Here is a 57,671-nt window from a genome sequence, read left to right on the forward strand (position 1 = left end):
TTTGCGTGGTCGCAACCAAAGAGCTGCTTGCAGCGTTCGATGGCGAGAGCTTCCATCTTGTCGATCACTTCGTTACCACCGTAGTAGCGCTTGCCAACGTAGCCTTCGCTGTACTTGTTGGTCAGCACGGAGCCCATAGCTTCCATGACGGCCTTGGAGGTGTAGTTTTCGGAGGCGATCAGTTCGATGCCATATTCCTGACGTTCGGCTTCTTCCTGGATGATGTCGAAGATAGCCTTATCGGTCTGCTGCAGAGTAGATTTAAGCATTATTAGCTCCTTGAAGTTTACAGGCGTAAAGATAGCATTTTAAGGCCGTTTTTTAAAGATTTTTGGCGAATTTAGCCCATTTTCGCCAATTCATTTTATAACTCATTGATATTCAACGAGTTACAAAAAAAACTATTCAAAAGTTCCCATTAAACTGCATCCATAATTTTTGCGAGGGTATCAAATTCCACGAAATCAACCACTTGTCCATAAGTTTCAATCATGGCCCTCACCTCGGCGTTTTTCTTTTCTTCGGGCAAATTCAGAGCCTTTCTCACCAACAGCCCCATCATGACCTTATGCTTCAGACCCAATTTCGAATAGTCAATGGCGCCCCGCAAATGAAACAAAGAGGCGGCCACAAACACGTCCTTGGACAATTGGCGTGCCATGCCCTGCTCAATATTTTGAATATTCTCAGCATCAGTGGGATCAGCAAGGCCAACCGTAGCAATAAGGAGTCGATGGCCTTCGGGGGAACCAAGTTTTGCAAAGGTTTTCTTCATACCAAGGACACCCCCTGCATAAAGGGCTCCAATATACACAATAGTCTCGTAAGCATTGATATCTTCTACATCTTTGTAATTGACCACTTCAATATTCAAACGCTTTCCAAGTTCTTCGGCATATTTCTTGGCACTGCCATGAAGAGAGCCATAGATAATCACGTTCATAGCAAACCTTACAGCTCGTAGATTTCAGAATACTTAGCTTCCAGATAATCCAGGAAATCGTCAGGAGTGAATTCACGGCCGGTAATCTGGCGGATCCAACCCTTGGGTGCTTCTCGGTCAGCACGAGCCCAGACGTTTTCCTTCATCCAGCCATTGATCTTGGCGAAGTCTCCTTTGAGCACCGCGACGGACAAGTCGAATTCGGAATTCATCTTGTTATAATACATGGCGTTGTACATGTTGCCCAGGGCATAGGTGGGGAAATAGCCGAATCCGCTGGTCCAATGGACATCCTGGAGCACGCCTTCTGCATCATTGGAAGGTTCAATACCCAGATATTCCTTGTACTTTGCGTTCCAGATTTTCGGCAGGTCCGCAATGTTCACCGGTTCGCCATTTTCTGCGCCGTTCACAATCATCTTCTCGATTTCGTAACGGATGATTACATGGAAGGTATAGGTGAATTCGTCGGCCTCTGTACGGATAAGGCTGGGCGTTACCGTATTCATGGCCTCGTAGAATTCCTGTTCCGTCACATCGCAGAACACGTTGGGGAACAGTTCCTTGCACTTGGGGAAAATCAGGTGGATGAATTCCTTGCTGCGGCCAATGCGGTTTTCATAGAAACGGCTAGTGGACTCGTGCATGCCCATGGTCTTGTTGTATTCAATGAAGTGGCTGAAGTTTTCTGCCGGCTGGTTCTGTTCAAACAAGGCGTGACCACCTTCATGAATGATGCTGAACATGCTGGAATAAAAAGCCGTAGGATAGTAATGGGTCGTTACGCGAACGTCATTCTTGCCCGGTTCCGTGGTAAAGGGATGTTCCGCCGTGGAGAAGGCTCCGCGATTAAAATCAAAGCCCATCACGTCAAGCAAATACTTGGCCATTTCCTTCTGGGCCTCATCGGCAACAGGGCGGCTGAGGAAATCGGTACGGATCTTTTTCTTGCTAGCCATAATGCGCTTAAGCAGCGGCACCAGGCGCTCCTTGCTGCGATTGAAAGCCATATCAAGATCTGCACAAGTCAAGCCACGTTCGTAACCGCCAAAGATGGTGTCGTAAGGAGTTGCTTCACGATTTTCATGCAAGGACTCAGCCTGCAACTGAGCGGCACGCACCTCCCCTAGGGACTTTTCAAACAAGCTAAAGTCCTTGGCCTTCTTAGCGTTAATCCAGTTCACAAAGGCGCGATTGTAAATCTGAGAATGTTCCAACTGCATTTCTGCAGAAATATTCTTTTCACGTGCAAAATCACGCTGAAGACTTTCCGCAAGGGCTCGGTCAAATTCCGCGGCAGTTTCATCGCCGCAAACGTCTGCAGTCAACCTATCTCGATGGTCGTAAATATACTGGCAAGCATCAATATAAGACTGATCTTTCTGCAAAGCAAAGGCCTTGTTACTCAAGAAGGCAGCCACGTCGCCTTCTTCTTCCATACCTGCAGACGGGCAAATGGTCTGCTGGTCAAATCCTAAAACGGTAGAAGCCTGATTATAAATACGGACTTCCTTGAGGACTTTCTTCACAAGGGTCAATGCAGATTTTAATTCTTTACTCATAATTTCACTCTTTTTATTTTCGTGGAACGCGCTATTTCCTGAAACGCGCCAAACCATTTATGTTAAAAAGAAAGGCATGCAAAGAGCATGCCAACATTCCTTATTTCTTTTGGGCGGCTTCTTTCTTCTTCTGTTCTTCAGCTTCGTCAGCGACTTTTCCAAGCTGGGCTGCCAGTTTTCGAGTTTCTTCCAACTCATCAAAGGCACTAACTGCAGGACCATCTTCACCATCAGTACTACGAGAATTGAAAAACATGGCCAGTAAGAAAAACACCAAAATGTAAAGGCCCATGGCAGCCACCACGCCAAGCAACTCGGATCCACTAGCTGCTGCCGCTTTTACATAGGCGACAATGGACAGGGGTACGGCCAGCATCAACAAAAAAGCAGGGAGTTTTTTCTTCATACTCCAATAATACAAAAATCCCCGACAACGTCGGGGACATTCTGTTTAAGATTCGTTTTAACGGGGGCCCGCCTGCTGTTTGATTTTCCATGCAAGGGCCGCATCAGCAGCATCCGCATTGTATTCATATTCAGGCTTGTAACCCCTAGCTTCACCAGCAGCATCCTTGCCACCGCCAGCATACCAGTTATCCACCATCTTCACAAAGCCAATGGTAGAATCAATAGGCGTATCGCCATCCCAAAGGCGATAGAGGGAAACTGCGTTATCCTCGTTGAAAACATTCTTCTCAATGTAGCAGCGGGCAGAATCGGTACATTCCACACCATAGTGTGCAACATCCATAAAGAAGTTATTATAGGCATGGAGCATACCACCTCGAGCAAATACGCCAGAAACACTCATATTGGCAAAATAGTTGTGATGCAAAGTCAATGTCTGGTCACCTTCCTTATACAATTCAGGTTCCAAGCCAAAGAGGATACCTGTATTGGCGTTTTCGAAACGAGACCAGGAAATAGTAACATCGTGGGATCCACGCTTTACATCCAGCTGAACCACAGGGTATTCATCAAAGGTGCAGTGGTCAATCCAAACTTTATTAGACACGTTATGAATGGAAAGCGCTCTGCGGGTTGTGGAATCTTTTTCGTAAATAGAAGGCGTAGAGAATGTAATGTTTTCAAAAATCAGATTGGAGGTCATCTCCGTTAAAATACCAGTTCCCGTAATTCGAATATCGCGACCACGGCCATCGAAAGTCTTGTTGGACTTGATGCGAAGGGGGCTTCCCAAATGGTACACGCCACTCTTTTCAAAGAGGATCCAAACGGCAGTATCCTTGGTGGCACATTCGCGAAGAGATCCGGAAGCAAGAACAGCCTTTGTCGTGGCATTACCCAAGGAATCCACATTGGCGGTATCTTCTACAATGATGTAGTCATCGGTAGTTGTAACCACACAGATTTCGCCGCCTTCACCGCCGGTAACGCCCTTGGCATAACCATCGGCAGCAGCAACCAAAGCGTCGTGTTCTGACCAGTCCTTCGGATAGGTTGTGTAAATGGAATTGTCAGAAGCAACTTCCTTCAAAGATTCTTCGTTGACGCCGCCCAGGAAAACATCATCCAGGAACAAGGTATCACCCTCACCCACCTTAAAGTCGATTCGGCTCAACTTGAAATTCTTTGGATCGGCCTTGCCGAAAGCCTTCATATCGGCAACAGCAATGGCGTAGGGTTTCCAGACTTTGCTCAGCTGAACTTCAGTGGACCAGCCGCTTTCAGAATCGCTATTGACGTCGCCATAGGCCAGGGAAACGCGAAGCTTGCCGGTTCCGCGAGCGGAGAACATCAAGGTATCCAACTTGGGCAATGCATAGGCAGAATCATAAAGGCCCAGCAGGAATCCCAGACGATCAGTCATGCGGGCGCAGCCACCAGAAGCGCAACCTTCGCTACCGGAATAACTGCTGGCAAGTTCCTTGTTCCAGAGAGGCATAATGTTCTTGCCATCGGCATCCAGAGCATACCACCAGCCATCACCAAGAATCTTACCGGAGGCAGAAATTCCGCTGAAGCTTTCGAAATCCTCTACAGCAAAACCACGAGGAGCACCTAGGCTCACTGCAGGCACCTTGGTACCCGCATCTGCAGATACACTGATCATGCCACGGTTAGAAAGGCTTTCGATGCGCAGGCCGAAATTACCGACAGGGAGCGAATCCACTACAAAGTGGCCTGCGCTATCGGGCACAACGAAACGATCAAGACCTGCAATACGGATAACGGAAGGTCCCTGACCGGGGGTAACGTAACCCTCGATGGTCGCAAGTTCACCCAGCTTCATAGAATCAGAAACTGTACCGGAGGAATTTACAGACACATATGAAACTGCACCAACAGCCTCGTCTTTCTGGATATGGCGAGCTTCAACAACGTAGGAGCCCAAAGTCACATCTTCAAATTCTACTCGACCCTTGTCATCAGACAAAGTCCATTCCACATCGGTGGTTCCATCAGACAAGTAATCTTCGGAAAGAAGACGCACGCGAGCCTTTGCCGCAGGAGTTCCATCAGCCAAACGAACCTGCAGCGCAATGGTAGATTCAGCCTCGGTACCGCCTGCTGCGGTTTTCGAATCCGTACAAGCAGAAAGGCCAAATGCAAGCATTAGACCAGACGAAATTGCAGACAGCTTAAACAGTTTATTAAGCATCGGCGCCTCCTTCCTGTTCTATTTCATCAGAAGCATTCACGCCATCGCCCTCAGCAATTTCCGCACCACGAATGCGACGTTTACGACCGCGGCGCTGCGGAGGCGGATACGGGTCGGACAGCGGGAACAACTGCATTCCCAGCTGGAAAACGCGATTGGGTTTCTGGCACTGCCCCACCTTAGCCAAAATTTCACGACGGAAGCGGCGGACCATTTCCACCAATTCCTTGTAAGTATCTTCGTCGCAGCCAAAGGCAAGCGTAGACAAGTTACGCTCTTCGCGACTGAATCGGTCCATGGCGTCTTGAGCCACAGTCAAATTCTGCTGGATGTAGGAATTAACTGCAGTGCTGTAGGATTCGCTGCCGCTGGAAATCAAGCCCTGGGTCTGTTCGTAAAAACCAGTTTCGGGATTCTTGCGAATCATGGAGAGGCGTTCAAGAAGCGCAATGGAAGACTTGACCTGGCTTGCGGTAATAGGCGGACGGACCATCAAACCAAGAGCCGCACCGTCACCCACATAAGGATAAAAAGTCACCAGTTCGCGAATGACAGCATGGTACCAATTGTCAAAATATTCAAACTGGTCTTTGGCCACATCTTCAACCTTGCATTCCTTGGTAGCCACAAGCTTTTCAAGGAACTGACGACTTTCGGAATGATTCTTTGCCTGGTTAAAAGCAACCATGTCGGCAAAGTATTTCTTTTCGCGCTCATCCTTACAGAAAATATCAGCAAAAACAGAAACCAGACGAGACGTCAGGTTACGCTTACCTTGCAAGATTTTATTGAACATGGATGCATCGAAGCCAGCCTTTTCAGCAATATAGCGGTGGCTAAAGCGCCAGTCACCAGCATGACGTTCTTCGTATGCGTCCTTCAAAAAATCGCGGTAGTTCAAATATTCAAATAAGTTAATCATAAAAAGAAATAAAATATTGCAGATATTTTCGGTTTAGGACTATACAATATCAATATAAAAAAAGTGTGGACAAAAGTCCACACTTTTCTTCTTTTAAAAGTCTACAATTGGCTATAGGAGTCTACTTAACAAGTACGCGCTTCGTCAAGCCCTCATTTTTTACTAAATAGAGCCCCGGAGACTGGATTTTCAGGACGAAATCCGTTGTTCCTGCGATGCCATTTTGCAAAGTACGTCCTTGCATATCAAATACAGCGTAAGCGCTCCCCACGCGAACATTCGTCACCTGAATGCCGCGAGAAATCCCGTAAACCCGGAATTGGGCAGCTGTCATTCCGAGAGCAACAAGAGGATTCTCGCTACTGCTGGATTCCGCTTCAGAACTGGAGGATTCTGTATCCACAGAAGAAGACGAAGCAACAGAGCTGCTTGAAACATTTTCAGAACTGCTGGAAACATCAATGCTGGAAGAACTCTGCACAGAACTGCTAGAACTGGAGATTGTGCTACTGGAACTTTCCGGTCCGAGATCGTCCTTGTTCAACTGCAGTCGTGGAAGTTTGCGAACGAAGGATTCCACCACTTCCCCATCAAGGACAGGATGATCCACATTGGGCAACTGCACCCAGGCTGTTCCATCCAGATTTTCATCCTTGTAGTCATGCAACTTCTTCGCTACCGTGCCATCGACGAATTCTGCCAAGGTCGCCTTGGTGTCGCCAACATCAGGCAAGGAGTTATAGGCATAGTAGCTATTGACAAATTCTACGGGCATTGATTTATAAGTACCGCCAATCAGGTCTCCCACTGCAGAATCGCCAACCACAGTAGCCATGCTGTAGGTATTCACCACTGAGAAATCACTGCCAGCAAAATACCCAAAGAGACCGCCCACAACTTTCAAGCCTGTCACCGTACCCACGTTATAGGAATTCCATAGACGAAGATCGCGAGTGGTTTCCCCAAAAAGGCCACCAATAGCAGCAGATCCATCCACACTTCCTTCGTTATAGGAATAGTAAATGCTAAGAGAACCTCCGCTACTCAACTTTCCAAGTAGACCGCCCACATCGCTTCTTCCATAGACATCGCCCTTATTATAGGAGTTTGCGATAACCACATCTGTCCCGTGGAATACACCTAATAGACCACCACCCAGATTACCCATCTTTGTAGAATCGGACTTACCGCAATTTATTACAGTTAGAGTGTCGTCATCATCAGCATAGGCAACCAGACCGCCTCCATACCGGTACTGGGCATACACATAACTTTCGCTATGCACATTTTCCAGCAGGAGATTGGAAGAACCATCCATAACAGAGACCAGGGAACTTACCCCTTCGTAACCCTTGAAATAGGAATCCTTAATATCCAAATCGCGGATAATGGTTCTTCCGAAAACTTCTTTTATAAAGCCAACATAATTTGCAGAAGAACTAAAGAACAAACCTGAAATGGAATGTCCCTGACCATCAAAGAGACCACTAAAGCGAGTAATGGGAATCCATCTCTTGAACTTGGAAGAATCAGCGACATTTAGAGTACCGTCCACAAGAACATTCCTATTGACCACAATATCTGCAGTCAGCTTTGCACAAAGGACGCGACCCTCATTTTTACTATCGTCGTAAATCTTATTCAGAGTTTCTGCAAACAGGAAAAGTTCTCCATCATCCCCGATTTCATAGCAGTTCTCTACAATATCCGGATAATGCATCCACTTGGCGTAATAAGTCTTTGCTCCTGTAGCGTCCTCAGGAATTTCTGTGACTGGATAACCGGCGTAGGTAGGATTATCGTACCAACCATCAAATACATGATTTTCTCTTGCAGTAAATGGCAAGGCCATTGCCACCCCTTCCACATACTCGCTATAGTATTCTCGAGTATCACCGTCAAAGGTCACAAACTTGACACTGGACTTTATAACATCCTTACTCAAGTTTTGAATTTTGCCCGAGAACACCGGGTGAGAATCCACACCCACGTTCTGGCCCCAGACGGAACCGTCCAAACCATCGCCATGATAGTTATGTAATGCGGTAGCTACTGAGCCATTCTTAAACTGTTCCAGCGTCACCCAAGTGGTGCTGCTATCGGAACCGAGTACAGTCGTATTAGAAGGATCCATCGCAACACCGAACACATTCTCAAAGGAGTATTTGCCAGAAATCCAGCTTGCACCAACCCAAGCCATTCCATGAGTAGGATTGGGATTAACCAAATCCACACTATAGGAATTTCTGACAGACAGGGAATCCGATACACTACGGACTAACCCAAAACCGCCGTTTACAAAACCCACATTAAAGGAGTTATCAATGGAAGCAACTCCATCTGCATAATACAAAAGACCGGCCGACGCGCTTCCGAGAAGTGCTCCACCATTGTAGCATTGAGAAATTTCAACAAAATCCGCCCTGGAACGGCCAATAAGCCCACCCACTTCAAAGCCTCGAACCGTAGCCATGTTATAACTATTGCGGATAAAGAATTTCTTACTACCCTCATCCACCTTCCCCACAAGGCCGGCTGCCGTGCGACTCCCTCTAAAGTAGGAATCCACAATTCCAAGATTCTCTATTTTGGAAGGATACAATTCATCCACGCTAAGGGCGTTACCGATAAAGGCAACCGCATTTGTATCCATGGCATCATTGTAATACAGGCCAGAAATAACATGGCCCTTTCCATCCAACGTGCCGTTAAAATTCCTGATTGGAAGCCAGGTAATAAAGTTACTGCCATCCCCATTCAGCAGGCTATCCTGGACAACCACATTCTTATTCACCACGATGTCTGCGGTCAATTCACCACAAATCGGGAGCAGATCAAAGCGAGACGCTTCTGCAAGAAGGGCAAAGCCATACAGTTCCTCTGCGGTTCCAATCTGGTAGCAGCCCTTATCCGACAGTTTCGGATTTTTCGGCACAATGGAATTTTCCTTATTGACCGTAATCTTCCCGATTAACTTAGGATATTCATCCTCTCCAACCAGCTGTCCCCATACGGAGCCATCCACCCCATCCTTGTTGTAATTACGCAACTTGGTAGCAACGGTACCGTTCTTAAATTCAGCAGAGGTAGCGCCGTATGCGATTGTATCCGAAGTTGACTTTGTTTGATAGAAGGAATTTTCAATTACAATACGATTCGAAGAGGAATAATGACTACCAAGCAACCCTCCTTCCAAAGCCTTGGTTTCGTACATTTCCCTAGCGAAGGAATTGATGATGATCAAAGAATCCGAACTTGTTCCCACCAAGCCACCAAAATTTCGCTCTCCCGAGGGACGATAGACAGAAGTACCTGCAAAGTAGGAATTTATAATTTCAATTTTTCCATCGCCTGCCCCTATAAGGCCTCCCTTGGAATTCAAACTACAGTCACAACCATAACCTACAGCCCCCTTGAAATAGGACTCCTTGACAGAAACGTTCTTGGCACATCCCACAAAACCACCGGTTTTCAAGTCTCCTTGAGAAACACCTTCTGCATAGCTGTTGATGATATCCAAGTCATAGCCTCCGCCAACAAGGGCACCAACGCAGTAACGGGCTTCCAGATATACACCTGTTAAGCCTAGATTCTTGATGACAGAACGTTCCCCATGTAAACCAGAATAGACTTTTCCAAACAAGCCCACATTTACAGTATCGCCAGCATGCTTGGCATAGCGATAAATTTTCAAACCGTTAATAGAAAATCCATTGCCATCAAATGTGCCATTATAGTTCTGAATAGGAATCCAGTAGGTCCACTTTTTTTCATCATTTGCATAAGGGGCTTTCAAATCAATATTCGCCGTCAACTTTCCGCAGAAGGACTCCTCCCCCACACTCTTACGACTAACCGCTTTCGCAAAGCCAAATAGTTCATCCACATTTCCAATTTCGTAGCAACCGTCGACTAATGCAGGAACCTTACCCCAACGGGCATAAAGGTTCAAATCCCCAGTCATATCCTTTTCAATCTCTTTTATAGGAGCAAGGGACAAGTCCTCTTCTTCATACCAGCCAATAAACACATAGCCTTCACGGGTCGGTTCAGGGAGAACCATACCACGTTCTTCCAGATACCTATCTGGATACGGTTCATGTTCCGTGTAAGCATTCCAAGTAATCTTGGAGAATTTCAAATCCCCATCATAACCACTCATTTCACTCTTGAACACAGGATAAGGATCAGAACCCACCACCTGTCCCCAGGCTGCTCCATGAGCATCGCTACGCAATAGAGAAGCGATTAGGCCATTTTCAAAATCCTCATACACAACATCTGTAAGATAAACTCCTTTTGACTTTCGATAAGAGCCTATATAATAGACATTGGTGGCAATCTCATATCTACCAGTATATCCATACAATTTTCGAATCGGTTTTGAATGTACATTCGGTTCCAAATCAAAAGCATTTGTGATAATCAACCTACGAACACCCGTAGAACCTAAATCTCCAATAAAACCCGATTTTGACTTCGATACGTTGTAAACGTTTTCCATATACAACACACCTGTATCCAATTCAGCCACGAATCCTGCAGAATTTGGGCCTTCGAAATAGGAGTCCTCCAAGCCAAAATTCTTGATAACGATTGTATCCCTTGCAGCAGTCTTTGTGGAGGCAAACAAAGCAGCCCCAACATCTTTTTCGGTGTAATCAGGATTGTTGAAATACAAACCAGAAATAGTATGGTACTGGCCGTCAAAAACGCCTCGGAAGTTTTCAATAGGAGTCCAAACAGAAAAGCTGTTACTATCCCCGCTGAGGGCTCCGCCTTTCAAAACATTCTTATTTACGACGATATTTGCAGTAAGCTTACCGCAGGCAGCGGGATCTTGCGTCATCCCGTTAGATCCGTTTACAATGGCTGCAAAGCCATACAGTTCCTGGGCCGTACCGATTTGATAGCATCCATCCACAAGTTTCGGTTTTGCAGGTATCACTGTTGCAGCACTTACAAAAGAAACCAAGGACAAAGCCAATGTGATATAAGAAAAAATCTTCATACAAACCTCCACCACTTAATTTAGTATAAAAGCAAATAGAAAAGGCTGGTAAATCCACTTTACCAGCCTTTATCAGCTATAATTTTTTTGAACAACGAAATCGTTTCGTCTACGGCAACTATTTCGTCTTGAAGTACTTACCCGGAGCAAGCTTCTTGCCAGAAACAGAACGTCCAAGCAGGTTCACCGTTCTACCACCCTGAAGCTGTTCCGGACGAGTCAAAGTCTTCGACTTAAAGCCATCCGGTTCCTTATCCTCAGAGGAACTGGAAGAAGAGGGGTCCGCAGAAGAACTAGAAGATGCAGGAGCTTCAGCAGGTTCTGCGCCAATGCGGTACACGTTTTTGATGTCAAAGCCAACCATATCCACATTGGGGCCGCCATCAGAGGTAAGTGCAGTAAACTTCAGATCGAAATCACAAGCATCCAGCCAAACGTTGTCCACGTAAACTGTATCCCAGGAATCCCAGGAAGCGCTAGGCGGGAATTCCACTTCGTAAGTCATGGCATCTACCTGAACATTCATCTTGCTTGTGGTGGTCTTACCGTTGCAGTAACGGATAAACATTCTAGCATTAGAAGCGGACTGATAAGAGGTCATCTTGTAAGTGGCATAGCGACCTACAGCATTGTCAAAGTTAAAGAATCCCTTGCCCGTAAAGCCCACATGGTTCGCTTCGGTCCAGCCCACATCTGTTTCATTGGGATAAGACAAATCGCTAATGCTAGGCCATGCGGTGGTTCCCTTAAGGATTTCAAATTTTATTTCCACACTGCTGGAGGAAACGTTAGCGGTGGCACTAGAACTGGAACTAGATGTAGGCTCCGGAGTCTGTTCATTTCCATGAGAAGTAGCAACACACTGGGCACCACCTTCAAAAATCGCCGTGTAAGTGATGTCGCGGTAAGGCATTTTCACTTTATAGTAGTTGGAATCCGCAGTGACTTTTTTGCAGTCATCATCAGCCCAGTACTGGAAACGCTTACCAAAACTACCCGGAGAAACATGAAGATTCAATGCAGCGCCACCCGGCAAATTTTGATTGTGAGTAATAAGGCCACTTCCAGCAACATTGGCCTTTACCGTCAGTTTATACGTGGGAGCAATAGCGCCAACCAATGTGGTCAAGGCAGCCTTTTCAGAAGAATTCACGCTGGAATTATTCAGATTTTCACGAAGTCCCTCCGTAATCATCTGGGCATGAACCACAGAACCAGATTCCTGGAAATGGGTTGTACCGTCGTTTGTTACACCACCTGCATAGTTGGGATATTCACCCGGCAAGAACATCTTGAAGATATAGCGGGAAATATAGGCAGAGCTGACCTGCTTATACAAGTTATAGGTCTTGGTGGTCAAATCAATAAACGGAACACCATTCTTTTTTGCCACATCGGCAATCACATCCTTCACAGGATATTCCTTGCCCTTGTGGGAGGCATCCGTAAGGTTATTATCAAACACATTACGCGGGTAAGTATTCATCATCAAGGGGCTCATGAGCACGATGTGGGCGCCCTTTCTCTTGGCACCATCTACGTACTGTTGAAACCAGTAGGCACTCGAATCAATAGGAACATAGCGATCAGCCTTGGAATAGTCTCGGTCATTGGTTCCCAACTGAACAAAGATGTAATCCCCAGGCTGGGTAGCATTCAGAACTGCATCCAAACGACCATCATTCACAAAGGATTTGGAGCTACGGCCACCAATGGCGTAGTTAATCACCTTCACTCGAGACTGATCAAAGAAAGGTGCAATCACCTGGCCCCAACCAGTTTGAGGGTAAGCACTTTCCTTGTAATCGCAAACGGTGGAGTCGCCAATCACATGAATGGTAAAAGAAGTAGTATCGCTAACAGCAATGCTGGTGAACAAAGCTGCGGCAGCAGCAAACTTAAAGAATCTTGCGAACTTCATAACAACCTACTTCAGTTTTGCCATGGACTGATGCATCACCTGAGAACCCTTGCGAACCACTACATGGTAAAGGCCGGAAGTTTTCACCATTTCGTCAAATTCCTTAGAGGTAATGCGATTACCCACCATCATCTGGCGTTTGGCAACAAGCTTACCCTGCATATCGAAAACAGTCACAACAGCATTTCCCATTACGGAAAGTTCCAGATTTTTCACGATTGCTTCGGTTTCGCTAGTATCATTAGCAGTGGTATCTCCAGAAACGACCTTGTTCGTATCCGGACGAGTTGCACCCTTATACACAACACCCTTCATCTCAAAACCGAACATATCAATATTGGGTGCACCATCAGACGTCATAGAAATAATCTGAAGAGTTCCTTCACCCTTTGGAGTCATAATCTCAGTATAAACGGTATCCCAAGTATCCCAGCCATTAGGAGGACAGGACACATAATAATCATGGTCCAAATACACGTTGATCAATCGATCTGTCTTACCACCATTAGCATAGACAATAGCAAGAGTTGTTGTTGCCGCTTCGGGGAAATCTAGATCGTAGCTTGCAAAGGACTGGTTGTTATTAGCAAGATTAACAAAGCCTGTTCCCGTAAAGCCCAAATGATTTGCCTCAATAAAGCCTTCATTCATCGTTACGGAATCTTCTGCCTGGAACAAGCTATTAAACTCAATGGGGCCAAGCACCTTTTCATCTTCGGCAGGCTGACTTGTATAGCCTTCGGGCTGGAAAGGCAAGCCATTCAATTTCCTAGGAACATCAACGCTGAACTGTGTTACAGCGCCACCATTTCCCGTATATTTTTGAGCGCTGCCACCTGCATAGACAGCAGTATACTGAGTAGACTTATTCCCCATCTTGAAGGTATAAATGTAAGGAGACTTTACTTCGGTTCTTGCATTTCCAGAAACCTTGTTGCCATTACCATCATACCAGCCCACAAAAGTGTAGCCAGCCTTGGGAGTAGTCTTCAAGGTAACCATCATGCCTTCCGGATAGTAACCGCTAGCAGTTGCTGCAGTTGCCGCACCTTCCGGGCTAACCTTCACATCCACCTGATACATGGGCTTCAAAGCTTTGGACAGTTCCTTTACCTTGGCATCGCTATGGAATCGAAGCTGTTCAGTCACAATTCGTCCAAAGGCGTTGGCGCCCATCTGTTGCAAATGCTGATTATCCGTCTGCACTCCACTCGTTGAATACTCGCCTTCGTCAATGAACATATTCAAGTAGTGGTTTGAATAGTACTGGCCAAGACTCAGCAAGTAATTTCTAGACAGAGTATCCAAATCAATGAACGGGACTTTCAGAGAACCGGCCAATTCACGCATGTAAATCGGATAGGCATGATAACCTTCGTAAACAGAGTCTACGCTGGTAAAATTAGAACGACGGATGGGAGAAATCAAAATGGGATAAGCGCCCTTCTGCTGAGTTTCCTTGACCATGGCAGTCACCTTGGTCTTGAAATTTTCCTCACCAGTCTTATAACCATTATCGTTAGCACCGATCATGATCATCACATAGTCGCCAGTCTGCACCATGTCTCTGATAGCCTTATCAAAGACATACTTTCCATTACGGTCCGTACCGCGAACAGACCAGAAGCCGTCATAGTAACTTACCGATGTAGTACCACCGCGACCTGCATTAAAAACTTTAGCTAGACCAGAATCAAAGAAGTAGCCAAAATCTTGACCCATCCCCTGCTTTGGATAATAACCAGAAGCCCAGTCCTGCATGGTGGAATCGCCCACCAGGTAAATTGTCACAACAGCATTTGCTGCGGTAGCCAAAAACATGGAAGCGATTACAACGCCCTGCCAAATTTTGCTAAACAATTTGTTCATACCCAAAGACTCCAACCCTTTTTTATTTTACTGCAAAGACACTTTTCGCAACAGCCAAACCGTTGACCTTAACAACCACAATGTACTGACCCTTAGTAAGCATTTCGCGATCAATACGAACGTCGTTCAAGCCTGCAGCCACACTCTTGTAAATACTACCCACAATATGGCCACGTACGTCATAAACAAGAACTTCAGCGTCGCCACTCATATTCGTGCGAAGAACACCAGTCACCGGATTGTAAGAGTTCGCTCCAAGCACAACCGGGGTAAGGATTGCCTGGGTAGGAACCTTCTGGTCGGCATAGATTTCAACACCGTCCATGGCGAAAGTAAACTGGTCCACATTGGGGCCGCCATCGGAAGTCATGGAAGTGAGCTTGATTGTATTCTTGCCAGCCTTCAAGGCCACATCCACAGTAACTTCCTTATAAGTGGTCCAGCCAGTTGCAGCAAATTCAACAACACCCGCAGACTTTCCGTTCACAGAGAGAGCCATATTACGGTTTGCCGTACCGCCGTTAGCAAAGCGGATGGTCAAAGTCGTCTTTGCATCGCTGGGAGAGAAGATTTCCCACACACCGTAACTGGAAATAGAATTTGCAAAATTGAAGAAGCCATCCTGTTCGAAGCCCGCATTGTCAGTCTGGCATACAAAGCCATCAAATTCTACAGGCTTGCAAATTTCCAAGGAAGACTTGCCATCCTTAACGACAGGGTAATCTTCTGTTTCATCAGGAACAGACACGATAGGTTCGCCCACCACCTGAATTTCAGGCTGCTTCAAGTTCTTGACCATATCCGGCAGGTAGTAACCGAGGTGCGGCGGCTGGTTGTAAGCAGTGTTCTGCCAAGCGATTGCAGTGCGGTAAACCGGATCATGCATCAGAGTGTAAACGCGATGAGGAGAGGTCACCGGAGTAGACACGATGAACAAGGTGGTAGGATCGCCATCCTTACGGAGCACCATTTCTTCGCGCCAGTCGCCGAAGAGGTCAGCCACCAAGGACGGGGTATTCTTGGTGCCGTTGCAGCCGGCAGCCTTCAAAGCGACAGGACCATCGAAATAGACATTCGACTGCTTTGCTGCGGGATCGTACTTGGACACATAACCGCCATCCAGCAGTTCATCGTATGCGTCACCATCAAAGTAGATACGGAAATTCATGGCCAGAGCGGGAGTACCAAGGACATCACCCTTGATGGTGTGAAGTCCACCGCCCTTAGCAGACCAGAATTCATAGCCGCGGTGAGTGGAGTCGATATCGGCGGCAATACCACGGCCGTTATCCTTACCACCCTGTGGGCTACAGTAAAGAATCTTTCCGTCCTTATCGCGAAGGTCGTCGGTACATTCTGCGTTAGTATGTTCCTGAACGCCGAAGAATTCAAGGCCCGGACGATCCGGATCCAGGTCGCCCAAGTGGCCAGCGTCACCATGGCCAAGGCCAGTGCGGTAGCGCAAGGTACCATCGTGATTCAGGGATGCTGCACCAAAGACAATTTCATCGTAGCCGTCGCCATCGATATCGCCGGTAGTAATATTGTGGTTGCCTTCTTCGTAAAGGCCCTGGCCCGGATTTTCAGACTTATGGAACCAACGCTGCTTTAGAGTGGTTCCGTCAAAGTCGTAGGCCACAACGTACGAGGAAGAGTAATAACCGCGGATAAAGATTGCACTGGGATGCACACCATCAAGATAAGCGGTTGCAGCAATGTAACGTTCAGAACGGTTACCGTAGTTATCGCCCCAGTAGCCAGCTCCATTCTTGCCCTTTTCGGACTTCAGGATATTACGGGGAGGAACAAAGTCGATTGTCGTAATGGCAGAACCGTCTACACCGCGGAAAACAGTCAGGAATTCGTTTCCGGTAAGAACTAAGCCGTTGCCATCGCGATAAACCTTGGACTTGTCGCCAATGGCCTTGCCCTTGCCGTCGATGGTACCATCGGAAGTCTTCACGATCATTTCGGCCTTGCCGTCACCATCATAGTCGTAAACCTGAAACTGGGTGTAATGTGCGCCCGCACGAATGTTCGGTCCAAGGTCAATGCGCCACAGACGGGTGCCATCCAGTTTGTAGGCATCGATAAACACAGTGCCCGTATAACCGGTCTGGGAGTTATCGTGGGCGTTGGAAGGATCCCACTTCAGGATAATTTCGTATTCGCCGTCACCATCCAGGTCGGCAGCGCTTGCGTCGTTAGGAGTGTAAGTGCAAACTTCGCCATCGGGCATGGTCTGATTTGCAGGAGGCTGAAGCTTGATGGTCTTGAAGGGAACAGAACGACCGCTGTTGGAAACAGTCTGGTCTAAAACCACGGAAACACCTGATTTTGAGCCTTCCTTACCGTCTACAACAGCGGCAATTTCATACTTGGAGGACACCTTGCCAGACTTGTCCAAGAAATTTGTACCTTCAGAACCCTTGATAGATGCAACTTTGGAACCGTCGCGATAAAGATTGAATTCGGTAGCGGGGTCATCTGTACCCAGCAGACGCCAGCTTACCAAAACACCAGAACCCACGTTGGACGCCACCAGACCGCGAGTCAAGTTTTCCATCTGTTTCGGAGCAGCATTCGCTGCGGAGCTCACACCCAAAATTGTTGCACCAGCCAAAAGAATCTTAAGATACTGTTTCATAAGAACACTCCTACATCAACTGTAGACAAATATATCCAAATAATGTCCACATTTCTCGTAAAAAAAAGGAGACCTTATGGATAAAAAATCCATGAAGAATCCACCCCCGTTTATTATCCCAAAAAAGCCTTTCCCGCTAAAAAGTTCTGTTCTTAGGGGAAAGGCATCAAGTTTTATCGGTTGGACACCTTTGCTTTGGAAATCATGCGCCCGTTGAACTTAACTTTCACGAAATAAACGCCCTTGGGAAGCATTTCGCCATCAGCCTTCAGCAAGGTTTCACCCGCAGGAACTTCTGCACTCATGCCATATTTCATGGTGCCGCTCATGTCGTAGTAGTAAACTTCCGCGAAGCCACTTTCCGAGGTTCGAATCACGCCAGAGACCGGGTTATAGCCAACGATTCCGCGGACATTCACCACATTCTGCACAGCAGCAGGATTTTCAGGATTTTCGTCCTCGAACTTCACCTTGCCTGATTCATAATCGCGATAGAGGCAGATGTCCGCCTGGTCGAAATAGAACAAGTCGACATTCGGGCCACCCAAGGCAGAAACCGCAGTAAGCTTCAAGGTATTCTTGCCTTCTGCAAGTTTCACCTTCACCTCAGTTTCCATCCAGTTGGTCCAGCCATCGGTAGAAGCAAATTCCACTTCACGGACATCGACCCCATTAATGGACAGCATCATGTTACGAGGATCTGCGCCACCGTTTGCAAAGCGGACGGTCACAGTCACTTCGCCAGCCTTCTTGGAATAAAGTTCCCAGACGCCATAGCTGCCAACTGCATTATCGGAATTGAAGTAACCGCTATCCAGCCAGCCGGCATTGTATTCTTCATAAACGCCCTGCATTTCATCTGGAACGGCGGCGTTCACTTCAGAAGGATAGTTGGTAGAAATCGTGGGCTTACCGCCTTCGCTGCTAGAAGATTCTTCCGGCACAAAGCTGCTAGAGGATTGGGGAATCGAGGGGTCGGTCACCACGATTTGGCCAGAAAGGGAGGCTGCGTCACCAGTGCCGCCAACAGTCGTTGCGGTAAAGGCAAAAGTACCGATTTCAGTAGGAGTACCGGAGATGTAAATCTTCTTGTCGGAGGTATTCAAAGTTGCAGTCACACCCTTGGGAAGGCCTTCTACCTTCACGCCGGTGCAGTTGGCATATGCGTATGCGAAGTCCAAAATGGCGGTACCCAAAGCAACGGTCTGACGGCTGGAACCGGCACCATTCTTGGTAATAGTTGCAGCAGGCATCACCACTTCGCCAGAACTTGCAACAGTATAAATTTCCGGCTGCTTCAAGTTTTTCACCATATCCGGCAAGTAGTAGCTCACGTGAGGCGGCTGGTTGTAAGCCACATTCTGCCAAGCCACGCTAACACGGTACTGAGAATCGTGAAGCAAAGTATACAGGCGGAAGTTGGTCTTTACGGGAGTGGAGAAAATGGTCAGCAGAGAAGGGTCTGTGCTGGAGCGAACAATGAATTCTTCACGCCAGTCGCCGAAAAGGTCTGCAGAAATACAGGGGTTAGCCTTGGTGGAATTGTTCAAGGTAGAACTATTCACGTTGTAGAAGCTGAAATAGCGATCGATGGTCTTGGCGGAAGAGTTCCACTTTTCGATCTTACCACCGCTGCCACCAGAACCTGTTGCATCCAGCAATTCGTCCTGCAGGTCGCCGTCAAAGTAAATGCGGAAGTTCACGGAAGGCTTCTTGTCGGAAAGCAGAGCACCCTTTACAGTGCGGATTCCACCGCTGGTTCCAGACCACATTTCAAAACCGCGGTTGGTGGAATCGATATCCGCTGCAAGGCCACGGCCATTATCTACACCGTCGCCCACCTGTTCAGTTCCCCAGATGACCTTACCATCGGGGCCGCGGAATTCTTCAGAATACTTGTTCTTCTTTTCTTCGTGAACATCGTAAACTTCAAGACCAGCACGGTCCGGATCCATGTCGGAAAGATGCATGGCGTCGCCGTGACCAAAACCGGTACGGTACAGCAAAGTGCCGTCGGACTTGAGGGCTGCAGAACCAAAGACAATTTCATCCTTGCCATCACCGTTAATATCGCCTACAGACAGGTTATGGTTACCTTCGCCATAGAGGCCCTGGCCAGAGGTGGTTGCAGAATACTGCCAACGGTTCACCAATTTTCCATCCTTAAAGTCGTAGGCGGCCACAAAAGCCTGGGTGTAATAACCGCGGCACATAATCAAACTGGGGTGTTCGCCATCCAGGTAAGCAATGGCTGCCAACATACGGTTATCGCGGTTACCGTAATTGTCGCCGGTAATCTTACCGCGGGCAGGCCAATAGTTGATGGTGTTAATTTCTGCACCGGTAGTGCCATTGAAAACAGTCAGGTATTCGTTACCGCTCATGATGGTACCGGTAGAAGTGCGATAGTCCTTGGAAGCGTCGCCGATGACCTTACCCTTGCCATCTACGGTGCCGTCGCTAGTCTTTACTGCGATTTCTGCAATGCCGTCGCCATCCAGGTCATAAACCATGAACTGGGTATAGTGAGCACCTGCACGGATATTGCGGCCAAGATCGATTCGCCACATTTTGGTGCCATTGAACTTATAGGCATCCAGGTAAACGTTGCCGGTGTAACCGGACTGAGAGTTATCCTTGGAATTGTTAGGATCCCACTTCAGTACAAATTCCAGTTCGCCGTCACCATCCAGATCACCCACGCTCATGTCGTTAGGGGTGTAACTGCAAGTAGTGCCGTCGGGTGTTTTCACGCCCTTAGGAACATCTACAGAAATGGTTGCATAGGGGAAGCTGAGACTGCCGGACTTGTAAGTCTTGTCATAAACAAAAGAAAGACCCTGGGCCTCGCCTTCTGCACCAGCCACAACAGGAGCCACAGTGTACTTAGAAGTTGTCTTACCGGTGGCGTCCAGATAGTTGGTTGCCTGCGTTCCGCTGATGGTGGCGATTTTTGCACCATCGCGGTAAAGATTGAATTCCGTATTAGGCTTTTCTGTACCCAGAAGGCGCCAGCTGACAAGCATTCCACCGCCAACGTTTGCGGCGACAAGGCCACGGCTCAAGTTTTCCATTTGACGAGCCGCATTTGCCTGAACAGTCAAACCAAGGCCCAAACCAAAAGCCACAACGGCTTTCACTAATCCATATCCCATAACACACTCCATTCGGGCATAGCCCTTATGTTTTACACCAAGAAGAAAACTAATCTAAAAAGGTTCCTACATCCACACCCTTCCCGATTTTACCGTAGTCCAGGGACTACGGACACCCATTTTCTTCTAATTTGGAATATACATACTTTTTATATAAAAGTCAACACTTTTAAGTTATTTTACAAAATTTTAGAATTTTAACAACAATTCACAAAACAAAAAGTCTACATTTCAAATAAAAATCCTCATTTTTACATTTTTTAAGATACCAGGTTCACTCACCCGTCGTAGAACCGCGCTTTTTTACTACATTTTGGCCCGTTATGGCAAAATGGTGGAGTAAGTTTTCTTGGGAGTGGCTGTTCGATGGAATCGCAGCCCGCTCTCCGACTTTTGTAAAAGTCATTATCGTCACCGGCAAGTCATTCTTTTACTACCACGGCATGACCCGTGCCGCATCCCTGACCTACACCACCCTGGTGGCAGTGGTTCCCCTCCTGATTTTGCTTACATCCATATCCCTTGCCGTGGGCCTCGGCCATTTCATGTCTGATTATTTGCCCATTTTGCTGGACATGCTCAACCTGGACTGGCCCACCGAAGGCCTTATCGAGATCGTCAAGAACGCAGAACACGTTCCCATCGGCAAACTGGGATTCGTCGGCGCACTCGGCCTTTTTGTCACCTTCATTCTGGCATTCGGCAGTCTGGAAACAAACTTTAACGTGGTTTGGGAAAACAAGACCTCCAGAACCTTGCTCCGTCAGACCCAGATCTACACGCCGTTTTTGTTGATTGTGGCCGGCATCATCGGCATGTTTGCAGGATTTGTAAACCACATTCAGCAGGTTTTGAACATGATTGTGGTTGAAGGCTTGCACTTCTCACCAGAAACATTGACCATGATCATCAACGCCTTCTGGTACACGGCATTCCACTTCGCTGCGATCCTTTTGATTTTCTTGATGCTCCGCGCTCTCCCGGCAAGGCCCCGCAAAAAAGCCAAACTTTACACAAAGCACAAACTAACCGCAGTGTCCTTGATGTCAGCCCTCATCTCCTGGGTCGCCATCAACATCTACGTGAAGATCCTTATGTTCATCCAGACCGCCATGGTCACTCGTATGTCCATCTTCTACGGATCCCTAGCATTCATTCCCTTACTTTTGTTCTTGGTTTTTGGAATCTGGACAATTATATTATGTGGAAACAGCCTTGTGTGGACCATCTGTTGTTGGCCCGAAGCCAAGGAAAAGAAATGGAACTGGGCAGCAACCCTGGAGGACGTCCATGAAGATGATGAAACTGGCAAATAAAATTTTCGTTGCAACAGCGCTGGCACTCGTCTGCGCAACCAGCAGCTTTGCAGAACTCCGTTCTGTTCAGTTCACCCCGGAAGAAAAATCCAACGAAGGTCTGAAGGCCTACATCGGTTTTGGTGGAGGCAACTCCATGATTATCGACGACGGAACCATTTTCATGAACCTCCGTATCGGTATCGAATTCAATTCCTTCATTGCCGCCGGCGCCTGGTTTTCCACCATCCTAAGCGATGTTCGCAACTACTCCGCCCCGGTTCCCGAAATGGTGGACTATAACGCATTTGGCCTTCAGGCAGAAGTAACCCCCTTCCGCCACAACTTCTTCTCTATCTCCATTCCGGTGAATATCGGTGGCGGCGCGGTAAACCTTCTTAGAAAGGGCGACGAGGCCTTCTCCTCCGAAGACTACTTCTTCGTTGTCGACGCTTCCGCGCAGTTTAACTTCAAAGTGACCAAGAGGCTAGAGCTGTCTGTAGGCGGCGGATACCGTCTGTTCGCTGGCGTTGAAGCAAGCAACCTGAAAAGCGGCGATTTCAACACTCCCTTTGGCGAAGTTCGATTCACCTTTAAGGAGTAATAGGTTCGAGGTTCGAGGCTCGAGGATCGAGGCTCGAAATTCAAGGTTTCAGGATTCAGGTTATGGCAGATTTCATTTCTCTTCGCGGATGTAGGCTCCACAACCTGAAAAATGTGGACGCCCAGTTCCCGTTGGGAAAGATTACCGTCGTATGCGGCCCTTCTGGCTGCGGAAAATCAACCCTGGTTTTGGATACTTTGCACGGGGAGTCGAAGCGACGTTACCTTGAAACGTTGTCGCCTTTTGCATGCGAATTGCTGGGCGGTCGCAGAAACATTCCTCTGGATAGTGCCGAAGGTTTATCCGCCAGCTTAGCCATTGGACCTAGCCACGGTGAAGCGCCCGCCAAGGCTTATGCTTTAAGCATTTCCGAATGCGACAGCGCTTTGAGGACTTTGTTCGCGGCCTTTGCGAAGCCCGCCTGTCCTGTTTGCGGCAAGCCCATGGAAAGCATCAGCCGCGAAGAAATCATTAGGCAGATCGCCAGCAGACCAGAAGGAACCAAACTGCAATTTTTTGCACGTATGGACACGGGCAGCAAGGTTACTGCAAGCGGGAAACACGTCGAAGGACAGTCCCTGGATAAGTTGTCCGCAGTCTTCCTGGCACAAGGTTATACCCGCGCCATGGCCGACGGCGTGATTTATTCCTTAGCCGACCTGAGGGACAACGAACGGGAAATTTGTCCCGAAGAATTTTTCATTGTGGTGGACCGCGTTATCGTTCGCGAAAACACCCGTACCCGAATTGCAGAAGCGGTGGATGGCGTTTTGCGCCTCACCCATTCTGAATTGACTTTGGACGAAAACGGCACACGAACCGTTTTCAGTACCGTGCCCTGCTGTAAGGAACACGGCGTCGCAGCAACTGCAGAAGGCGCCGCAGCAATCAAGGCACTGGAAGCCGCAGACTTTTCACCCTATTCCAGAGCAGCAGCCTGTACATGTTGTGGCGGAAGGGGAATCGCCAGCGAGGACATCGGCGATGACGGAGATTGCGCCGAATGTCCGGAATGCGGCGGTCTGCGTTTAAAGAAGGAATTCCTGAACGCCACCATTGACGGAATTACCTGGGCAGAAGTTCTGAGCACTCCCTTCTCCCTGCTGGAGAAAAAAGTCCGCGGTCTCTTCGAGGGACGCATCAAACAAAACCTGCTCCCTACCCTAAATAGTCTGCTGGACCGCATCGAGGCCATAAACGAACTAGACATCGGCTACCTGACGGCAGGCCGCTCCGGCACGACCCTGTCCGGCGGCGAAATGCAGCGTCTGCGATTGGCCAGCCTTTCTACCGGCCACCTGAACGGACTTTTGATTGCACTGGATGAACCTGCCAGCGGCCTCCACCATACGGACGTGGACGCCCTTTGGAAGGTTCTGAAAAAAGTTCAGTCCCGCGGAAACACGCTAGTTCTCATCGAACACAATCCCGGCATTATTGAGAAGGCCGACTGGATTATTGAAATGGGTCCGGGCGCTGGCGAAAAAGGCGGCGAAGTCCTGTTCATGGGCCCCGCTAAAGACGTTTTGAACAATCCCGCCTCCCCCACAGGAAACTGGATCAAGTATTTAAGAGGCACGAGGCACGAGGTTCCAGGTTCCAGGTGCGAGGCACGAGGCACGAAAAACGTCGTCAAAGCCATCCCCGTTCGCGATTTCGCCCTCTTCGACATGAAGTCCGTTTCCGCTGATTTTCCTCTGAAGAAATTCAGTGTCATCACCGGCCAAAGCGGCAGCGGAAAATCCACCCTCATGTTCAAGAATCTGGCTGTCCGCGCAAAGGCAGGTGAATTCGCCTCCCTCGGCATCGACGCCCTGTCCATCCTTTCCACAGGGGATTTCCACGGGAACCGCCGCAGCACCGTCCTCAGCGCCATCAACATGGGGAACCTGCTGCGAGACCTGTTCGCAAAGCTTCCCGAAAGTAAAGTCCGTGGTTACGCCGTCGGCAAATTCGCAACCCACGCCGCCGGCGGCCGCTGCGAAAACTGCAAGGGCGAAGGCATCATCCTGGACCCCTCCGGCTACGAAGAAACGGAATGCCCCGTCTGCCTGGGCAAGCGCTTCCGCGACGAAGTTCTTGAAATTCGATTCAAGAGTCTTTCCATCGCCGACATCCTGGATATGGAAATCGGCAACGCCTATAAGCTTTTCGCCAACATGAAGCCCTTCGCCGATAAGCTGAAACCTCTGGTGGATACAGGCTTGGACTACCTGCGTTTAGGACAATCCACCGCCCACATGTCCGGCGGTGAACGAGCCCGCCTGCGCCTTTCCATCGCTCTCGCCCGAGCAAAGGCACCCAACACACTTTTCTTATTTGATGAACCCGCCCGTGGCCTCCATCAAGTGGATATCAAGCACCTGCTGGAACTGATCAACTGCCTCACAGTCGCCGGCCACACCGTCGTCGCCATCGAACACGCACAAGATTTCGTGAACGCAGCGGACTACGTGGTGGAATTGAGCAGATAGAAGTTAGTCCTTGAGGCAACGCAAACTTCGACCGTAGGTCTTGTAGTCGTCGTTCTGGAGTGCGTAGTCGTAATCGTAGCGGAAGTTCTGGTACCACGCGCCGTAGCTACTGTACTCAGAAGCAGACCACAAGTTGGCGAGGTAGCCCTCATTGAGGAAATGGCCACGTTCGCGCCTGTAACCGACGGGGAGCACCGAGAAGCCATACTTGTCGGTACCGTTACCGCTCTTGCCGTAATAATCATTCCAGCCGCTGGTGGATTTCAACAACGAACCGGCAGTGCTGGATCCACCTATGTAGGCGTACAGGGTGCTGTACTCCACGTTCGTGGGCACATGCCAGCCCTCGGGGCAAATGCCGCGGTGGGGGCTATTAGGGGTACAGGTCTTACCGTAGCCGCATTTGGTTCCTGCGTTTACGCTGAACTGGGCAGCACTATCCATCACGGCGCTCCAGGTGTACAGGCGACCATACTTGTCGCAGTTGGAAGCCTTGTTTTCGTAGCACCAGCTGGTGGAATCGGAGGTGTAACTGCTGTAATTGTACTTCACGCCAGTGTATGCGTAGTTCAGGTTTTCCGCCATCCAAGTCTGGGAGCCGATGGTTACTGTCTTGTAGACTTGGTTGTCACGGAGGTCGGTCAAGGTATTTGCCGACGCATCGTATTTACTTCCATCCTTGATGCTAGTTCCTTCGCTCGATGAGCTCAGAATGACGGATGAAGATGAAGAACTTGATGATGCAACGGAGCTGCTAGATCCCGGGTCGGTGTCCGAAATGACACTGGATATGCAACGGATGTACCGAGAATCAACTTCATCTTCATTCACACTAACTTCGACACCCTGATGTTCGTCAAAACTCACATAATAAAATTCGTCCCATTCCTCATCCCAAAAGTCGTTTTCAACATCACACGTTTCACTAATACTCCAGAAACTTGCATATTTTCCAAAAACATTAAACCCATCCGTATGGAGAGCATTATCAATATAACTATGACCAGCAGGTAAAACAGAAAATCCAAAGCGGTCTCTATTTTCTTCACCGTTTTTCCAATAACAAGAGGATTTTAGATATTGACCTGCAGAATCCGCGCCTCCAACAAAATCAAACAGAGTATTCCATTCCTCATTATTCGGCACATGCCAGCCCTGTGGGCATAGTTGAATACGATTTGCCTTGTCCCCAGATAAACCATCGCCAGTTTTAGAATACAAGCGACCATATTTCTTACAGTTATTTATATCGTATTCAAAACATCCCGCATATCCGGATCCGTTGTCGTAATTTAAGTTCTGCGCCATCCAAGTTTGTTCGCCAATGGTAACGATGCTATAAACCTGGCCGTCACGAGAATCAACTATCGTATCTTTCACAATATTCGAATCCGACGGAACACATAAGTCGTCTTCAATCTCTTCTGAATATTCATCACTGACGCAACGAACAGAAAAACCTTTGGTAAAGGGGACATATCCGTCACCATAAATACCGTAATCAAAATAACCTCGTCTAAGACTCAGCCAAACTTCTCTACCGAAATTGGTAGTCCAAAAAACAGCTAACGAATCTTTACCACTAAATTCTATAGATTCACGGGATAAGCCATCCGATTTAACTTGGCCTGCAGGTAGTGCGGTAAACCCAAGATTGTCAGTACCTTGCTTGTAATGCGAAGGCCAGCCTTTTTTTGCCTCCAGTACACGTCCAGCAAAATGATCTTTGTCATAGTATTGAGCGACACTATACATAAGATACGCATATTCTTCGACACTAGGCAAATGCCACCCGTCGGGGCAAACTCCTTGAACGACACCGTTTACATCACAAGACGACCCATATTTATTATCGTCAACAGCTTTAACACCACAACCCAGACCTGTTTTGGAGAATAACCCTGCAGAATCCATAGCCGCAGGCCATAGGTACAGGCGCCCATACTTATCACAATTCTTTGATTTATTGTCGTAGCAAAAACTTTTAGCAGAGCCTACATTATAATCATAGTTCAAATTCTCCGCCATCCAGGTCTGGACACCAATCTTAACTGTCTTGTAGACCTGACCGTCGCGGGCGTCGGTCATGGTGCCATAGCTAACGTCTGTCGAAGACATTCCATTTTCACCACAGGCGGCAAGGCCCAAAGCCAGGGCAAAGGCGCCAACCGCAATCGTACTAAATCCAAAATTTGACTTCATATTATTCACGAGGAGCCTCATCCCTGCCAAGTAAAAATTTATTCTACAAGTAAATCTATAAAGCAAAGCTGCTTTTTTGATAGTAAGCAAGCAAATTCGGCAACGCCACAGACAGCTAGTCCTTTAAGCATCGCACAGACAACCCGTAGCTTTTGTCGTTGACGTAATCGTACACACCGTCGCCTTCGTTGTAGAAGTACCAAAAAACCGGGTAAAGATTATCGGGATCACTTGAACTCCAATAATTCGCGTAGCTGCCTTCATCATTGAAATTGAGATCGTAGTCAAAGTATCCGGCCGGCAAAACAGCAAATCCAAAGGAATCAGAGCCATTACCACCTTCATTCCAACCATCGGTCGACTTCAACTTCGCACCGGCGACACTGTCTCCACCAACAGCAGTCCACAAGGTAATCCATTCATCATCGCTGGGCAAATGCCAGCCGGAGGGGCAAACTCTCATCGCATCAAGCCACGGATACAGTCTCCCGTTTTTTTCGCACCATGCATTGTCTAGTTCATAGCAATAGCTATTCCCGTCATCGTAATTCAGATTCTCCGCCATCCAGGTCTGGGAGCCAATGGTGACAGTCTTGTATACCTGGTCGTCGCGAGCGTCGATTAAAGTTCCCATTACAACGGTTGTCGGATCAACAACAGACACACTACTGCTAGATTCTTCGCTCGATGAGCTCAGAATGACACTGCTGGAGCTCGGGGCAACGCTAGAAGAGGAACCATCCTTTTCGCTGGAGGAGGATGGAGATTCCGAGTCGGAGCCCGGGATGACACTGGAAGAAGAGCTCAGGATGACTCTAGAAGACGAAGAATCATCATCATTTGACGGTCCGTTTGTAGAGCCGCCATCACCACAGGCGGCAAGGCCCAAAGCCAGGGCAAAGGCACCAACGGCAATCGCACTAAATCCAAAATTAAACTTCATATTTTTCATAGGGTCCACAAACCTCCCGTTTTTCAAGATTTGCTCTACGAACAGATTAAAAAATCACTTTCTCAAATATCCTGCATATTGGAACAAACTAAGGCCAAATTCCGGAAGCACAGCAATCAGGTGGTCAAAGATATCCGCCTGGATTCCTTCGTAGGTAATCCATTCTGTCTTGTTGGTAAAGGCGTAAATTTCCAGAGGCAAGCCCTCGGGGGACGGCGGCAACTGGCGGGTCATCAAGGTCATGTTCTGAGCCACATCTTCTAAGGAACGCAGGTAGGCCGTACAGTAGGCACGGAAGGTTCCGATGTTTGTGAGATGACGGCTGTTCACCATATCCAATTCACTGGGCACGGCACCTTCCCCATACTTGGCGGTAAATTCCGATGCAAGCTCAACACGTTTTTCATCCATATACGGCTTCAGGATTTCAATCTTGGAAAGGCGTTCGATTTCATCGGGAGTCAAGAAGCGAATGCTTTGCTGGTCAATGAGCAGAGAGCGCTTGATGCGGCGACCGCCGGATTCTTCCATGCCGCGCCAGTTCTTGAAACTGTTGGTAATGAGATCGTAGGCTGGAATTACAGAAATGGTCTTGTCCCAGTTGCGGACCTTCACAGAAGTCAAAGTGATGTCGATAACCGTACCGTCGGCATTGTGGCGTTCAATTTCAATCCAGTCGCCCTTGCGAAGCAAATCAGAAATATTGATCTGGATACCGGAAACCACGCCCAAAATAGAGTCGCGGAAAATCAACATCAGCACGGTAGCGGCGGCACCCAATGCAGACAAAATAAACACAGGGCTCTTGCCAGAAACCTGGGAAACGATAACAATGGCGCAAACACAGAAAATAGCCAGTTTGATGGCCTGGAAGATTCCATGCAAAGGCTTATTCCTGGTCTTTTGGTTGTTATCGTTCAACGCCTCGATCACATCGAAAATAGAGCAGCCTACCGCAAAACCAACCAGTGCAAACCACACGTTGGAGACTCGGGTACACAAGTCCAGAAGGGTGGATCCCGCAGGCAAAATTTCGGCAATTCCGGTACTGAATACGGCAGCCGGCATGAATTGCAACCCCCTGGAGAAAAAGTTCTTTTCTACCAGGAGGTCGTCAAACTTATTGGGAGTCTTTTCGGCAATTTTCTTGGCAATGGGATTTACCACGAAAAAACACAGTGCCATAGCCAGCACAACGATAATAAGCAATATTGCAAACTTGTAATCCATAGCCTAAAAATAAAAAAATTGCTAGATTATCGACCATGAAAAAATCAGTACCTATTACAGTGCTCACCGGTTACTTAGGAGCCGGTAAAACTACTCTCCTCAACTACGTTCTTAACAATCAGGAAGGCTATCACGTAGCTGTTATCGTCAACGACATTGGCGAAGTCAACATTGACCAGACCCTTATCGAAAAGGGTGGAAACATCACCAAGGAAGATTCCGGCAAGTTGGTTCCCCTTTCCAACGGTTGCATTTGCTGCTCCCTGAAGCAGGACATGCTGGAACAGATTGCCGAAATTCTTGAAACCGGCAAGTTCGACTACATCCTTATTGAAGCCAGCGGCATTTGCGAACCCGTGCCTATCGCACAGACCATTTGCATGGCTGGTTCCCAGCTCCAGGGTAAGAATGGCGAACCTCTCCCCTGCCATTTGGACAGCGTAACCGCAGTGGTAGACGTTCTGCGTCTGGCCGACGAATTCGCTGGTGGCGAAAAGCTTCTCCAAAAGGACCTGGAAGAAACCGACATTGCAAACCTGCTGATCCAGCAGATCGAATTCTGCAACACCATCATCCTGAACAAGGTGGACAGCCTTTCTAAGAAAGACCTGGAACATGTGAAGGCTGTTGTGAAGGCCCTCCAGCCCACCGCCAAGATGATCGAGACCAACTTCGGCAAGGTGGAAATGAAGGAAATCCTGGACACCAAGCAGTTTGACTTCGACAAGGTTGCTGAAGGCGCTGCCTGGGCCATCGAACTGAACAAGATCGACGACGACCACGATGATGATGACGATGAAGACGAACATGAACATCATCACCATCACCACGATGATGACGATGACCACGATCATGAACATCACCATCATGACCACGACGATGAAGACCACAGCCACTGCGATCACGAACACGGCGTTTGCCACTGCGGTCATCATCACGACAAGGATCATCCCCATGGTGACGAATACGGCATTTCTACCTTCGTGTATGAACGCCGCCGTCCCTTCGATCGCAAGAAGTTCGAAGCATTCCTGGACGATTATCCTAACGCAATCATCCGCACCAAGGGTCTCCTGTGGTTCGCTGACGAACGTACCGAAAGCTACCTGTTCGAACAGGCAGGCAAGCAGGCAACCGCACAGAATTTCGGTCGCTGGTTTGCTGCAGAAGACAAGGCTACCCAGGATTACATTCTCGCCCAGAATCCTGACCTGAAGAATGTTTGGGACGATGAATACGGCGACCGTATCATCCGCCTCGTCTTCATCGGCCAGCACATGGAAAAGAAGAAGATCATCGCAGTTCTGGACAGTTGCCTGGACAAGTAATTAACAGACTTAGTTCAACAAAAAGCCCTGCGAGCCAAATCGCAGGACTTTTTCTATTTTTTTTGCATACAGAAATTAGGAGGTTTATTTGACTATGATCAAGTCAAAGTTTATTTGGGTTAGCGCATTCGCCATCGCATTAATCAACGCCTGTTCCAGCGGCACCGATGCCGATGAAACCAGCGGCGTTTTCCCCGAGCGCTGGGCAAACAATCCTGCAGGTTACGGAAGTGAAATTTATTCAGTTGCCAAAGGCGATTCCATCAATGGATTCCAATGTTCCGTTTATGAAAAAGGAAATGAAGTCATTGAATCCTCCATTGAATTTCAATCAGGATTTGAAATCAAGGCCATATACCGCAACCTCATCAAAAACGACAGCATCACAGTAACTGTTTTCGTCGGCATGGAACCTTATACAAAAATGACCATGGAAGACATGTGTAACCAAATGACCCAAAGCGCTGATACAGCCAATGGTGCGTACGTGGTTTGCGAAGATGATTACATCAAAGAAGTCGCATTCGGTTCATATACAGTGTCCGATTCTATCGCAATCGCGAGGACAAAGGAACAGGCTATCAAGAAATGTAAGCAAAAAGACCTTGACTACGAAGTACCCGCCGGCAACGACGCTTTCGAGGAGCCATCTTGCGTCCCCGACACCCTTTTCAAAGCAGACGGTTCCTACACCCTGGATATCCCGGATAACTGCAACTAGCTTTCACTTCAATTCTTGGCACAATTTTTGCAATATAATCGGTTGGAGTAATCCAGCCGATTTTTGATTTTTCTAAATTTTGGCCGTTAAAATTTAACGAGGTAACTATGCTTTTCAATTTCGACATGATCCAGAAGGTCTATGCCAAGATGCCGGCCCGCGTTGACGGTGCACGCAAGCTCCTTGGCCGTCCCCTCACCCTTGCAGAAAAGATTCTCTACACCCACTTGATCGATGGTGCAGAATCCAAGCAGTATGTTCGTGGTACTGATTTTGCCGAATTCCATCCGGACCGCGTGGCAATGCAGGACGCTACCGCCCAGATGGCTCTCCTCCAGTTTACAACTGCTGGAAAATCCAAGGTCGCTGTTCCAAGTTCTGTACATTGCGACCACTTGATTATCGCCAAGGAAGGTGTGGAAATTGACCTCCCGAAGGCAAAGTCCGACAGTAAGGAAGTGTACGACTTCCTCCAGTCCGTTTCCGCCAAGTACGGCATTGACTGCTGGCTTCCGGGCGCAGGCATCATCCACCAGGTGGTTCTCGAAAACTACGCCTTCCCCGGTGGCATGATGATCGGTACCGACTCCCACACTGTGAACGCAGGCGGTCTCGGCATGCTGGCTATCGGTGTTGGCGGTGCTGACGCTGTGGATGCCATGGTTGGCCTCCCCTGGGAATTGAAGTACCCGAAGATGATCGGTGTGAAGCTCACCGGTAAGCTCCAGGGCTTTGCAACCGCTAAGGACATCATCCTGAAGCTGGCTGGCATCCTCACCGTTAAGGGCGGCACCAACGCTATTATTGAATACTTCGGCGAAGGCGCACGTAGCCTCTCCGCTACCGGCAAGGCAACCATCGCCAACATGGGTGCAGAAGTGGGCGCAACCTGCTCCACCTTCAGCTACGATGATTCCATGAGCCGTTACCTCAAGGTTACCGGCCGTGCAGAAGTTGCCGAAGCCGCCGACAAGATCGCTTCTTACCTCCAGGCAGACCCGGAAGTTGAAGCCGAACCGGAAAAGTACTTCGACCGCGTTGTGGAAATCGATCTTTCCACTCTCGTTCCCCACTACAATGGCCCCTTCAGCCCGGACCGCGCTTTCGCAATCACCGACATGGCAGAATCCATCAAGGCAACAGACGCAAAGCCGGAATCCAAGGACGAAGTTAGCGCAGCCCTCATCGGTTCCTGCACCAACTCCAGCTACGAAGACCTCTACATGGCAGCAAGCATGATCAAGCAGGCTCTCGCCAAGGGTCTCGGCCCGAAGTGCCCGCTGATCATCAACCCGGGTTCCGAACAGGTTCGCTACACCGCTGAACGCGACGGCCTCATCGACATCTTCAAGCAGTTCGGCGCAGTGATCATGACCAACGCTTGCGGTCCTTGCATTGGCCGTTGGGACCGTGCTGGTGCCGACAAGAAGGAATTGAACACCATCGTTCACTCCTTCAACCGTAACTTTGCAAAGCGCGCTGACGGCAACCCCAACACTCACGCTTTCGTTGCTTCCCCGTTGATGGCTGTAATCGCAGCTCTCTCCGGCAAGCTCACTTTCAATCCGGCTACCGACACCCTCGTCAATGGCGAAGGCAAGGCTGTGAAGTTGGATCCTCCTGAAAAGTGCGAACTTCCGGTCAACGGCTTCGAAGTGAAGGACGCTGGTTTCCAGGCTCCGGCAGAAGACGGTTCCTCCATCACCGTGACCATCAATCCGGAAAGTAAGCGTCTCCAGGCTCTGGCACCGTTTGCTGCATGGGACGGCAAGGACATCATGGGCGCTCCGATCCTCATTAAGGCCAAGGGCAAGTGCACCACCGACCATATTTCTATGGCAGGTCCGTGGCTCAACTACCGCGGTCACTTGGAAAACATTTCCAACAACATGCTCATCGGTGCTGTGAACGCATTCAATGGCGAAACCAACAAGGTTCTCTGCCAGTGCGGTTCCTATAAGGAAGTTCCGGAACTTGCTAAGGTTTACAAGAACAAGGGCATCGGCTCCATCGTTATCGGTGACGAAAACTATGGTGAAGGCTCCAGCCGCGAACACGCTGCTATGGAACCCCGCTTCCTGGGCGTTAAGGCTGTGATCGTGAAGAGCTTCGCTCGTATTCACGAAACCAACCTGAAGAAGCAGGGCATGCTGGCACTCACCTTCGCTAACCCGGCAGACTACGACAAGATCCAGGAACAGGACGTGTTCGACATTCTCGGCCTCACCGAGTTTGCTCCGGGCAAGCCGTTCACCTTGGTGGCACACCACAAAGACGGTTCCGCCGACAACATCACCCTGAACCACACCTACAACGAACAGCAGTGGGCATGGTTCAAGGCCGGTTCCGCTCTGAACTTGATCAAGCTCAATAACAAGTAATTAGGAATTCGCGCGGAATCCTCCGCGCAGTTCTTGAAGAAAAAAAGTCCTGGGCCAAAACCCAGGATTTTTTTGCATTTGAGTTACGATTTTATTTCTTGCAGCCTTTTCCGAAAGCGTCCAAGACCTTGTTCACAGAAAGTTTTGAAATGGCCTTCACGTGAGCAGCCTCGGCATCACTTCCCACGCCTTGGGGCTGTTCCACAAGTTCTATAGAGCCAGCTTTCATCGCAATGGTTCCGCGGGAAGTATAAAGGGATCTTCCTGAATTCGGCTTGTCGGTAAAGTTCAAGGTTGCAGAAAGCGTCGGCAAACTGGAATCATCAGAAATCGCGACACCAGCATCCATCAAGAACATCTGCAATGCGCCGCATTCCGCCACTTCGCCAGAGCAAGCCAACTGGTAGGCACAACCCGTCTTTTTAGCCTGGTAGGCAACGGTCTTGGTAAGCAAGGAAGACTGACGCACAAACTTGAAGTTCATATCCGCATGGACAATCACTTCACCGCTGGGTTTCTTTTTCATCACATCTTTCAGCGAGAAAACAGCCTTACCCTTATTGTTGGTTTTTGCCGCAGCCAGGTTCTTGTGATCCTGGGTGATGGCAATGGGGAAATCCGCAATGGGACCAACGAAATCAACAACAGTCACCACCAAGGTTTCCTTGGTCAAATTTGTTTCCATTTTCACAGAAGACAAATTGGCGGTCATGAATTCCGTAAGTTCCGCCAAGGTGGATTCCAGGCGTAGATTCTTGGGAACTGCCTGAACAAAGGACAAGTCTTCCAAAAGGTCGTTATAATCCCCAGCCATCTTTTCCAAAAGGACCATGTCCTTTGCCACCTTGCGGTAATCTCGATCCAACATATCCAAGCGGATTACGGAATCCTTGGAATTCATCTGGATACGCATTTGTTCAATATCCACAAGAATCTTGGAAGCCAGCTGGTCCAAATCCACGGTAATCGTAGACTGATACACGCCGTCCTTCACAGGAGCGGCAACGATCTTTGCGCCTTTCAACAGGACATTGCTAAAAACGGACTTCCTACTTTCAAAAGTAGACTGGACATTGCCTGCCGCGTCTTCGGTGGTATGAGTTTCCATAGAAGATTTCACCGCAGAACTGACCTGCATGGCAACACCTTCCATCGCCTTCTTGTCAGCGTCTTTCTGAGATATCTTGGACGTTGCGGTATAAGTCACCATGTTTGCTGCCACGGCCAAGGCGGGAACAAAAGCTGCCAAAGCAGAAATAAATCGGGTCATCTTTTTCATTACTGAATTTCCAGGATAATCAGTTTCTTGGTAATGTTCTGCTTTCTAACCTTGGCAAGGCCATTCAGGGTTTCAAAGAATTCACCATAAACCATCTGGGCGTCTTCATACTTATCCGGATCAGCATAAATCATCAAGTCGTAAGTATTGCGGCTCATGGAAAGGACCTGCATTTTATTGAACTTTTTACGGATCTGCACAGAAACCATGTTGGAAATTTCTTCAGCCTGATCGTCCGTAAATTCACCGGTCAAATGAGCAACCACTTTATACTGCACGCCCAGTTCCAATTGTGCGGCAAGTTTAGTGCGAATCTTATTTTCCAAGCCAACGATTGCCTTCTGCATAGCCTTCTGAACAAAGGCACGCTGAGATTCTCCCGCAGTCATTGTCATTTGAACAGATTCACTTCCCAAAAGTTGTGCCGTAGAAGCTTCGCTAGCATTCAAGTCAATCACGATTTCGTTTTCATGAATCGTTCCTGCGTAAGTAATATTGATGTCGGCACCCACTGTGAGGCCTGCCGCATAAGCCAAGTCTTCATCGTTGCCCGCAATGGCAGACTGCAATTCCACAACTTCATCAAGCTGAGCCTGACTTTCCAAGCTGACCACGTTATAATCTCTACTGGTCAGGTAAGCGTTAATCACTTCCATGGCAGTCTTTGCCAAGGGATTGGAACGGACCACTTCGATGTTCGCGTTCATTTTTCCAGTCAAAGCAGGAGCCACCAAAACAGTAGGCGCTATCTTGAAGGGAATACGAACCAGTTCCACGGGAGCTTCTTCTTCAGATTCTGCAGGAACAGTCTTCACCGTTTCTTGTGCAGGCTGATTTCCAGCACAGCCCACAAAGCACAAAACACCAAGTGCAACCAAGAAATTCAAAAGTTTCATCATCTTATCCATTTTCAAAATTATAACAAATCCCGCTATTCCCTAGACAAACCATTGGACTGAACCAAACGCTGGTATTCCTGACGTTCAGAAACAATTCTGTTACGAGCCTTTCCACCGGGGTGATTGGTAATCAAGCAGAATGCCTCATAAGTTTTTCTAGCAGAGTAATTCTTTCCATTCTTGGCAGCCACCACCACTTCGAAATCCACAATCTTATTGCGATTGAGTTCAATGGGAAGTTCATATTCCAAGGAAGTCAAATCTCGTTCACGAATCGTCTTCACAATTCTTTTGCCACGACGGACGACAATAGAATCAATTTCCTTCAGGTTGGACTTTGCAATTCCAGCAAGATTAATCTTCATGTTGGTATTGTACTTTGTTGCCGGCGGATCAACATGGATGCGTTCATCACGTTCACCCAAATCAACGACTAGGTCATCAATGGTAGGCGGCTCTTCATAGCCTTCGGGAGGCACGTACTGGGCCACCCATCTATAACATTCCACTTCAACATTGCCATCGCTACAAGTTGCAATGAAACGCTTCTTTCCGTAGGCCTTTATACCCCAGGAGAATTCCTTGCGGTAGAAGCCATCGGCGCCAACCTTCACACGTTCGCCCCATACGGTAACAATTGTTCCCGGAGTCACACGAGCTTGCAACGTAACTGAGGGAACATAAAGTGTATCCAAGGGACTGGACTTAAATTCAAGAGATTTCCTATAAGCCTTTTGACGTTCAGCATAGCTATCATCAAAAGTCTTCAAGTTCTTTTCAAGAGACTGGGAGGTAAGTTCTGCGATTACCGCAGTCAAGGAATCAATCACCTTCACCAAGTATTCTGTACCAGAGGAGGCAAGGTCCAACATTCTTGCGTCACCGTTTTCATCAACAAGAACGGTCTGGTTCTCCAACAGCATTTTCTTTTGGCCTGTTTTGCTGGAAACATCCACCTGACCTTCCTTCAAGGAAACCACAGTCTTGTTCTTCGCAATTCCAACAAAGCCTGCGGTACCACGGATAGCAGCGTTTGCGTTACCCGTCTTCATTTTATAGTAGGCATTTCTCTGCTTTTGGACATCGAAATAAACCTTACCATTTCCAATAGCAACCAAGACAATTTTAGACCCGATGGAATCCTGTTCAGATTTCAAGGTCACATCGGAATTTTCCGAAATGACGAAAACAGAACCTTCATTTGCAACAAGCTTTGCTTCAGATTCAATTCTCGTTTGAACGCGGTCGTCTTCAACGACTTTTTGGCCAATACGAATTTGTTTCCAAATATCGCCCTGACCACCCGGCTGTTTCAATACGTCGCCAATAATGCTGCTGGCAGTTGTCACAAATTTGGAGTTATCTACAGAATCCTCTGCGGCTGCATTATTTACTTCATTAGAACCAGGGCCACTTTTACCCTGATCCTTATTTCCGTTACAGCCCGCAAGGACTAATAACAAAGTAAAAACAACTGTAAAAAATCTCTTCATAGGTTCTCTTTTAACTCCACCCCTAAAATTTAATTAAATTTTAAACAGACAAATGAATTTTAGGGTTTCCCTACAAGGAGAACAAGAATGAAAAAGTTGATGGCAGCTCTTGCCGTGGTCGCCATGATGGCCGGTTGCGCAAGTACCCCACAGGAAAAGGCCGCAGACGCTCTCAGCGAACTGATTACCACTAAGAACAAGTTAATCCGTGATGGTCAGCTGGCAGGAATTGGTGTAGGCATTTCTTCCGATGAAACCGTAGCTTACGACAAGGCCGACGTGAATGCCCGTGCAGACTTGGCCAAGCTTATTGATGCAGAAGTTCAGTCACTTACCAAGGGTTTCAAGGAACAGATCACCGTCGATGGTATGGAATCTGTGGCAGAACATTTCCAGAGCACCGTCAAGACCACCGTTGATGTGCAGCTGAATGGCGCAACCATGACCAACGTCAAGGTTGAAACCGTAGAAGGCAAATTCAAGGTTTACGGCATCGTCACCCTCAACACTTCCCTCATCGAAGAATACATCAAGTCCGTTGAAGACACCGAACAGAAGCTGACTGAAGAACAGAAGCAGGCTGTTCGCGAATTGGCCCAGAAGGCCTACAGCGAACTGGATATCGAATATTCCGAAGAAACTAGCGATGTTCGTTAGTGGTCGGTTCTAATCCGCGGAAGAAGGACAAGCCTTCGTAATCGGATTTAAGAGCCTGGACACTCTCGCCAATCATGTAAAGACTTCCCGTAATCAAAACGGGGAGTTTTTTATTTTCGGAGTTTTCGGCGTCAGCATCGGCAGCGGCGCAAACACTGTCCAGAAATTCACGGCAAAGCAAACCTTCACTGGAAACAGGCAAGCCTAAGTCGCTTAAGATCCCTCGCAAATCATCCAGTTCACGGAAACGGGGATAAGGCGTTTTGGTAATATGCCAATGGCTTACGTGAGGAGCCATCAGTTTCAGCATTTCATCTACGTCCTTGTCCTTGAGGGCTCCAAAGACGCAGTGGAACTTTTTGCCAGGATAATACTTGTCCAAGGATTCCACAAGGCGACGAACCGCATGGGAATTGTGGGCTCCATCCAGAATAAAATCCACCTGGCCTTGGGCATTTTCCAGCTTTTGCATACGGCCCGCCCAGGAACGTTTTTCCAAGGTTTTCAAAGCCAGAGTATCGTCGTAGCCCACGCCATTAGCACAGCTACCGACAACAACATTCAAGAACATCTTTGCCGCCGCCAGGGACAAGCTTGCATTTTCAACGTAATGCTGGCCCAAGTTAGGCAATTGAATATCGAAACGAATTTCAGGGACAACGACTTTTGCCCCAAGGGACTTCGCATATTCTTGAGCTTCAGCCAACATTTCCGAAGACAATCCGCCAAGAACAAAAGTCTTTCCAGAAACCTTATCCGAAGACGTTCCCAGCACACCCATTTTTTCTCTTAGAATTGCAACTTCGGTAGCGCCCAGAACTTCTGTATGTTCCAAGCCGATACTTGTCACCACAGCTACATCGCCATCGGCCACAGCGGTACTATCCAGACGGCCACCCATTCCTGCTTCAAGAACGGCAACCTGAACGCCAGAATTTGCGTAATGCAAGAACGCGACCAAAGTCAAAACTTCAAAAAAGGTGGGCTCAATTTTTGCAGCTTCCGCGCGATCCTTATTCACCAGGTCCGCAGCATCCTTGACCTGAAGCAGATAGCGGTTCAAATCAAATTCACTGATGGGTTCGTCATTCACTCGAATACGTTCGCGGAGGTTCACCAGATGGGGGCTGGTATACAAAGCAGTCTTCAAGCCGTGAGCCTGCAGAACACCTGATAAATAGTAGCTGGTTGAACCCTTGCCGTTTGTACCGACAACGTGAATCGTCTTGAACTTTTTCTGAGGATTTCCAAGGGCTTCGCAAAGGCAGCGAGTAGATTCCAAACCAGGCATCATCCCGAACATCAAGCGGGAATTCAGATATTCTATACCATCATAGAGCATGCCTTATAATATAGAACATTCCATTTCTCCGAAAATGAAGTATCTTTATTTTAGATACGATTTAATTTACAAGAATAACCGGTTTCATTTTCTATATCATTTTTTAGATAGGTTCTTATATGCGTCGCAAGATCACAAAGGCAAAGCCCCTTTCTCTTTTTGTCTTTCTGGTAATCGTCCTTGTTGCGTTGATTGCAGAAGTCCAGGCAAAGGTAGACCCCGAAGCAAAGGCGCAGCACTACGACTACCGCGGCGCCGGCCAGCAAATGCGTCGCATCTATTATGGGGACCTGCAGGAAACTTTGTACTGCGGCTGCAAATACATGGACAAGAAACACGTGGATTTTTCCACCTGCGATTTTGAGCCTCGCTACAATCCCAAACGAAAAAGCACGAAACGCGCCGAATCCATCGAATGGGAACACATCGTCACCGCCCACAACATGGGTCACTTTCTCCCCTGCTGGAAAGAAGGAGGCCGCAAGAACTGCAGCGCCAACGACGACACGTTCAAAATCATGGAAGGGGACCTGCACAACCTCTACCCCGCCATCGGCGAAGTCAACGGCGACCGCAACAACTTTATGTACAGCCAGTGGACCAACGATCCCGAGCCCATGTACGGCAAATGCAAAACCATCGTGGACTTCAAGCTGAAAAAAGCACAGCCCCGAGAAGAAGCCCGCGGCATCATCGCCAGAGTCAGTTTCTACATGGAAAAGACCTACGGCGTAAAGCTTTCCAGCCAAGACCGAAAGCTATTTGAAGCCTGGGACCGCCAATTCCCCGTCACCCCCAGGGAATGCGAACGAGACAGGCGAATTTTCAAGGTTCAAGGAGACCATAATCCCTTTGTATACGAGAAATGCAAAGAAACGGGCTTTTAGGCCACTACAAAAACAGACCTTCTTAAACGTATAGATTTTTTTACTAACTTCTTAAAGTATTTGGTCAGAGGATTATTATGCGTCGTTTAACAGTATTATTAGCACTTTTTGCTTGTAGCGCTTTCGCTCAGGTGGAATTCCCCATCGGTTCTAAAGTCGTAAACGTCACTAAGGACCCTTACTTTGCAAAAGCCGATGGCAAGCATGATGACACCCAAGCCATCCAACAGGCTTTGAACGACCATCCGGATGGTGACTACATCATCTACCTTCCCCATGGTATCTACAAGATTACAGAACAGCTGACTTGGCCACAGACTGAAAAGGACGAAACCGCCACCCGTCGCACCATTTTGCAGGGTCAGAGCATCGGTGGAACCATCATCCAGCTGGCCGACAGCACCTACGGCTTCGATAACGAAGACTTCCCCAAGGCTGTACTTTACACTGGTACCGGTCCGGAACCCCGTATCCGTAATGCCATTCGTGACTTAACCCTCAGAACCGGCAAGGGCAACCCCGGTGCCATCGGTGTGCAGTTCAACGCCGCCAACCAGGGAACCATCAGCAACGTCAAGATTTATTCCAACGACACCACCGGTGTCTACGGTATCGACATCAGCTTTACCGACAAGATTGGCCCCCTTCTGTTGAAGAATGTGGAAGTCCGCGGATTCAAAACTGGCATTTACACCAAGGGTGAAACCGGCTCCGTCACCATGGAACACGTGACCTTGGGTGGCCAGACCAAATACGGTCTTGAAAACGAAGATATGAACCTGGCAGTCCGCGCCCTTCGTTTCAAGGGTTCCGTCCCTGCAGTCTACAACCACGGCGAATATTCCATCATGAGCCTTGTGGATGGTACTTTGGAATACGATCCGGGTAAAAAGAAGCCCTCCAAGGTTACAGCCATTGTCAACGAAGGCCATTTGTTCGCCCGTTCCATGAAGGTCAGCAAGTTCCACACCATGTTGAGGTCCAACAAGAAAGGTGTCATGGAGGAACTGACCAACAGTGAAATTATTGAATACACCACCGAAGCTAGCAAACAGCTTTGCCATAGCCCCAAGCAGTCCATGCGCGTACCTGTGGCAGAAACCCCGAACTTCGCCGAACAGAAAGCTGGTGACTGGATTACCATCGCTGGCGACTACGGTGGAAAGGCAAACACCGGTTCCGACGATTCCAAGGCAATTCAGGAAGCCATCGACGACGGTGCAGAAACCCTTTACTTCCCGCCGGGAGGCCGCTGGACCATCAACCGCGACATTTATGTCCGCAACCGCGTCCGCCGCATTCTCGGTACCGAAGCCCGCATCGACGGTAAGGGCAAGTTCATCATTGAAAAGGGTGCGTTCAACGAACTCACCATCGAACGTTTCTCTGAATTCGGCAACGGCATCATCCAGAAATCCACCCGTACCATCTTGATGAAGAACATGATGGTGAAGTCTCTTGAAACCGACGAATTCGGCAAGGGCGACATCTTTATGGAAGACGTTTCCATCGGAACAATCCAGATTAACAGCCAGAGGCTCTGGGGCCGTCAGGTGACCATGATCGGCGACACCAAGGGTCCGAAGATTACCAACAACGGTGGCACCATCTGGATTCTCGGCCTTACAGCAAAGAAGGGTAACACTGTCCTCCAGAACTTCAACAAGGGTTCTGCCGAACTTATCGGCGTAGAAGTCGAAGCCAGCGAAAAGGCCAAGGAACGCCCCATGTTCATCAACGACAATTCCGGCCTCAGCATTATGGGTCTCCGCGAAACCTTGACCCGCGGCAACCCCTTCCTTAAGGTTGTTGAAGATTCCCGTCAGGCTTCCGCCATCAAGGCTCTCTTCGGAAAGCAGCTCCTCCACACGGAAAACGGAGGCGCCATGCTGCCCTTGTTCGTAGGCTACGCCCCGAAGCAAGGTGCCAACGAAAAGCCCAACGTTTCCATTCCCAAGGAAATGATCCTGGTGCAACCGAACCGTCTCCGCATTTCCGGCATTGTTGAAGACGATGGCCGCGGTGACGGTCTTTGCGAAGTTCCCGTCCGTTGGAAGAAGGCTCTGGGTCCGGGTAAAGCAATCTTCTCCGACACCACGGCATACGAAACAGATGTTTCCTTTACAGCAAGTGGCCGTTACAACGTGATCCTCACTGGCGACGACGGTTACCAGACTGGTGCAGACACCGGTAAGGTCTACGTATTCGACAAGCGCTACACCACCATGGACAACAGCGGCAACAACATTCCCAGTGGCCGTGGTGCAGCAACCTGGATTTCAGAATTCGACAACTACAGTCCCCACAGCAGCGATCCGGAATTGCGCGTAGCAAACGTTCCGGAACAGGCAGGCAAGCTTTATCTGAAGTTCGACCTTTCCGCTTTGCCGGGTCCGCTGTTTGACGTTGCATTGCAGTTGGTCATGCCGGATTCCATCAAGAAGCCGGTCCAGCTCAACATCTTCGGTCTGAAGGAAACCTCCAAGGACATGTTCTTCGGCGATCAGAAGCTTGGCATTGACTGGTCCGAAAACGAACTTACCTGGGAAAATGCTCCGGCAAACCTTCCCCAGGCTGGCGGCCAGTTCAACATCCGCAAGAACTCCGGTGGTGGCGTTGATACCAAGTACGCAGAATACCTGGGCATCATCACCCTCAACCCCAAGTCTCCTCTGGGAGCCTTCCTCCGTTCACCGACCCTTACGGAATTCTTCAAGCGTAAGCATGCTTCCAACCTTTACACTTTGATCCTTACCGCAGTGGATCAGGGCGAAACCATCATGCCTTCTCCCAGTACAGGCAAGCAGTTCGCACCGTCTCTGTACGTGGGCTATTTCGACAACACCCGTTCCGTGGGCGGCGACGCCATGGACGGCGGTTATACTTTGACAAAGGTCAATGTGGACAAGTTCTCTCTCGACTGCAACTTTGACTTGACCGTCGGCTATCCGCAGTTTGTACAAATCGAAATCGTCAACGAATTCGGCAAGCGCATGCTCACCGTTGCAGCACGTGACCTGGATGGCGAAAAGAAGACCAACTTCAAGTTTAAGGCAAAGGCCTTCCCCACAGGCAAGTACACGCTGAAGGTCATCGGCGAAGCATTCACCGCAGAACAGAAATTCTACATCTTGAACTAGGAATACAAAGATGAGCATCAAGAAACTTATTGCATTAGGTTTGTTTTCGCTTACCTTCGCAGGACTTACCGCCTGCGACAAAGGTTCCACGTCCCCTGAAGACGACAGCAGTTCTTCTGTCGCCTCATTCAAGTCTAGCAGTTCATTTAGCAACGACCGTGCAGACGTAGACTACAAGGGCGAAATTGTTCTTGGCGACACCATGCGTCTCTACATCGACGTAGGTGAAGAAGGCGAAGACTCCACGGAAATCTACATCGACAGCAGCGCCACCTCCATTCCGCTGTACCTGGGCGAATTTGTCAAGGGAAGCCGAATCAAGGTTTTCGTAGGCGCATCCGAACTGGAAGACGCAAAGATTCGAATCAAGAATGAACAGGGCGAATACCTCCGCGCCGTCACTGCCGTTCCGAAGAGCGCAAACAGCAAGGATTCCGTCTTCGCAAACTACATCGTCCCCGGTTTCGGTTCCGACACCACAAAGATGTTCAATGACTCCAACGAATTCATCGTCTTCAACAAGAGCCACTACTACGTGGAAGTTTCCGGCGAATTCACAAATGAATCCGCATTGAAGCTTAAGGCTGTGGTTGATACCGCCTATTATAACTACGTAGGCGATACCAAGACCATTTCCATGAAGATGACCGACACAATCCGCGGCGTCGTTCCCATGAGCGATTCCCTGGAAGAAATCGACATCGAATTCGATGCCGCGGAAGGATACAGCATCAACCTCAAGTCCTTCGGCAAGAACATTTCCAAGATCCAACTCAAGGATGGCGACGACGTTGTCGGCACCCATACCAAGGATCTCGACACTCTGCTCGTTCCCAACGGCTCCGTAGAATGGACTCTGAATATTGCTACCGAAGACGCAGCCTTCATCGCCCTTACCGGCCCCTTCGCCTTTATTGATGTAGAAGCAAAGGCCCGTGCCTTGGAACAAGGTGAATATTTTGCAAATCCGGACTCCATCCAAAAGCCGGGTGCAACGTTCACCCGCACTCGACCGAAGGACGATCCGGAAAAAGCCATCTACAAGTACAACCTCCGCCAGGAACAGTACATCTGGATCGGCGATTTCAAGAAGGGTGATTCCATTCTTGTTGAGCACAAGATTTCCAACTACTCCGACGAAAACAGAGTTAGCCCCGTAACCATTGAAATCCTTGACAAGAACCAGAAAAAGCAGGCCACCGTAAACTCTGTCTATGGTGGTGGATTCTCCGTCACCAAGGATATGCCGGAAGGTCCTTACTACCTCCACTACCTCCGCTTAAATTCGGAACCTCTCGACCAGGTTTCTGAATCCATGCGTTACGTTCTTCAGCTTCACACCCTCGTCCAGCAGCTCGGTTCTGTAGAATCCATGGAGTTCTACAATACCGAAAAGGACAACACCTACAAGGTCATCAGCCCCGTTCCGGGCGACACCATCCGATTCAACAAGTTCGTCTTCTTGATGGAACCGAACAAGGATAAGGGTTGGAAGGAAGTCGGTGACAACGTTCGTTGGTATGTTCCTTGCGAAGACCTCCAGTACATCAATAACAAGTACAAGATTTCTTCCTGCCAGAGCAACGGAACCGGAGAACAGCAAATTTCTGCAAGCTACTTGATCGTACAGAATGATAGCGACGGAGAAACCGCCAAACTGATTGCAGAAAGTATTGCAGACCCCACAATGAGAGACACCCTGGATGTCATGATCATTGCAAAGTCTGAAGAAGACTAATTATTAAACTTCCCAAATCTGATTGGGAAGTTTTCCTATATCGCGGAAGTCCAGCTTACCGGCAGACGGTGCAGAAACACTGACCAGGCGAGCAAGAGGCTTGCCGGCACGTTCAATAACGATTTCTTCGTCCTTGATGGCAACCTGGTTCAGAAGGTTGCCAAAATTTTGACGGACTTCCATTGCGGATACAACTTTTGCCATAGTATCCATAAAATAGTTATATTCTCACTGTGGAAACAGAAGTAAGATCCTATACAGTCACCCAATACATGACTTCCCTCAAGAGAAAGGTGGAAGAAACCCCTGCTGTATGGGTTCGTGGTGTCATTACCCAGATTACGCAAAAGCCAAATATCGTCTATTTGACCATTGCGGACTTTGAAGAGGGTAACGTCAAGCCTATTTCTGTAGTAAGCCTTTCCTGTTTTGCAGGACGCTTTGCTGCCATCCAGTCAAAGATCATGGCCTGCGGCAAGCCTTTTGAGCTGAAGGAACAACTTAAGGTCAGTTTTTTAATCAAGGCCGAAATCTACGTGCCCTATGGAAAGTTGCAGGCACAGATTTTGGACATTGACCCGGTATACACCATCGGAGAACTGGCTGTCACACGAGGCGAAATTCTGAAGCGTTTAGCTTTGGAGGGCCTTCTCGAGAAGAATAAATCGCTGGAGCTTGCTCCGGCCCCCATGCGCATCGGTTTGATTACCGGCGAAGGCACCGCCGCCTACAAGGACTTCACCACGAAGCTGGCAGACTCCCCCTTCGCATTCAAGGTCATGACCATCTATGCGAAAATGCAAGGTGCAGAGACCGAGGCCACGGTGCTTACGGCACTGGAAAAACTTGCAAAAGTAGACGCCATTGACGTGGTTTGTATTGTTCGAGGAGGCGGGTCCAAGACGGACTTGAACTTCTTCGATAGCGAAGCCTTGTGTCGAGCTGTTGCAAACTTTCCCGTTCCCGTATTCACAGGCATCGGTCACGAAATCGACAAGAGCCTGCTGGACGAAGTGGCTTACCAGAGCTGCATCACTCCGACCGACACCGCAAAGCAGCTGGTTGATCGCGTTGCCGAAAGCTGGAACAGGATGCAAGTCACCGCCCAGGAAATTGCAGCGGGAGCCAAGGACACACTGGTTCACGCAAACCAAGCCCTCGCCAATTTCGGGACAACTCTCCAGCAGAAAGTTACAAGCCGCATCCAAGGCGAAAAAACGAAACTTGTGGTATGCGGAAGCAATCTCAAACGAGACTTGAGCTATATCATCCGTAGTGAAAATGCACGCCTTGACCGCAACATAGAAGGTCTTCACCAAGGTACACGAAAAATTCTTGACCTGGCAAAGTCAAAATTTACTTTGTTGGAAACCAAGGTAAAGGCTGCCGACCCGGCTACCGTTCTGGCAAAGGGTTACTCCCTGACCTTAGACTCTACCGGCAAGTTTGTTCGTAATGCAAGTCAGCTTAAAACAGGCGACAAGCTCACCACTCGTTTCAAGGACGGCGAAGTTTCTTCCGTAGTTCAGTAAAGTGGCTAAGGGGAGTCTAAGCCTACGTTATTGAAACTGCGGCAGTGCGTCAATTTTTTGAAATCGTTTTGTTTCCGGATCCAAAGCGAAATAGCGCACGGCATCGCCAAGGGAAAGCATCACATAGTTTGGGGTAAGAAACTGCAGGTACTTGTTCAGCTGTTGCTGCAATACCGGCCAGTTGTATTCCCCAGGAGCCTTGCATTCCACCAAAAGCCAAGGTTTGTCAATGGTCGCCCCTGCACGAAAATTGTGGACCATAATGTCGACGCGGTCCTCTGTTTTCGGGTCGATCATACCCAGCGGAAACTCCACCGCGATCAAATGTTCCGGAACCTTCACCTGGTCCAGCAAGTAGCGTACCGTAGCCTGACGCACGTGTTCCTCGGGAGTTGCGGGAACATCCTTCTTGCGGATGGGATCGTATAGGTAATCAGGCACGAGGCTCGAGGCTCCAGGTTAAAAGTGGCGAGTAGATAACTATGGACCGAAAAATAGAAAACAGGCTTTTTTTCATTTTTCAGCAACTCCCAATTTCCCACAAAAAATGTTTATCAAAGCCTTGACGTGCGTAAAATCCAGAAGTATATTCTTTGGCATGAACAAGATCTTTGAACAGAACATCATCGCAGCAGCGATTGCGGCAGGCGCGGCGGAAGCTCGAGCCTGTGTTAAGTCGTGGGCGGCTGTTCAAGAATTGTAAAAGTCTAACCGAAACAAGTTACAAGGATTAGGCAAAAGGAATTCAAAGGGCAGTCCCGCAAGGACGGCCTTTTTTATTTTAGCCGATTTTAAACCAAAAACAACAAACAAGGGAAATTCAAAATCATTTTTTATCTATTATTAAGCGGTAAATTATTTGAATTTTCAATACGATACAGGAGTATAAAATGAGAAAGCGTTTGCTTACCGAAGGTGCCAAGGAACTGTCTTACGAAATCCGTGAGATCGTAAAGAAGGCGAACCTCCTGAAAACGCTGGGCATGCCGAAGATTCACTGGGAAAACATCGGCGACCCCATTGAAAAGAAGTGCCAGGTTCCCGAATGGATCAAGGACATCGTTGTGGACCTTTCCAAGGAAAACCGTTCCTATGGTTACTGCCCGTCCAAGGGTATGCTGGAAACCCGCGAATTCATCGTGAAGGAAACCAACAAGCTGGGCGGCGCCCAGATTACCGTTGACGACATCCTGTTCTTCAACGGCCTCGGTGATGCAATCGCCACATTGTACAGCCTCCTGTCCATGACCACCCGTATCATTGGACCGTCTCCTGCATACAGCACCCACAGCTCTGCAGAAGCAGCACATGCACACTCTGCTCCTATCACTTACAGCATGAAGCCGGAAAACCACTGGTATCCGGACCTGGAAGAACTTGAAAACAAGGTGAAGTACAATCCCTCCATCGCCGGTATCCTGATTCTGAATCCGGATAATCCCACTGGCATGGTGTACCCCCTGGAAATTTTGCAGAAGATCGTTGATATCGCCAAGCGCTACAACCTGTTCATCATCTGCGACGAAATCTACAACAAGATCACCTACAATGGAGCTCACGCCTACGCTCTGGCCGAATACATCGGCGACGTTCCGGCTATTGCCCTGAAGGGTATTTCCAAGGAATATCCGTGGCCGGGTGCTCGTTGCGGCTGGGCAGAATACTACAACCGCGACAAGGACGAACAGTTCGACGCCTTCTGCCGCGCTTTGGACAACGCCAAGATGGTCGAAGTCTGCTCCACCACCCTGCCGCAGATGACCATTCCTCGCGTGCTGGGCGATCCTCGCTTCATGGAACACCGCCAGGCTTTGAACGAAAAGATCGGCCGTCGCTCCGCCATCATTAACGAAATTCTTTCCGACATTCCGGAACTGTATTTCAACCCCACCTACGGTGCATTCTACAACACCATCATCTTCCGTGAAGGTGTTTTGAACAACCACCAGAGTCTGAAGATCGACAACCCGCAGATTAAGGCCAAGGTGGAAGAATGGTGCTCCAAGACCGAAAACCTGGACTACCGTTTCGTGTACTATCTGTTGGGCGCAAAGGGTATTTGCGTGGTGCCCAGCACCAGTTTCTGCACCGACCTCAAGGGCTTCCGCGTGACGCTGCTTGAAGAAGACGAAGCAGAACTGCGTAGCGTGTTCACCACCATCCACGACGCCATCATCGAGTACCTGCACAGCTAGACGAGAGAACGCTTCGCTACAGACGAAAGACGAGAGAAACGCTCCGCTTTATTTTGGCGGCGAAGCCGCATCTTTTAAGCCGCAGGCTCATTCTAAATCTTTCGTCTCTCGTCTATCAGAGGCGAAGCCTCGGTCTATAATCTAAATATGAAATCTTTCGATCTTCAGGTTAAGAACGTTTCCAAGAGTTTCGGCCCCAAGGCCGTGCTCAAGGGAATCGACGTATTCATCAAGGACGGCCAGTTCGTCACCTTGCTAGGCCCTTCCGGCTGCGGCAAGACGACACTGCTCCGCATTATCGCAGGCTTCGAAAAGGCTGATGCCGGAGAAGTCATTCTCGGCGGTGAAATCATTTCCAACAAGTCTCCGGCACACCGCCCCATCAACACGGTGTTCCAGAGCTACGCCTTGTTCCCCCATCTGAACGTCTACAACAACATCGCTTTCGGCCTCAAGAGCCACAAGGTTCCCAAGGATGAAATAGATCGTCGTGTTAAGGCTATGATGGAAACCGTAAACATTACGGACTTGGCAAACGAAATGCCTGCTACCTTGAGCGGTGGTCAAAAGCAGCGTGTAGCCCTCGCCCGCGCCCTCGTCAATGAACCGGACATTCTGCTCCTGGATGAGCCCCTCAGCGCCCTTGACGCAAACCTCCGCAAGAAATTGCAGGTGGAACTCCGCGAAGTGCAGAAGAAGACCGACACCACCTTCATCATGGTGACTCACGACCAGGACGAAGCTATCGCCGTGTCCGACCGAGTTCTCGTGATGCACAAGGGTGAAATTGTTCAGGACGGCAGTCCCGAAGATGTTTACGAACATCCGGTCAATCGTTTTGTGGCAACCTTCATCGGCGAAGCCAACATCCTTGAATGCGAAAAGGTTGCAGACGACAAAGTCGCTTGCGCTTTCGGCGAACTGGTTGTTGAGAAGAAACCTGAATGGAACGCAAACGAATCCGGCAAGTGCTGCGGCGGTGTAGCTATCCGCATGGAAGACATCCACGTTTGCACTCCCAGCGAAAGCTTTACAAACAACGTATTCGACGCACGTATTCTGGAACGTATCTTCCGCGGTGACTACTGGGAACTGATTGCAGAACTTCCCGGCGTAAGCGCCAACAAGAGTTTGCAGCTCCGCGTCATGACTGACCCCGACGAAATCTACAACGCCGGCGATCAAGTCAAACTTTATATTGAACCGCAATACCTGCAGGTTCTGGCTGACTAATAATGTAAGCAGCCTCTAAAGGCTACTATTTTTTTCTAAAACACAGGAGGAGAAACCTAATGCCTAAGGTTTACGAAATGTCCAATAGTGCTCTTTCCAAGCACAAGGTAACCTTTGCGCTCATTGCAATCGCAGTCATCGCCATTGCAGTTTTGTGGAGTTCCATCTTCGGTTACAACAACGCCACCCAGATTCTTGTAAAGCAGAGCCCGTTTGGCGAAATGTCCTGCGTGGATCACGCCGGTTTCTACTTCAAGGGTTTCGGTACCATTTACGAATACGACCGTACCAAGGACTTCTACTTCAACTCTTCTAACGAAAAGGTCCGCGGTCAGTCCTGGGAAGGTGACGACACCGATGAAGACGATATTTCCGTTACCCTTTCCCGTAACGCAAACGCAGACATCTCTGGCTACATCAAGTACCAGCTCCCCATCAACTGCGACGAACTCATCAAGATCCACATGGACCAGCGTGGCGATAAGCAGCTGAAGCATGGTCTCGTCCGTAACGCAGTTCTTTCCGCAGTCCGCAAAACCGCACCGCTCTTCACCGCAGAAGAAGCCAAGGTGACCAAGATTGCAGAATTCCGCCGTATTGCAGAAGACCAGTTGATCTACGGCGAATACCTGACCACCACCGAAATTCGTGAAGAAAAGGTTGGTGACGATGAAGTGGATTCTACCGGCCGCGTTATCAAGAAGGCAGAAAGCCAGCAGTACACCGTGACCAAGCTCGCTCTCGATTCCAACGGACAGCGCGTTCTGATCAAGGAATCCGCATTGAAGCAGTACAACATCCGTATTCTTCAGTTCGAAATTCAGAACGTGAAGCTTGATGCAAAGGCTCAGCAGCAGTTGGACATCGTGAAGGAACGTGAAATGAAGCGCGTTGCCGAACGTACCGCATCTGAAACTGCAAAGCAGCAGGCAATCACCGCCGAAGCCGAAGGTAAGGCTAAGGTCGCTAAGGAAAAGGCTGAACAGGAAGTTGTCAAGATTCGCGAAGTGACCCAGGCAGAAAAGGAACGCGACGTGGCAATCCTTAACGCTCAGAAGGAAAAGGAAGTTGCACGCCTCGCCGCAGAAAAGGCCGTGGAAGACGCAAAGCGCATCCGTGCCGAAGGTGAAGCAGAAGCTGCAGCAAACCGCGCCAAGGTTCAGGCAGGTCTTACTCCACAGGAAGCTGCAGAATGGGCTTACAAGACTAAGGTTGGTGTTGCACAGTCCCTGGCCAAGTCCAGTCACCCGCTGGTTCCAACCATCATGATGGGCGGCGACGGCAAGAACGGCAATACCGCTATGGACGCCGTCGGCCTCAAATACCTGATGGACATTACCGAAAAGTTGTCCAAATAAACCTCTTTTTGCAGAAAATGAAAAAATATTTTCTAAAAAAGGTTTAAAATTCTCCCAAATTATACTACCTTTGGGCTCACCTAAGCAAGCCCAGGTAGCTCAGTGGTAGAGCACTTCCTTGGTAAGGAAGAGGTCTCGGGTCCGACTCCCGATCTGGGCTCTAGAATTTTAGGGTTATTTAAAGACTCGTCAGCATTGACGGGTCTTTTATTTTTGACCCAACTTTCTATCTTTTGACCATGCAGACAGAAGTCTTCGAAGGTAAACTCACTACCCGCGCCCACATGCGCAAGTTCGGCGTTTTGCTGACTGGCCCCGGCATGTTGTGGCTTATCGTATTTCTGCTTTTGCCCACCATTTTCCTGATGGTTTTGGCTTTTGCCCAGCGCGGCTCCTACGGAAGCATCAACTGGGATTTTTCCATTGAAAATCTAAGACGCCTTATCGGTTTCAGTTCCTTTGGCTGGTCTCCCGACAACTTGCTGATCCTTTGGCGCAGTTTGAAGATTGCCGTCATTACCACAGTGCTTTGCATCGCCTTCGGCCTCCCCATGGCATTCTGGATTGCAAACCACGGCAAGACCATGCGCGCATTCCTTTTTGCATTGATCATGGTGCCCAGCTGCACCAACCTGGTGATCCGTACAGCCGCCTGGATGGTCCTTCTCGGACCGGACATGTTCCCTGCAGAAATTGCAAGATTCTTCGGTCTCATAGCCGAAGGGGAATCCCTGTACCCGGGTAGTTTCGCGGTCTATATCGGCATGGTCAGTTCCATGTTGCCTTTTGCGGTTCTCCCCCTCTACACCAGCGTTGAACGTTTGGACTGGGGCATTGTGGAAGCCAGCCGCGACTTGTACGCCGGCCCCTTCCGCACTTTCTACCACGGCATCCTCTCCCAGATGATGCCGGGCATTGTGGCAAGCGTTATCCTGACTTTGGTCCCCAGCCTCGGTATGTACGTTATCAGTGACTTGCTGGGCGGAGGCAAGTACATGCTTATCGGCAACCTGATCCAGCAGCAGTTCGGTTCCGCCATGGACTGGCCCTTCGGCGCCATGCTGGGTTCCGTGTTGATTATCTGCAGCGTCATCAGTCTGGTGATTTTCCAGAAGGTGGGAGGAAAGAACTTTGTCTAAGAGAAAGCTTCCCATCATCGCCGTCATTCTTTCTGTTATCGGCTTCGCCCTTCTGTACCTCCCCATGTTCCTAGTGGTGGAACAAAGCTTTAACGCCAGCAAGCACGGCCAAAGCTGGGGCGGTTTTACCCTGGATTGGTACACCGGCCTCGCCAGCAACTCCATGGTCCAGACCACCACGGTGAACACCTTGATTCTTGCCGTGGTCAGTACCATCATCGCCACCGTTCTTGGAACCCTCCTGGCCATCGGTATTCATCGTACGCCCTGGGGCAAGAAGATGCAGTATTTCTACGACATGAGCATCAACGTTCCTGTGGTGACCCCGGACATTTTGATGGCCATCGCCCTGGTTTCCGTATTCGCCCTTTTCCGCAGCTGGACCTCGTTGTTCGACCCGGGCATGCTTACCATGGTCATTGCCCACGTTACCCTTGAAACAAGCTTTGTTGTTCTGGTGGTGCAGAGCCGTTTGGTCAGCATCGGCAAGGACCAGATCGAAGCAGCCCGCGACCTTTACGCAAGCACCGCAGGTGCCTGGTTCCGCGTCATCATCCCCCAGCTTTCCACAGCCATTGTTTCCGGCGCCCTTCTGGCATTTACGCTGTCCCTGGATGACTTCATCCTCAGCTTCTTTACCAGCGGTCCGGAATCCCAGACGTTGCCTTTGTACATCTACGGCTCCCTGAAGCGCGGTGTTTCTCCCCAGATTCACGCCTTGTCTTCTATCATCTTTGGCCTCACCCTCTTTGTGATGGTCCTGATGGTTCTCAAGGGTATCCGTAATGAACGTAAGCTTGCAAAGAAGAAATTAACCAACCAATAACCACCAACCTAAGGGCCTAAAAATGAAAAAGATTTTTCTTGCTCTTACTCTCCTGATCGCAGCATCCCTCTTCGTGGGCTGCAACGATGATAAGAAATCATCCTCTCAGCCGGACAAGGTCACTGTGATGATCTACAGTGAATACATTGATCCCGAAATGCTGACCGATTTCCAGATGAAGACTGGTTTCAAGCTTCAGCTTGAACTTTATGAAGCTCAGGAAGAAATGATTGGCAAGCTTCAGGCATCCGGCACCAGCCAGTACGATGTCATCATCGCAAGCGACGTGGTTATCCAGCAGATGATCCACCTGGGTCTTATCCAGCCCATCGACACAAACAAGGTTCCGAACCGTGTGAACATCGCAGACCAGTTCAAGAACCCCAGCTACGACCCCACCAACAGCTACTCCATTCCTTACCTCTGGGGTACCACCGGTATTCTTTACCGCGACGCAGCGGTTGACCCTATGAAGGTCAGTTACAATATGCTCTTTGACGCAGCCCAGACCAAGGGTAACTTCAGCCTTCTGGAAGAAAGCCGTTCCATGCTTTCCATGGCATTGCAGGCCAAGGGCTACGACGCAAACTCTACTGACCAAAAGCAGATTAACGAAGCCGTTGAACACATTCTCAAGGCAAAGAAGGACCCCCACTTCCTTGGCTTTGACGGTTCCGTGGGCGGCAAGGACAAGGTTCTCTCCAAGATGGACTGGGCAGCAATCGTCTTCAACGGCGAAGCTATGGCCGCTATCGAAGAAGATTCCACCCTCCAGTTCGCCATTCCTACCGAAGGCTCCTTCATGTGGGTTGACGCTATGCTCTTAAGCTCCAAGGCTCCCAACAAGGAAGGCGCCTACGCATTCATGAACTACATTCTCGATGCAAAGATCGGTGCACAGTTGGCTAAGTTCATCAACTACGCCACCCCCAACAAGGCTTCCCTGGAAGTCATCGACGAAGAATTCAAGAACAACCGCGTCATCAACCCGTCCAAGGAAGAAATCGACCGCATGGTGTTCCTGAAGGACCCGGGCGACGCAGCACGCCTCTTCGACGAAGCCTGGACCATCGTGAAGACCCGCTAATCAAGGTTTAAAAAGACTTCAAAAAAGCTCCGTATTTTGCGGGGCTTTTTTGTTTGCAGGCGTATTTCTTTGTATTTTGTTTTTGTGCGTTACTTTGCTTTGACAATTCTACTTCTATTGATGTCTGCGTGCTACACTGCGCAGACTATGACTACAGATCAGCCAAGGCCGGCCCATCACCTTCCCGACGGTCATTTTCAGAACACCGACAACAGTTGCGAGCCTATCCGCGACACCCTGGAACCCGACGAAAATGTTCCTACGCATCGCACCCGCCTGCGCCGCCTCCCCATCATCCGCGGGAACGAAAACCTTTGGGCAGACACCAGCGTCAGTACCGCCACATGGATCGGCCACGCCACCTACTATTTGAAGTTAAAGAACGTAGGCATCCTCGCCGACCCCATCTTCAGTTTGCGTTCCTCGCCGGTGCAGTTCGCAGGCCCCAAGCGCGGCACCCCGCCGGGACGAGACCTGGATTCCCTCCCCCGCGTGGACTTGGTTCTCATTACCCACGACCATTACGACCATCTGGACAAGAACAGCATCATCAAGATTCACAAGCTCTGGAAGGATTGCGTTTTCGCAGTACCGCTGAAAGTCGCCGACATCCTCAAGGACTGGGGCATTCCAGAAAAGCAGATTATCGAACGTGACTGGTGGGAAACCGCAAGTGTAGGCGACATCAAGCTGACCTTCGTTCCCTGCCACCACCTGAGCAGAAGAGGAGCTTTCTCCTCCAGCAAGAATTCCACCCTGTGGGGCAGCTGGATTATCGAGAAGGATTCCAAGAAAATCTGGTTTGCAGGAGACCTGGCCATGGGCGACGGCACCTACTATAAGACCATCGCCGAAAAGTTCGCCCCGGTAGACCTGTCGCTACTTCCCATTGGAAGCTACAAGCCCTCCCGCTACACCCGCGTACACGTAAGCCCCCGCCAGGCAGCGCAGCTCCATCAGATGATGCAGTCCAAGCAGAGCCTGGCCATGCATTGGGGAACCTTCAGCATGGTCTATGACCGCATGGACGACCCACCAAAGGACCTTGCAAAAGCCCGCAAGGAACTGAACATTCCCGACAGCACCTTCTACGTGCCCATGCCGGGTGAAATCTTTAAATTGTATTAAACGCCTTCGCTCTTCTTGATGGGGAGCGGTGCAAAAGGCGGTTCCAGTTCAATACTGATGGGGCAATGGTCAGAACCCATCACACCGGTATGGATATTGGAATTCACAATGTTGGGAACAAGGCCAGCATCCACGAAAGCATAGTCCAGACGCCAACCCACGTTACGGGAACGGGCGCCAAAGCGGTTGCTCCACCAGGAATACATATCGCGTGCATTAGGATTCAGGTGGCGGAAGCTATCTACGTAGCCGTTTTCCACATACTTGTCCATCCAGGCGCGTTCAATGGGCAAAAAGCCGCTGATGTTTTCGTTTTCCTTGGGGCGGGCGATATCAATTTCCTTATGGCAGGTATTGTAGTCACCCACAGTCACCACATGCTTGCCATTGGCCAGCCAGCGGTTGCTGTTTTCCAGGAATGCATCATAGAAACGGAGCTTGTAATCCAGGCGGTCGTCGCCGGAGCCACCATTGGGGAAATAGATGCAGTTCAGCACCCAGTCCGGGAAAACCAGCTGGATAACACGGCCTTCGTCGTCAAATTCTTCGATATCGAAGCCATAATTGACGCGGTCCGGTTCAATCTGGGTATAAATACCTACCCCGCTGTAGCCCTTTTTGCGCTTACAGGGGTTCCAGTAGACAAAATAGCCTTCGGGATTTGCGATGGAATCCGGAATCTGGTCTTCTTCGGCACGAACTTCCTGCAAGCACAGGATATCGGGTCTGGTGGTGTTGAACCACTCTTCGAAACCCTTTTTCATGACGGATCGGAGCCCGTTGACGTTCCAGCTGTAGATATTCATGTTGTTCCCAATCTAATTTCAAGGCGAAAGATAGCTTTTTCACCAATCATCCAAGGGAAATGTTAAAACTTTTTCACTTTATTTTAAGAAAAAAGAGCAAAATGAAATAATAATGGTATATTTATAACCATGAAAAACCATATTTTGTTCGCATCAAGTATTGCATTTTTGTCTTTTTTAGCAGGTTGTGCCGGTTCCGGAAAATCTGGTGGAAGTGCCGAAAATTTGGAAATTCCCACAAATATGCCTCCTATCTGTCGCGACATCGACTTTGTCGCCCAGCCTGACATGCGAGAAATGTGCGGTGTTCGTGTAAGCCACTCCAAGGCCTATAAGAACATTCCCCAACAACGTTACTTGATCAAACCCGCCGAAACCTCCATCGTAAAGACAAACGGCAAGCTTGAACTCCGTCTTCAGAACTCTTTGCCGTTGATCCTGGAAGGTCCTATTGTGGACGAGCTCCAGTTCAACCAGGACAAGCGTCTTGAAAAGATCCGCAACTCCTACGACTACCACGAAATCTACACCAAGAATTCCGGCCGTATCCGAATCTTCAAGATGGGCATCCCCACCGACGAAGGCAACATCTATAACTTCTGCTACAACATTCCCGAAAAGAAGGGTAACGCAAGAACCCGTAGCGTGGCCATGGGTAGCAAGATCGAGGAAATGTCCTGCGCAGATTTCGACCGTCTCGTAGCAGAAAACACCAAGAAGAAATAACACCTCGACCGCTTAGGAAATAAGCGCCTCGAGCCATTGATTTTCAAGCATCCTCGTTTTTTACGAGGGTGTTTTTTTCTACATGGCAAGCAAGCTTGCTGTAGAGGCAGTTCGGCTATGTCCATAAGCAAGCTTTTGGACGCAGCACTCACTTTTTTCTACATTTTCTCCGTCATGGCAAACGAAGGCAAATTCATCCACAACGCACTGAAACAGGTCCACATCGACACCTCCTGTTCCACGGTTTCCGGCTTTTCCATTTCTGGACTAGCCACCTACCTGCAATTGCCCGAACTGGATTTTTGCATCGACATGGGGGAATGCCCCCTTTCCGCCACCTCCATCAACCATGTGTTCCTGACCCAT

General features: G+C 49.0%; 41 protein-coding genes and 1 tRNA gene (1 of these 42 running past the window's edge). 21 read left to right on the forward strand and 21 right to left on the reverse strand.

Features of this window, described 5'->3' with window-relative positions:
- The 11 genes from MJZ25_10660 to MJZ25_10710 all read right to left on the reverse strand — a co-directional run.
- The coding region (locus MJZ25_10660) for a serine hydroxymethyltransferase (protein MCQ2124634.1) at positions 1-269 on the reverse strand (269 nt) is incomplete at its 3' end.
- Between the two features lie 149 nt (positions 270-418).
- Positions 419-943 carry a flavodoxin domain-containing protein gene (locus tag MJZ25_10665; GenBank protein MCQ2124635.1) on the reverse strand — a complete coding sequence of 175 codons (525 nt, stop codon included), beginning with the start codon at positions 941-943 and terminating at the stop codon, positions 419-421.
- A gap of 8 nt (positions 944-951) precedes the next feature.
- Positions 952-2,505: a carboxypeptidase M32 gene (locus MJZ25_10670; protein MCQ2124636.1), complete on the reverse strand. Its 1,554-nt coding sequence runs from the start codon at positions 2,503-2,505 to the stop codon at positions 952-954.
- Between the two features lie 100 nt (positions 2,506-2,605).
- Positions 2,606-2,911, reverse strand: a complete 306-nt coding sequence (locus MJZ25_10675; GenBank protein MCQ2124637.1) for a hypothetical protein — start codon at positions 2,909-2,911, stop codon at positions 2,606-2,608.
- Positions 2,912-2,968: 57 nt separating this feature from the next.
- A complete protein-coding gene (locus MJZ25_10680) occupies positions 2,969-5,128 on the reverse strand; it encodes a right-handed parallel beta-helix repeat-containing protein (protein MCQ2124638.1) in 2,160 nt (719 codons plus the stop codon).
- A complete protein-coding gene (locus MJZ25_10685) occupies positions 5,121-6,050 on the reverse strand; it encodes a TIGR02147 family protein (protein ID MCQ2124639.1) in 930 nt (309 codons plus the stop codon). Before MJZ25_10685 ends, MJZ25_10680 begins: the two co-directional genes overlap by 8 nt.
- Before the next feature lie 121 nt (positions 6,051-6,171).
- Positions 6,172-11,061, reverse strand: coding sequence for an InlB B-repeat-containing protein (locus MJZ25_10690; protein MCQ2124640.1), 4,890 nt, complete (start codon positions 11,059-11,061; stop codon positions 6,172-6,174).
- Positions 11,062-11,179: 118 nt separating this feature from the next.
- Positions 11,180-12,982, reverse strand: coding sequence for a GDSL-type esterase/lipase family protein (locus tag MJZ25_10695; GenBank protein MCQ2124641.1), 1,803 nt, complete (start codon positions 12,980-12,982; stop codon positions 11,180-11,182).
- Positions 12,983-12,988: 6 nt separating this feature from the next.
- Complete coding sequence (locus MJZ25_10700) at positions 12,989-14,851, reverse strand: GDSL-type esterase/lipase family protein (protein ID MCQ2124642.1); 1,863 nt, start codon at positions 14,849-14,851, stop codon at positions 12,989-12,991.
- Positions 14,852-14,873: 22 nt separating this feature from the next.
- Positions 14,874-17,498 (reverse strand): hypothetical protein, encoded by a 2,625-nt coding sequence (locus MJZ25_10705; protein ID MCQ2124643.1) that lies wholly within the window; start codon positions 17,496-17,498, stop codon positions 14,874-14,876.
- Positions 17,499-17,671: 173 nt separating this feature from the next.
- The gene (locus MJZ25_10710) at positions 17,672-20,653 is read right to left on the reverse strand and encodes a carbohydrate-binding protein (GenBank protein ID MCQ2124644.1); all 2,982 of its coding nucleotides are present in this window, start codon (positions 20,651-20,653) and stop codon (positions 17,672-17,674) included.
- 323 nt (positions 20,654-20,976) lie between these two features.
- Between MJZ25_10710 and MJZ25_10715 the strand changes: the two genes are divergently transcribed.
- The 3 genes from MJZ25_10715 to MJZ25_10725 all read left to right on the forward strand — a co-directional run bounded on the left by MJZ25_10715 (position 20,977) and on the right by MJZ25_10725 (position 25,026).
- Complete coding sequence (locus MJZ25_10715; protein MCQ2124645.1) at positions 20,977-21,969, forward strand: YihY/virulence factor BrkB family protein; 993 nt, start codon at positions 20,977-20,979, stop codon at positions 21,967-21,969.
- Positions 21,944-22,552, forward strand: a complete 609-nt coding sequence (locus MJZ25_10720; protein ID MCQ2124646.1) for a hypothetical protein — start codon at positions 21,944-21,946, stop codon at positions 22,550-22,552. Before MJZ25_10715 ends, MJZ25_10720 begins: the two co-directional genes overlap by 26 nt.
- A gap of 62 nt (positions 22,553-22,614) precedes the next feature.
- A complete protein-coding gene (locus MJZ25_10725; GenBank protein ID MCQ2124647.1) occupies positions 22,615-25,026 on the forward strand; it encodes an ABC transporter in 2,412 nt (803 codons plus the stop codon).
- Between the two features lie 3 nt (positions 25,027-25,029).
- Here the strand turns inward: MJZ25_10725 and MJZ25_10730 are convergent, their stop codons facing one another.
- The 3 genes from MJZ25_10730 to MJZ25_10740 form a co-directional block, all read right to left on the reverse strand.
- Positions 25,030-27,228: a hypothetical protein gene (locus MJZ25_10730; protein MCQ2124648.1), complete on the reverse strand. Its 2,199-nt coding sequence runs from the start codon at positions 27,226-27,228 to the stop codon at positions 25,030-25,032.
- 115 nt (positions 27,229-27,343) lie between these two features.
- On the reverse strand, positions 27,344-28,180 hold the full coding sequence (locus MJZ25_10735) for a fibrobacter succinogenes major paralogous domain-containing protein (GenBank protein MCQ2124649.1): 837 nt from the start codon (positions 28,178-28,180) through the stop codon (positions 27,344-27,346).
- Positions 28,181-28,234: 54 nt separating this feature from the next.
- Entirely contained in the window at positions 28,235-29,410 is a 1,176-nt protein-coding gene (locus MJZ25_10740) for a mechanosensitive ion channel family protein (GenBank protein MCQ2124650.1), read from the reverse strand.
- Between the two features lie 35 nt (positions 29,411-29,445).
- Between MJZ25_10740 and MJZ25_10745 the strand changes: the two genes are divergently transcribed.
- The 3 genes from MJZ25_10745 to MJZ25_10755 all read left to right on the forward strand — a co-directional run bounded on the left by MJZ25_10745 (position 29,446) and on the right by MJZ25_10755 (position 33,840).
- The gene (locus MJZ25_10745; protein ID MCQ2124651.1) at positions 29,446-30,738 is read left to right on the forward strand and encodes a GTP-binding protein; all 1,293 of its coding nucleotides are present in this window, start codon (positions 29,446-29,448) and stop codon (positions 30,736-30,738) included.
- A gap of 94 nt (positions 30,739-30,832) precedes the next feature.
- On the forward strand, positions 30,833-31,459 hold the full coding sequence (locus tag MJZ25_10750; GenBank protein ID MCQ2124652.1) for a hypothetical protein: 627 nt from the start codon (positions 30,833-30,835) through the stop codon (positions 31,457-31,459).
- Between the two features lie 107 nt (positions 31,460-31,566).
- Positions 31,567-33,840: an aconitate hydratase gene (locus tag MJZ25_10755; protein ID MCQ2124653.1), complete on the forward strand. Its 2,274-nt coding sequence runs from the start codon at positions 31,567-31,569 to the stop codon at positions 33,838-33,840.
- A 91-nt stretch (positions 33,841-33,931) separates the two neighbouring features.
- Here the strand turns inward: MJZ25_10755 and MJZ25_10760 are convergent, their stop codons facing one another.
- The 3 genes from MJZ25_10760 to MJZ25_10770 are packed head-to-tail and all read right to left on the reverse strand — an operon-like array spanning position 33,932 to position 37,511.
- Positions 33,932-35,119 (reverse strand): hypothetical protein, encoded by a 1,188-nt coding sequence (locus MJZ25_10760; GenBank protein ID MCQ2124654.1) that lies wholly within the window; start codon positions 35,117-35,119, stop codon positions 33,932-33,934.
- Positions 35,119-36,027 carry a DUF6175 family protein gene (locus MJZ25_10765; GenBank protein ID MCQ2124655.1) on the reverse strand — a complete coding sequence of 303 codons (909 nt, stop codon included), beginning with the start codon at positions 36,025-36,027 and terminating at the stop codon, positions 35,119-35,121. The genes MJZ25_10760 and MJZ25_10765 overlap by 1 nt, the downstream gene beginning before the upstream one ends.
- A gap of 23 nt (positions 36,028-36,050) precedes the next feature.
- Entirely contained in the window at positions 36,051-37,511 is a 1,461-nt protein-coding gene (locus MJZ25_10770; GenBank protein MCQ2124656.1) for a FecR family protein, read from the reverse strand.
- Between the two features lie 87 nt (positions 37,512-37,598).
- Here MJZ25_10770 and MJZ25_10775 point away from each other — a divergent pair, with 87 nt between their 5' ends.
- Positions 37,599-38,168 (forward strand): hypothetical protein, encoded by a 570-nt coding sequence (locus MJZ25_10775; GenBank protein ID MCQ2124657.1) that lies wholly within the window; start codon positions 37,599-37,601, stop codon positions 38,166-38,168.
- Here the strand turns inward: MJZ25_10775 and MJZ25_10780 are convergent.
- Positions 38,152-39,510 carry a bifunctional folylpolyglutamate synthase/dihydrofolate synthase gene (locus MJZ25_10780; protein ID MCQ2124658.1) on the reverse strand — a complete coding sequence of 453 codons (1,359 nt, stop codon included), beginning with the start codon at positions 39,508-39,510 and terminating at the stop codon, positions 38,152-38,154. The two genes, MJZ25_10775 and MJZ25_10780, sit on opposite strands and share 17 nt — an antisense overlap.
- Positions 39,511-39,629: 119 nt before the next feature.
- Here MJZ25_10780 and MJZ25_10785 point away from each other — a divergent pair, with 119 nt between their 5' ends.
- From MJZ25_10785 to MJZ25_10795, 3 genes are all read left to right on the forward strand, one after another.
- Positions 39,630-40,397 (forward strand): endonuclease, encoded by a 768-nt coding sequence (locus tag MJZ25_10785; protein ID MCQ2124659.1) that lies wholly within the window; start codon positions 39,630-39,632, stop codon positions 40,395-40,397.
- Positions 40,398-40,474: 77 nt separating this feature from the next.
- A complete protein-coding gene (locus tag MJZ25_10790) occupies positions 40,475-43,537 on the forward strand; it encodes a hypothetical protein (protein ID MCQ2124660.1) in 3,063 nt (1,020 codons plus the stop codon).
- Positions 43,538-43,547: 10 nt separating this feature from the next.
- Positions 43,548-45,275, forward strand: a complete 1,728-nt coding sequence (locus MJZ25_10795) for a hypothetical protein (GenBank protein MCQ2124661.1) — start codon at positions 43,548-43,550, stop codon at positions 45,273-45,275.
- A 3-nt stretch (positions 45,276-45,278) separates the two neighbouring features.
- Here the strand turns inward: MJZ25_10795 and MJZ25_10800 are convergent, their stop codons facing one another.
- Positions 45,279-45,479, reverse strand: a complete 201-nt coding sequence (locus MJZ25_10800; protein MCQ2124662.1) for a type II toxin-antitoxin system Phd/YefM family antitoxin — start codon at positions 45,477-45,479, stop codon at positions 45,279-45,281.
- Between the two features lie 29 nt (positions 45,480-45,508).
- Between MJZ25_10800 and xseA the strand changes: the two genes are divergently transcribed.
- Positions 45,509-46,807 (forward strand): exodeoxyribonuclease VII large subunit, encoded by a 1,299-nt coding sequence (gene xseA, locus MJZ25_10805; GenBank protein MCQ2124663.1) that lies wholly within the window; start codon positions 45,509-45,511, stop codon positions 46,805-46,807.
- Between the two features lie 27 nt (positions 46,808-46,834).
- On the opposite strand, the gene MJZ25_10810 is transcribed toward xseA, so the two are convergent.
- Positions 46,835-47,248, reverse strand: coding sequence for a type I restriction enzyme HsdR N-terminal domain-containing protein (locus tag MJZ25_10810; protein ID MCQ2124664.1), 414 nt, complete (start codon positions 47,246-47,248; stop codon positions 46,835-46,837).
- A 449-nt stretch (positions 47,249-47,697) separates the two neighbouring features.
- Between MJZ25_10810 and MJZ25_10815 the strand changes: the two genes are divergently transcribed.
- From MJZ25_10815 to MJZ25_10850, 8 genes are all read left to right on the forward strand, one after another.
- Positions 47,698-49,002 carry a pyridoxal phosphate-dependent aminotransferase gene (locus tag MJZ25_10815; protein MCQ2124665.1) on the forward strand — a complete coding sequence of 435 codons (1,305 nt, stop codon included), beginning with the start codon at positions 47,698-47,700 and terminating at the stop codon, positions 49,000-49,002.
- Positions 49,003-49,149: 147 nt separating this feature from the next.
- A complete protein-coding gene (locus tag MJZ25_10820) occupies positions 49,150-50,235 on the forward strand; it encodes an ABC transporter ATP-binding protein (GenBank protein ID MCQ2124666.1) in 1,086 nt (361 codons plus the stop codon).
- A 59-nt stretch (positions 50,236-50,294) separates the two neighbouring features.
- Positions 50,295-51,593, forward strand: a complete 1,299-nt coding sequence (locus MJZ25_10825; protein ID MCQ2124667.1) for a hypothetical protein — start codon at positions 50,295-50,297, stop codon at positions 51,591-51,593.
- Positions 51,594-51,681: 88 nt separating this feature from the next.
- Positions 51,682-51,753, forward strand: a tRNA-Thr gene (locus MJZ25_10830).
- 79 nt (positions 51,754-51,832) lie between these two features.
- Complete coding sequence (locus MJZ25_10835; GenBank protein ID MCQ2124668.1) at positions 51,833-52,732, forward strand: ABC transporter permease; 900 nt, start codon at positions 51,833-51,835, stop codon at positions 52,730-52,732.
- Entirely contained in the window at positions 52,725-53,558 is an 834-nt protein-coding gene (locus tag MJZ25_10840; protein ID MCQ2124669.1) for an ABC transporter permease, read from the forward strand. Before MJZ25_10835 ends, MJZ25_10840 begins: the two co-directional genes overlap by 8 nt.
- Before the next feature lie 22 nt (positions 53,559-53,580).
- Positions 53,581-54,645, forward strand: coding sequence for a spermidine/putrescine ABC transporter substrate-binding protein (locus tag MJZ25_10845; protein ID MCQ2124670.1), 1,065 nt, complete (start codon positions 53,581-53,583; stop codon positions 54,643-54,645).
- Between the two features lie 147 nt (positions 54,646-54,792).
- The gene (locus tag MJZ25_10850; protein MCQ2124671.1) at positions 54,793-55,773 is read left to right on the forward strand and encodes an MBL fold metallo-hydrolase; all 981 of its coding nucleotides are present in this window, start codon (positions 54,793-54,795) and stop codon (positions 55,771-55,773) included.
- On the opposite strand, the gene MJZ25_10855 is transcribed toward MJZ25_10850, so the two are convergent.
- A complete protein-coding gene (locus MJZ25_10855) occupies positions 55,770-56,579 on the reverse strand; it encodes an exodeoxyribonuclease III (GenBank protein MCQ2124672.1) in 810 nt (269 codons plus the stop codon). The two genes, MJZ25_10850 and MJZ25_10855, sit on opposite strands and share 4 nt — an antisense overlap.
- Before the next feature lie 129 nt (positions 56,580-56,708).
- On the opposite strand from MJZ25_10855, the gene MJZ25_10860 reads away from it, so the two are divergent.
- Both MJZ25_10860 and MJZ25_10865 read left to right on the forward strand, forming a co-directional pair.
- On the forward strand, positions 56,709-57,305 hold the full coding sequence (locus tag MJZ25_10860) for a hypothetical protein (protein ID MCQ2124673.1): 597 nt from the start codon (positions 56,709-56,711) through the stop codon (positions 57,303-57,305).
- 117 nt (positions 57,306-57,422) lie between these two features.
- A protein-coding gene (locus tag MJZ25_10865) for a hypothetical protein (protein ID MCQ2124674.1) crosses the window boundary here: on the forward strand, positions 57,423-57,671 show its beginning. Its footprint extends 699 nt past the window's final position; the window shows 249 of its 948 coding nt (coding positions 1-249); it begins with the start codon at positions 57,423-57,425; the stop codon falls past the right edge of the window.

It is taken from the genome of Fibrobacter sp. (genome assembly GCA_024399065.1).
Lineage (GTDB): Bacteria > Fibrobacterota > Fibrobacteria > Fibrobacterales > Fibrobacteraceae > Fibrobacter.

Excerpts from the sequence above, each read along its gene's own strand:
- MJZ25_10665 (MCQ2124635.1), bottom strand. The coding sequence starts at position 943 with ATGAACGTGATTATCTATGGCTCTCTTCATGGCAGTGCCAAGAAATAT.
- MJZ25_10670 (MCQ2124636.1), bottom strand. The coding sequence starts at position 2,505 with ATGAGTAAAGAATTAAAATCTGCATTGACCCTTGTGAAGAAAGTCCTC.
- MJZ25_10675 (MCQ2124637.1), bottom strand. The coding sequence starts at position 2,911 with ATGAAGAAAAAACTCCCTGCTTTTTTGTTGATGCTGGCCGTACCCCTG.
- MJZ25_10680 (MCQ2124638.1), bottom strand. The coding sequence starts at position 5,128 with ATGCTTAATAAACTGTTTAAGCTGTCTGCAATTTCGTCTGGTCTAATG.
- MJZ25_10685 (MCQ2124639.1), bottom strand. The coding sequence starts at position 6,050 with ATGATTAACTTATTTGAATATTTGAACTACCGCGATTTTTTGAAGGAC.
- MJZ25_10690 (MCQ2124640.1), bottom strand. The coding sequence starts at position 11,061 with ATGAAGATTTTTTCTTATATCACATTGGCTTTGTCCTTGGTTTCTTTT.
- MJZ25_10695 (MCQ2124641.1), bottom strand. The coding sequence starts at position 12,982 with ATGAAGTTCGCAAGATTCTTTAAGTTTGCTGCTGCCGCAGCTTTGTTC.
- MJZ25_10700 (MCQ2124642.1), bottom strand. The coding sequence starts at position 14,851 with ATGAACAAATTGTTTAGCAAAATTTGGCAGGGCGTTGTAATCGCTTCC.
- MJZ25_10705 (MCQ2124643.1), bottom strand. The coding sequence starts at position 17,498 with ATGAAACAGTATCTTAAGATTCTTTTGGCTGGTGCAACAATTTTGGGT.
- MJZ25_10710 (MCQ2124644.1), bottom strand. The coding sequence starts at position 20,653 with ATGGGATATGGATTAGTGAAAGCCGTTGTGGCTTTTGGTTTGGGCCTT.
- MJZ25_10715 (MCQ2124645.1), top strand. The coding sequence starts at position 20,977 with ATGGCAAAATGGTGGAGTAAGTTTTCTTGGGAGTGGCTGTTCGATGGA.
- MJZ25_10720 (MCQ2124646.1), top strand. The coding sequence starts at position 21,944 with ATGAAGATGATGAAACTGGCAAATAAAATTTTCGTTGCAACAGCGCTG.
- MJZ25_10725 (MCQ2124647.1), top strand. The coding sequence starts at position 22,615 with ATGGCAGATTTCATTTCTCTTCGCGGATGTAGGCTCCACAACCTGAAA.
- MJZ25_10730 (MCQ2124648.1), bottom strand. The coding sequence starts at position 27,228 with ATGAAGTCAAATTTTGGATTTAGTACGATTGCGGTTGGCGCCTTTGCC.
- MJZ25_10735 (MCQ2124649.1), bottom strand. The coding sequence starts at position 28,180 with ATGAAAAATATGAAGTTTAATTTTGGATTTAGTGCGATTGCCGTTGGT.
- MJZ25_10740 (MCQ2124650.1), bottom strand. The coding sequence starts at position 29,410 with ATGGATTACAAGTTTGCAATATTGCTTATTATCGTTGTGCTGGCTATG.
- MJZ25_10745 (MCQ2124651.1), top strand. The coding sequence starts at position 29,446 with ATGAAAAAATCAGTACCTATTACAGTGCTCACCGGTTACTTAGGAGCC.
- MJZ25_10750 (MCQ2124652.1), top strand. The coding sequence starts at position 30,833 with ATGATCAAGTCAAAGTTTATTTGGGTTAGCGCATTCGCCATCGCATTA.
- MJZ25_10755 (MCQ2124653.1), top strand. The coding sequence starts at position 31,567 with ATGCTTTTCAATTTCGACATGATCCAGAAGGTCTATGCCAAGATGCCG.
- MJZ25_10760 (MCQ2124654.1), bottom strand. The coding sequence starts at position 35,119 with ATGAAAAAGATGACCCGATTTATTTCTGCTTTGGCAGCTTTTGTTCCC.
- MJZ25_10765 (MCQ2124655.1), bottom strand. The coding sequence starts at position 36,027 with ATGGATAAGATGATGAAACTTTTGAATTTCTTGGTTGCACTTGGTGTT.
- MJZ25_10770 (MCQ2124656.1), bottom strand. The coding sequence starts at position 37,511 with ATGAAGAGATTTTTTACAGTTGTTTTTACTTTGTTATTAGTCCTTGCG.
- MJZ25_10775 (MCQ2124657.1), top strand. The coding sequence starts at position 37,599 with ATGAAAAAGTTGATGGCAGCTCTTGCCGTGGTCGCCATGATGGCCGGT.
- MJZ25_10780 (MCQ2124658.1), bottom strand. The coding sequence starts at position 39,510 with ATGCTCTATGATGGTATAGAATATCTGAATTCCCGCTTGATGTTCGGG.
- MJZ25_10785 (MCQ2124659.1), top strand. The coding sequence starts at position 39,630 with ATGCGTCGCAAGATCACAAAGGCAAAGCCCCTTTCTCTTTTTGTCTTT.
- MJZ25_10790 (MCQ2124660.1), top strand. The coding sequence starts at position 40,475 with ATGCGTCGTTTAACAGTATTATTAGCACTTTTTGCTTGTAGCGCTTTC.
- MJZ25_10795 (MCQ2124661.1), top strand. The coding sequence starts at position 43,548 with ATGAGCATCAAGAAACTTATTGCATTAGGTTTGTTTTCGCTTACCTTC.
- MJZ25_10800 (MCQ2124662.1), bottom strand. The coding sequence starts at position 45,479 with ATGGCAAAAGTTGTATCCGCAATGGAAGTCCGTCAAAATTTTGGCAAC.
- MJZ25_10815 (MCQ2124665.1), top strand. The coding sequence starts at position 47,698 with ATGAGAAAGCGTTTGCTTACCGAAGGTGCCAAGGAACTGTCTTACGAA.
- MJZ25_10820 (MCQ2124666.1), top strand. The coding sequence starts at position 49,150 with ATGAAATCTTTCGATCTTCAGGTTAAGAACGTTTCCAAGAGTTTCGGC.
- MJZ25_10825 (MCQ2124667.1), top strand. The coding sequence starts at position 50,295 with ATGCCTAAGGTTTACGAAATGTCCAATAGTGCTCTTTCCAAGCACAAG.
- MJZ25_10835 (MCQ2124668.1), top strand. The coding sequence starts at position 51,833 with ATGCAGACAGAAGTCTTCGAAGGTAAACTCACTACCCGCGCCCACATG.
- MJZ25_10845 (MCQ2124670.1), top strand. The coding sequence starts at position 53,581 with ATGAAAAAGATTTTTCTTGCTCTTACTCTCCTGATCGCAGCATCCCTC.
- MJZ25_10850 (MCQ2124671.1), top strand. The coding sequence starts at position 54,793 with ATGACTACAGATCAGCCAAGGCCGGCCCATCACCTTCCCGACGGTCAT.
- MJZ25_10855 (MCQ2124672.1), bottom strand. The coding sequence starts at position 56,579 with ATGAATATCTACAGCTGGAACGTCAACGGGCTCCGATCCGTCATGAAA.
- MJZ25_10860 (MCQ2124673.1), top strand. The coding sequence starts at position 56,709 with ATGAAAAACCATATTTTGTTCGCATCAAGTATTGCATTTTTGTCTTTT.